Source organism: Streptomyces sp. NPDC053474, assembly GCF_044544845.1.
Classification (GTDB): Bacteria; Actinomycetota; Actinomycetes; order Streptomycetales; family Streptomycetaceae; genus Streptomyces.
The window spans coordinates 1-56,469 of record NZ_JBITXV010000006.1; the positions used below are offsets into that span (position 1 = coordinate 1).

Here is a 56,469-nt window from a genome sequence, read left to right on the forward strand (position 1 = left end):
ACAAGAACGACCAGCTCCTCCCCTCCGCCCAAGAACACATCGAACTCCTCGACCTGATGGTCGCCGGTGACGCCAAAGCCGCCGAGAAGTGCATGGCCAAGCACCTCGGCCATGTCCGCTCGCTGTGGGCCGAGGGCGACTCTGCGAGGGAATCCGGCAGGCGGCGTTAGGCGCGGTGCGCGCCTGTCGGACCGGAGCGGGCCGGAGCATGCCGCCTTGTGAAATGTCACACCTCACATCAGCCTTGAGTCGCGGCGCCGGTCGCGGCTCCCGGACCGTGAAAGGGATCCATGAACCCGGCGTACGCGACCGTCGACCACGTCTTCTCCGTTCCCCTGGACCACACCGCCCCGCGCGGCCCGGCCATCGAGGTCTTCGCCCGCGAGGTGGCCGACCCCGGCCGGGCGGGCGAACGGCTGCCCTGGTTGCTCTACTTGCAGGGCGGCCCCGGCGGAAAGTCGCCCCGCCCCTCGGCGGGTTCGCCCAGCTGGCTGTGCCAGGCGCTCAAGACCCACCGGGTGCTCCTGCTGGACCAGCGCGGGACCGGACGCTCCACTCCGATCACCGCCCGGACGGCTTCCCGCTTCCCCTCCCCGCGTCAACTCGCCGATCACCTCGGGTACTTCCGTGCCGACTCGATCGTCGCGGACGCCGAGCTGATCCGCCGACAGCTGTGCGGCGAAGAGCCCTGGGAGACGCTCGGCCAGAGTTACGGCGGCTTCCTCACCCTCACCTACCTGTCCCAGGCGCCCGAGGGGCTGCGTGCCTGCCATGTGACCGGTGGCCTGCCCGGCCTCACCGCCACCGCCGAGGACGTGTACGCCCGCACCTACCCGCGCGTCCGCGCCCGGGTCCTCGACTTCTACGCCCGCTACCCGGACGACGCCCCCCGCCTGCGCAAGCTCGCCGACCTCCTTGCGGCCACCGACGTCCGACTGCCCGACGGCGACCGGCTCACCCCGCGCCGCCTGCGCACCCTGGGCATCGCCCTGGGCATGGGGGACGGCTTCGAGCGCGTCCACTGGCTGCTCGACGAAGCCCTCGGTGCCGACGGCGAGGTGACCGACACCTTCCTCCACCAGGTGATGACCCTCACCGGGTTCACCGACAACCCGCTGTTCGCTGTCATGCAGGAGACCCTCTACGGCCAGGGGACCGGCCCCACCGGCTGGGCTGCCGCCCGCGCGCTCGCCGATCACCCCGAGTTCACCGAAGACGCCGACCCCCTTCTGCTCACCGGAGAGATGATCTACCCCTGGATGTTCCGCGAGATCAAGGGCCTGCGCCCCTTCGCGGACGCCGCCGACCTGCTCGCCGAACGCGCCGACTGGCCCCCGCTGTACGACCCCGCCCGCCTCGCCGCCAACCAGGTCCCGCTCGCCGCCGTCGTCTACCACGACGACATGTACGTCGACGCCGGACTCTCGCTGAGCACCGCACGCGAGGTCGGCGCCACCCGGGTGTGGGTCACCAACGAGTGGGAGCACGACGGCGTCACCGCCTCCGGCGGCCGTGTCCTGGCCCGCCTCATGGACCTCGCCGCGGGCCGTGCCTAGCCGCCGGCCCCCTCCGCACCCGCCTGAAGGGGGCCGTCACCTTCGGCCAGGACAGGGAAGCCCGGCGGGACCTGGCGGCATACGAGTGAAAAGTCGTACCGCATCAGGGTGAGGGAGGGCGTTTCCCGTTGCCCCGCGTCCGCTCCGGGTACCGCTGTCACGATCACTTCCTGGCGCGGCCAGGGCACATCGGCGCTTCTGGAGATTGCGTGACATGAGAAGTTCACCGTGGCCAAGGTCGGTCAGGGGGCTCACATGGATGGCGAGCGCCTCGCTCCTGCTCGCTGTCCCGCCCCTGCTGGGCGCCGCGTCCCCGGGCGCCGCTGGTGCGCGCGCTGACGGCACTGTCACCGTGACCGTCGTGAGGGATGTGGACTCCGACGGCAGTTGGACGCCCGCCCTGGAAATCGGTGAACAGGGCATCACCGTCACGCTGACCGATGCCTCGGGCACCGTGCGCACGGCGGTCACCGGCGCCGACGGAAAGGTCCGCTTCGACCCCGCCGCGCTGGGCCTGTCGGGCGGGCGCTACCGGGTGGAGGCGGTGATCGGGCCGGACAAGCCGTATCTGCGGCCCGCGCAGGCCGGTGGCCCCGCTCCGTCGCTGTCCTCGCTGGTGGAGTTCGTCGACGTGTCCGGGGACAAGGACGCCGAGGTGCTGACCGCGGTGCACAACCCGGCGGACTACTGCCAGGCCAATCCGGACCTGGCCACGCCGTGCCAGCGACAGGACGCGGCCGGGAGCGTGGCGGCCAAGGCGCTGGTGTCCTGGCCGTACGACCGCACCGGTGACGCGCCGGAGCCGACGACCGAGGCGACGTCCTCGCAGATCGGCGCCACGTACGGCCTGGCCCACAAGCGCGACACCGACCAGCTGTTCGTGGGCGCGCTGACCAAGCGCCTGATCCCCTACGGTCCGGCGGGCCCCGGCGGGATCTACCTGGTGGACCGCGCGACCAAGCGGACCTCGCCGTTCGCCACCGTCCCGGACGCGGGGGACGCCCAGCACTCCGCCGACCTGACCCGCGACACCCTGGAGATCAACAACGCGGTCGGCAAGGAGGGCCTTGGCGACCTCGATCTGTCCGAGGACGGGAAGACGCTGTACGCGGTGGGGCTGAAGGCGAAGAGCCTGTACGTGTACGACGTGTCCAAGGCCGCTCCCGGGCAGCCGCCCGCCACCGCCAAGCAGGTCATCCCCATCCCCGACCCGGGCTGCCCGACGGGCGCCGGCGACTGGCGGCCGTACGGTCTCGGCGTCCAGGACGGCGCGGTGTACCTGGGCGGGGTGTGCAGCGCCGAGTCCTCACAGCAGCGGGCTGATCTGCGGGCCTACGTCCTCAAACTGGACGGCACGTCCTTCTCCACCGTCGTCTCGCACACCCTCGACTACGAGCGGGGCATGGGCTACTCCTCGGTCGCCGGGGACACGCACTGGGAGCCGTGGCTCCAGACCTGGGACCCGTTGAAGTGGTTCAAGCAGGCCAACTTCCCCGGCCCGGTGCTCTCCGACATCGTCTTCGACCGCGACGGCTCGATGGTCCTCGGCTTCCGCGACCGCCTGGGCGACCAGGCCGGATACGAGGCCCTGCCTCCCGAGGGCAGCACGGACACCGTCCAGCGCTCGCTGTTCCCCGCCATGGGCGACATCACCCGCGTCTGCAAGGCCGGTGACCGGTGGGTGTGGGACAGCGAAGGGCCCGAGTGCCCCAACCACTTCGTCAACGGCAGCGCCCCGCCGCAGCAGGACGGCGTGAAGGAGTACTACTACGGCGACTCCACGCTCGGCCAGCTCGCCGAGTCCCTCCAGGGCGGGCTCGCCTTCGCGCCCCGTTTCACCAAGACGGTCTCCACCATCGTGGACCCGCTGACCATCTTCTCCGGCGGTGTGCGCAAGTTCGACAACGCCACCGGAGCCGGGTCGGAGGACTACGAAGTGGAGGCGGGCAAGGGCACGTTCGGCAAGGCCAACGGCCTCGGTGACCTGGAGCTGCTGTGCGATCAGGCGCCGATCCAGATCGGCAACCGGGTCTGGTTCGACCGCGACCGCGACGGCATCCAGGGCCCGGACGAGGAACCGATTCCCGGCACGACCGTCACCCTGATGGACAAGGACGGCAAGGTCCTGGAGACCACCACGACCAACAGCCGGGGTGAGTACTACTTCCAGGTCAAGCCGCACACCGAGTACCAGATCAAGTTCGACGTGAAGACCGGCGACACCAGCGGCATCCCCGAACGGCCCGCGCCCGCCGATCTCGTCCCTACGGAGAAGGACCGCGGGTCGAACCGTTCCATCGACTCCAACCCCGACCCGAAGACCCAGATCGACATGCTGACGACGGGCCCGGCGGGGCACAACGACCACACCCACGACGCGGGCTACTACATCCCGCCGAAGGGCAAGGTCACGGTCGTCAAGAAGGACGCGCGCACCGGCAAACCCCTCGCGGGGGCGGTCTTCCAGCTGTGGCGCGAGACCAATGGACAGCCGGGCCTCCAGACCGGCGGGAGCACGCCGGACAGCGAGGTCGGAGCGGCCTGCACCACGGGCGCGGACGGCGTCTGCACCCGCGGGGACCTTCCGCTGGGCACGTACTACTGGCAGGAGACCAAGGCGCCGGGCGGCTACGTCCTGCCCCGGCCGGGCATCAGCGGCCCGTTGACGCTCACCGCGCGGAACGCCGAGGAGGGCCTCACCGTCACCGCCCGCAATGAGCCGGTGCGCGGGGAGATCACCGTACTGAAGCGCGACGACAAGACCGGACGGCCGCTGGGCGGCGCGGTGTTCGAGCTGTGGCGGGAGTCCAACGGGCGGCCAGGTCCGCAGTTCTCGGGCGCCGACCCCGACACCCGGGTGGGAGAGGGATGCGCGACGGACGGGCGCGGTCGGTGTGTCTTCGACCGGCTCCCGCTGGGCTCGTACTACCTGCGGGAGACCGCCGTGCCCGAGGGGTACCTCATGCCCCGGCCCGCCGTGACCGGCCCCTATGAGGTGACGGAGGCGAACGCGTCGCAGGGCGTCGAGGTCATTCGCACCAACAAGAGGGGGGACCCGCCCAAGAAGCACGAGGAGTAGCCCGGTGGTGGTGGGGGGGCAACTGATCAGGAGTCAGAGATGAGGGTGTCCCGGAAACCGGCGCGGAGGGCGCGCATACGCACGCGGCACAAGGGCGGCGGCCGTGAACGCGGGCCCCGGATACGGACGGCGGCCCTCGCCCTCGGCGTCCTGCTGGCCAGCGGGTTTGCGGCCGAGGCCTCCGGGGCCGCCGCCGGTCCGGCGCCGTGCCAGGCAGGGACCGGCCCCTATCAGCGGGAGCTGGAGCAGCACTTGGGACTCGCGGTGGACGGGCGGCAGTCGACGACGGACTGCGCGGCGATCCGCGACTTCCAGGCCCGCGTCGGTGTGCGGCCCGCCGACGGCTACGCGGGCCTCGCGACGTATCGCATGATGCTGGTGGCGCGGGCGCGGGTGAACCCGAACGCGCAAGGGCGGTGCCCCGTCCGCCCCTACAAGATCGCCTGCGTGGATCTGACCCGGCAGCTGATGTGGGTGCAGGACGGGCGGCGCGTGGTCTTCGCGCCGGTGCCGGTGCGCTCCGGACGCGACGGCTACGAGACCCGCACCGGCTGGCACCGGGTGTACTGGCGCAACAAGAACCACTACTCCGACCTGTACGACGCGCCCATGCCCTACGCCCAGTTCTTCAACGGGGGGCAGGCCTTCCACGGCACGTACGGCGACCTCTTCAACGGCGGGTCGCACGGCTGCGTGAACCTGCGGCTCGACGACGCGCGACGGCTGTGGAACGTGCTGCGGCAAGGCAGCGCCGTGTACGCGTGGGGCACCAAGCCCGGCACGGAGCGGTCCCTCAGGCCAGGAATCGTGCTCCCAGATCCTCGCCCGGACGCGCGCCGGGAAGGACGTAGGCCACCGCCGAGCCCCGGTGCTCGGTGAAGCGGCTCAACTCGTCCTGTGCGGCCAGGCGTTGCTGGACGCGCACGAACAGCGCGGGGTCCCGCATGAAGGCGAGGAACAGCAGCCCCTTGTCGTCGGGTCCGTCGTCGTAGGAGTAGCCGCGGCGCAGCATGCGCGCACCCGCGTCCAGGCGCGGGGAGGCGGCACGGACGTGGGCGTGCAGCGGGACGACGTACCGGCCGTGCGGTGTCTTGGCGAAGACGTCCACGTCGTCGTGTTCGTGGCGGCGGCCGAGTGGGGCGCCGCTGCCGCGGTGGCGGCCGATGACCTCCTCCTGCCGTTCGAGCGTGAGCCGGTCGAACTCCTCGATCCGGAGGCGGATGCGGCGCACGACGAGGAACGTGGCGTCGTGGGCCCACACCCACCGCTCGCACTCATCGGGCGTCGGGTTCTCCGTGCCGTCCTTGAAGCCGAGCAGGTTGCGCGGGGTCTGCCCGGCGGGCGTCGGTGGCAGGAACCCCGTCTGGCGCCAGCGCGGCCGCAGCGTGCCGCGGGCCGACCGGGCCAGGGCCGACGCCATGGAGGCGACGGCCCCCGGGCCGGTGGCGCACAGCTGCACCACCAGGTCCCCGCCGCCGCGTGCGGGGTCGAGGCGGTCGCCGGGGAACGGCGGCAGCGCACGCAGCGCGTCCGGCACCGGAAGTCCCAGCCGGGAGGGCAGGAGCGGGCCGACGCCGACCGTGACGGTGAGCCGGGAGCGGACGGCCGCTTCCGCCGAGTCGTCCAGTGTCCGCGTCCACCGGGCCAGGACCGACCGCAGCGCGCGGACGCCCTGAGAGCCTCGCAGAGCGGGGGAGAGGTCGTAGGCCAGGACGAGCGCCGCGGGCTGCTGCGGGGTCGTCACCCCCGCCTGCCGGGCACCACGGTGGCCGGGGCCCGCCGCTGTCGGCGCCGGGCGGGACCCGGTCGCGCAGGCGGTCGTCGCGGTGAGCGCGCCGAGACCCACGGCGGAGAGCAGAGTCCGGCGGCGCGGGGGACGCGGAACACTGCTGGGCGTGTCGGATGCGGCGGATGTGGTCATAGGAATGAAAGGGACGATACATCTGCAACCATGCGAAACAACCTCTCTTCACGCTGGTCTGCGGCTGTGTCCCGCGCGACGCTCCTCGCGGTCCTGCTCGGGGCCGCCGTGGCGTGTGCCGGAGACGGGGCGGACGGCTCCGGGGGCGCGGCGGGCTCGGCCGCGGTCGTCGAGGTCCCCCGGGACACGCCGTCCCTGCGGCGCGCCGTCGACCTCGTCCGCCCGGGCGGACTCGTACTCGTCTCGCCCGGTGTGTACCGGGAGAGCGTGACCGTGGCCAAGCCGCGGGTGGTGCTGCGCGGCACCGACCGCTCGGGCGTGGTCGTGGACGGGCAGTTCAAGCGCCCCAACGGGATCACCGTCACCGGGGCGGGCGCGGTCGTGGAGAACCTGACCGTCCGCAACCACCTCGCCAACGGCGTGCTGTTCACCGGCGTGACCGACGAACGCCTCCAGGCCGGGCGCGCGGGCGGCTCGGCGTACGACCCGCTGGACACCGCCAAGTTCCCGCCGCTGAAGGGTTTCCGGGCTTCCTACGTGACGGCGTACAACAACGCCTTGTACGGCATCTACGCCTTCGACGCCCGTGACGGCCTCATCGAACACGCCTACGCCTCCGGACACGCCGACTCCGGCATCTACGTCGGCCAGTGCAACCCCTGCGAGACGGTCGTCCGGGACAGCACCGCGGAGCACAACGCGGTGGGCCTGGAGGTCACGAACGCCTCCGAGCACCTGTACTTCCTCGGCAACCGCGCAAGCCGCAATCGCGTGGGCCTCACCCTCAACTCCAATGACCTGGAGGCACTCGGCCCGCAGCACGCGGTGGTCGTCGCGGGCAACGCGCTCACCGGCAACAACGACGACCAGAGCCCGGAGCAGGCCGACGGGGGCTTCGGCATCGGCCTCGGCGTGGGCGGCGGCCGCGCCAACGTCATCGAACGCAACCTGATCAGCGGCAACCGTGCCGCGGGCATCCTCCTGAGCGATGTGCAGGGCTACCCGGCGCGCGACAACAGCGTGCGCGCCAACCGCGTCACCGGCAACGGCACCGACCTGGTCCTCGGCACCGGCGCCCCGGCGGGCAACTGCTTCAGCGACGACCGGGGAGCCACCACCAGCCCCGTGCGGCTGCCCCGTGCCGTCCGCTGCGGAAGCCAAGCACCCGCCGACCGCGCCGAGGACCCCGCCGCCGACCTCGGCCGCCCGGCCCTTGGCCGCGCCCGCCCCGTCCAGGCCCCGCCGGGGATCTCGTTCCAGGACGTCCCGGCCCCGCCGAGGCAGCCGGAGCTGCCGCACGCGTCCTCCGCACCGGCCCGTCCGGCCGTCGGCCTGCCCGGCCGTGTCGACCCCGCAGCCTTCCCGCTGCCCGCGCGGGCGGGGGCGGTGCCGCGTCACTGAGCCGCTGGACGCGGCTTCCAGGGCGTGTCAGGAACGCCGGGCCGCACGCGCGTGCGCGTCAGGTCGATGCTGACCGTCCGGTCCGCGCCGAAGTCCGCCGTGATCCGGCGAAGCTCGCCGTCGCCGCCGATCCAGTACGTCAGCGGAGAGCGGCCCGCCGCCGTCGGCTTGGTCGGCGCGGTCGTCGAAGCACTGGCGTGCGGACGGGGGCGCGGGCCGGACAGCACGTCGTAGCGGTGGCCGTCGATCTGCTCCGTACGCAGGTGGAGCGGGCCTGACTGGGCGAGGAGCTGGGGGTTCTCGGGCCGGTCGGCGGCCATCGCGAGGGTGAGGCGCAGCGCCGCGTCGAGCGGGGCCCGGCCGAAGGGCCGCCTGGTCCACGCGCTCGGTTCGAGGCGCGCGGCCGCACGGGCCGCCGACCCGGCGGACTGCCTGGGCGGTTGCGGGGCCTGCCTCGGCCCGGGGCGCTGCGGCGTCTGCCGCGGCTCGGCGACGGCGAGCCCTCCGCCGTCCCAAGCCAGCAGCCCCGGCTCGCGCTGCCCTCCGGCCTGGTACCAGCCCACCGCTCGGTGCCGTCGGTGGTCGACCACCGCACGCACCACGGCCGCGCCCTCGGGCGCGGGCACCCGCACCACCACCTCCGACGGGCTGCCCTGATACGTACGGAAGCGGGCCAGCGCCATGCGCTGGGCCTCCTCAGCGGACACCAGCCGCGATCCGCCGCCGTCCTCCGGACCGGCGAGCAGCAGCACCCCTCCCGCCGCCCCCGCCAGGGCCAGCCCCGCCCACACCCAGGATTTCGTCAAGGCAGTCCGCAGCATCCGCATGGGACGTCTCTACATGCCGGGGGGCCGCGCGCCGCCCGACACCCGTGCGCGGCCTGCTCCGCGTCACCCTTCCGGGCGCGTAGCCGTAGCAGGCCGACGCGGTTCGCCCGCGGTGGGCAGCGCGTGGGTGCGGCCCCCGGCGCGCGGCGGCCGCACCCACGCGGGTGGATCAGAAGCGGGTCCACACCTGGGTCGCGGCACCCGTGCAGACCGTCTGGCGCACCTCGCGGCGGCTGCCGGAGGGCGCCGCGCCGTCGTCGAGGCACAGGCCGCTCGCGACGTTCTTGACGGTGACCTTGTTGTCGCCCAGCTCGATGAACTCCCAGCGCTGCTGGGAGACGTTGTCGCAGGGACGCTGGACGACGTTGGTGCCGGGCGTGGTGCTGAAGACCTGCAGGCACTTGTTGGAGTGGGCGGCTCTCATCAGGGACGTGGGGTTGTCCACCTCGAAGTTCAGCGAGAACCGCTGGTGGGCCTTGCCGTTGCAGCCGAACTGCTGAAGGACCGTGTTGTCCGCCGTCGAACCGGCCTGCACGTCGAGGCACTTGCCGGTGCCCGCGTTCCGGAACGAGTACTGGCCGGAGACCCCGGCGTGGGCGGGTCCCGCGAGCACGGCGGTCGCCGCGAGGGCGGCGCTCGCGACGATCCCGGCACGGACGGTGAACGAGCTGCTGAGCTTCATGTGCGGTCATCTCCCTGACATCAGGTGCGGATGCTGGCCGGGGCCGTCCGGTTCCGCGCGGCGGCGGGCCCGGGCGTCTCCCCGTTCGCGGCCGAGTCTCGCGGGGGCCCCACCCGCCCCTCAAAGCCCTTCGAGGCACGTCGAAACCAGGCATAAACGTGTGCTCCCCGTCGGGGCTGGGTACTCGGCCCGGCCTGCAAGCGTTTCCCCGTACCACCGGAGGCACCGTGAAACTCTCAACGCTGCATCCCCTCGTCGAGCGCCCCGGCCCCTGGGCCAGCGTGTACGTCCCGGCCGTCACGGCCGACGAGTCGACGCTCCAGCGCCGGGACCTGCGGGCTCGCCACGTCCAGGGCGAGCTGCGGCGGATGGGCGCCGACGAGGGCACTCGCCGCGCGGTGGACGACGCCCTGTCCGCCCTCGCGGACGAGCGGCGGAACTCCCCGTACGTGCTGTTCGCCGCCGACGGCGACCTCGTGTGCGCCGAACCGCTGGCCGAGGGCCCGCCCGGCGACGCTCCGTCCCTGTGGTGGTCGCGACTGCCGCGCCTGACCCCGCTGCTGGAGTACGCGCACGACGAACCCGACTGCCTGGTCGCCTACGTGGACCGAGCGGGCGCGGACATCGAGCTGCGCACGCCCGCCGGACGGCGGCCCGTGGCGGAGGTCGAGGGCAAGCGGTGGCCGCTGCACCGCACGGCCTCCGCGGACTGGTCCGAGCGCCACTTCCAGCTCAAGGTCGAGAACACGTGGGAGGAGAACGCGAAGGCGATCGCCCACGAGCTGGCGAGCTGCCAGGAGCAGACCGGCGCCGAGCTCCTGGTCCTCGCGGGCGACGCGCGCGAACGGAGCGCGGTCCACGCCCACCTGCCCGCCCAGGGGTTCACCCGCGTAGGGGACTCGGAGCACGGAGGACGCGCTCAGGGAGCGGACGGACGCCTCCTCGACGAGGACGTCAACCGCATCGCCGCCGACCACGCGCGCCACCGGACCGACGGCCTCCTGGACCGGTTCGGCGACGGGGGAGACGGGGTGGAGCACCTGGAGGCGCTGGTGGAGGCCGCCCGGGAGCACCGCGTCTCCACGCTCCTCGTCCGCCACGACGGCCCCGACGTCGCGCGGGAGGTCTGGACGGGAGCCGATCCCGACCAGCTCGCCCTGCGGCGTACGGATGCGGCGGCCCTGGGCGCCGAGCGGCCCTTCGCCGCCCGCGCCGACGACGCGCTGCTGCGTTCCGCCGTCGCCACGGGCGCCGACGCGGTCCTCGTCCCCGCGGACTCCGCCCACCCGGTGGGCGGGCTGGGAGCGCTGCCGCGCTGGACGTACGCGTGACGTACCTCCACCCACGCCCGCGGGGCTACTTCTTCCAGCCCACCGTCTCCGGCAGCTCCCGGACCCCGTCGCTCCCGGGCTTCCAGCCCGCCGCGTCGAGCTCCTTCCGCGCCTGGCCGAGCCGGGCAGCGGTTCCCTGTAGTCCAGGCCCTGGAACTGGACCTGCGCGATCTGGGTGCGGTCGATGCTCTCCAGGATCGCCTTGCGCACCGCCTTGTCCCCGAGGACCGATGACGTGGTGTTGAAGCGCAGCGAGTACGCGCCCGGCACCGGCTTCAGCACCGGCACCGGGGCCGGGGCGGGCATCCGTGCCCGTCGTCGCTCCGACCTCCTGCCCCGCGATCTCGACGCGGCCGCGCGCAGACAGGCCACGTCCCCGTGCCCCGTGACAGGGCGCAGCTCCGGCTCCGTGGAGCCGCACGCGTCGAGCGCGCGAAGAGGCAGCCGTCCGGCAGGCCCGACAGGACGGGGGCTCTCCGCCGAGCGGGACCAGGGGCCGACGGATCCCGCCGTCCACGGTCGGCCCCGCGGCCAGGAGCCGTGCGGTGTACGGCATCGTCGGTCGGCGGAACAACGCGTGCACGTCCGTCTTCTCCACGAGGCGGCCCGCGTACATCACGGCGACGTCGTTCGCGGGACCGGCCACGACGCCGAGGTCATGGGTGATCAGGGCGAGCCCGGCGCCGGTCTCCCGCTGCGCGAGGCGCAGGACGTCGAGGATCTGCGCCTGCACGGTGGCGTCGAGCGCGGTGGTGGGTTCGTCGGCCACAAGGACGCTCGGCCGGTTGGCGATCAGCCCGCTGACGCTGTGCCGCCGCATCGCCATGGCCCCTAGCGGATCGCTGGAAGCTCGCTGTCCTGGGTGGCCCGCCCAGCAACGCGCCACCACCCCGATCAGTCTGCCCGTCGTCGAGGCCACGTACGGGATCTTGAGCCCCCGAGCGGCCCATGGCAGGCTCATGCCGCATGATCGATGAATTCGCGAAGGGCAACCTGCACGGGAGACTGCGGCGGGACCGCGAGGCGCTGCTGTGGAAACTCGACGGCTTGTCCGAGTACGACGCCCGTCGGCCTCTGACGGCGACCGGGACCAACCTCCTCGGCCTGGTCAAACACGTGGCCAGCGTCGAGGCCCGGTACTTCGGCGAGGTCTTCGACCGTCCTTCCCCGGAGCCGCTGGTGCCGTGGCAGGACCACGACGGCAGCGATCTGTGGGCGCGTGAGGACGAGACCCGGGAGCAGATCATCGGGTTCTACCGGCGCACGTGGGAACACTCCGACGCGACGATCGACGCGCTTCCCCTCGACGCCCCCGGCCACGTGCCGTGGTGGCCGGAGCCACATCCCAACACGAACCTGTTCGCCATCCTGGTCCACGTCCTCGGCGAGACCAACCGGCATGCCGGGCACGCCGACATCCTGCGCGAGGGCCTCGACGGCCGGACCGGGATGCGCCCCGAACACCAGACGCAGGCCGACGAGGAAGCCCGTGCGGCCTACTGGGCGAAGGTCGAGCAGGCCGCCAGGTCGGCCGCGCCCATCGAGGCCTAGAGGCCCCCGCTGCCCCACCACCCTGCGCGGGCCACCCGTAGGAACGTGTGTCCTGGGCACACCTCTAGGTGAAGGATCACTGGGAGAGGGAGGGCCACGCATGACAGGGCAGACGACCGGCCTGCGCACCGGACAGCCGGTGTACGGGTGCATGGGGCTCGGCGGCACCTGGGACGACGTGCCGTACACCGCCGCGGACATCGCGCACGCCGAAGCCGCTGTCGAGGCCGCGCTCGACGTCGGCATGACGGTGTTCGACCACGCCGACATCTACCGGCGCGGCAAGGCCGAGGCGGTCTTCGGCGAGTTGCTCGACAGAGCGGCCGGGCTGCGGGAGCGGATCGTCCTGCAGACCAAGTGCGGCATCCGGCAGGCCGACGGCCAGCACCCCGGCATGTACGACCTGCGGAGCTCACACATCCTCCGGAGCGTCGAGGGGAGCCTCACCCGTCTGCGTACCGACGTGATCGACGTCCTGCTTCTGCACCGGCCCGACCCGCTGGCCGACCCGCAGGACATCGCGAAGGCCTTCGCCTCCCTGCACGGGCAGGGTCTGGTGCGGCACTTCGGTGTGTCGAACATGAGCGCCGCGCAGATCACCCACCTCCAGAGCCACCTCGATGTCCCGCTGGTCGCCAACCAGTTGGAGATGAGCTTGAGCAGCCGGGACTGGGTCGAGGCGGGCGTCCTCGTGAACACCCCGGCCGCGGCCGAGACGGGCTTCCCGCACGGGACCGTCGAGTACTGCCAGGCCCGCGAGATCCAGCTCCAGGCCTGGGGCGCCCTCGCCCAGGGCCGCTACACCGGCGACAGCGACTCACCCACCGCGCGACTCCTCTCCGACCTCGCCGCACGCAAACGGACGACACCCGAGACGATCCTGCTGTGGTGGCTGCAACGCCACCCGGCCCGCATCGCCCCGGTCATCGGCACCAGCCGACCCGAACGCATCCGCGCCTGCCGCGACGCCGTCAGCCGCGAACCCGAACTCACCCACGAGGAGTGGTACGACCTGTGGGTCACCGCCCGCGGCGGCCCCTTGCCGTGAGCTCACCCCTGGGGCCGCGGTCCGCGGGGAGGCGCTGAACCGCCATGGCGAACCGGCGGGTCCGGGCCGCCTCGGACCCAACTCCCCATGTGGCTTGATCTGTTCGGTCTTCTGTGTGACCACAGAAATACATGGACGCTTCATTGATTGAAAGGCGTTCCGTCGGGCACAGTTGTCTAGACCACATCGCCGTCATCTGAGATGGGAATCCGCATGCCCACAAGAGACCGGCTCCACCGAATCCTGCTGCCCGCGGGGATCGCCCTCGTCGTCGGCGCCACGATCGGCGCCACCCCCTCCACCGGCGCGACGGCCGGGACGAAGACCAGTACCCCCGAGGCCTACGACCTCGTCATCCGGGGCGGCCACGTCATCGACCCGAAGAGCAACGTCGATGCCGTGCGCGACGTCGCCGTCAAGGACGGCAAGATCGCCAAGGTGGCCGCGGACATCGACACGTCGGCCACGAAGCAGACCGTCGACGCGGCGGGCAACGTCGTCACGCCGGGCCTGATCGACCTGCACGCCCACCTCTTCAACGGGCCGGAGGACGCGTACGCCAACGGCAAGAACGGCGTCGCCCCCGACGGTTTCACCTTCCGCTCCGGTGTCACCACCGCGGTGGACGCGGGATCCGCCGGTGCCTCCAACTTCGACCTCTTCAAGAAGAACACCATCGACCGTTCCAAGACCCGTGTGCTCGCCTTCCTGAACATCGTCGGCAAGGGCATGGCGGGCAACCCCGCCGAGCAGGACCTCAGCGACATGAAGCCGGGTCCGGCCGCCGAGAAGGCCCGCCAGTACCCGGACACGATCGTCGGCATCAAGACGGCGCACTACGAGGGACCCGAGTGGACGCCGGTCGACAACTCCATCCAGGCGGGCAAGGACGCGAACGTCCCGGTCCTCGTCGACTTCGGTGAGCCCCGCCCCGAGCGCCCCCTGAAGACGCTGCTCACCGAGAAGCTGCGCCCGGGCGACATCTACTCGCACGCCTACTCCGGAAACCGCGGCGAGCTGGGTCCGGACGGCAAGCTCAACCCGGCGATGCAGCAGGGACGTGACCGCGGCGTCCTCTACGACGTCGGCCACGGCGGCGGCAGCTTCGGCTGGAGGGTCGCGGTCCCGGCGCTGAAGGAGGGGTTCACCCCCGACGCCATCTCCACCGACCTGCACATCACCAGCATGAACTCGGGCATGAAGGACATGACCAACGTGATGTCCAAGTTCCTCGCCCTCAACATGCCGTTGAAGGACGTCATCAGCGCGTCGACGTGGCAGCCCGCCCAGTCGATCAAGCGACCCGACCTGGGGAACCTCTCGGTGGGCGCGCCCGCAGACATCGCGGTGTTCGCCCGTCAGCAGGGCACCTTCGGATACGTCGACAGCTTCGGCTTCCGCGTGGACGGCACCCAGAAGCTGTCCACGGAGCTGACCGTCCGCGGTGGCCAGGTGGTCTGGGACCTCAACGGCAAGACGGCGAAGAAGTACACGCCGAGCGCGAAGCCGGCGGACGGGCCGATCGGGCACTGAGCGGTCCGGCCCACGCCGCAGCCCGTCGCCGGACATCGCCTCTACGGGGTGCTCGGTGACGGGTGAGCGGGGGAGGGCTCGGCCCGCACCGCGGGCCGAGCCCTTCCTGGCAGCGTGCTGAGGTCCTTACCAGGGCTTCGGCGCCGACGTAACCGCGTTTACGAGCCAATGTGCGCCACCCCTCGGTACGCTCTGTGCCGCATTGACCCCACAGCGCCATCGCGCTTACCGAGGGGAACACGGACCGAAGCGACACCGGACGCGTGCTAGCGTTGAGCGTTTGCAGCGTCACTGTGTCGGAGCCCCGTTCGGTGCCCCGCCGGTGGCCGCGTCCCCGCCGCGCCTTCCTCGGTACGGTCCCCTCGGAGGAAGGCTCTCTGTGAGCGCATCAGCACGTACCGACGCCCGGCCGCAGGACGAGGCGCCGGGAGCCCCCACGGCGGCGTCCTTCGCTGACCTGGGGCTGCCCGCCGCGCTGCTGCGGGTGCTCGACGAGCACGGTGTGACGGTGCCCTTCCCCGTCCAGGCGGCGACGCTGCCGAACGCGCTCGCGGGACGGGACGTCCTCGGCCGCGGCCGCACCGGGTCCGGCAAGACGCTCGCCTTCGGCCTGGGAACGCTCGCCCGGACGGCCGGGCGGCGCGCACAGCCCAAGGAGCCGCTGGCCCTCGTCCTGGTGCCCACCAGGGAGCTGGCGCAGCAGGTCGGTGAGGCACTCACCCCGTACGCCGAGGCCCTGCGGCTGCGGCTCGCGACCGTGGTGGGCGGGGTGTCCATCGGGCGGCAGGCCGCCGCGCTGCGGGACGGCGCCGAGATCGTCGTCGCCACGCCCGGTCGGCTGCACGACCTCGTCGCGCGCAAGGGCTGCCGCCTCGGACGGGTGCGTATCGCGGTCCTGGACGAGGCCGACCAGATGTGTGACATGGGGTTCCTGCCGCAGGTCACCGAGATCCTCGACCAGGTGCGTCCCGACGGGCAGCGGATGCTGTTCTCCGCCACCCTCGACCGGGACGTCGACCAGCTCGTGCGGACCTATCTGCGCGACCCCGCCGTCCACTCCGTGGACCCCCCGTCCGGCGCGGTCCCCACGATCGAGCACCACGTCCTCGTCGTCCACGGCCCCGACCGGTACGCCGTGACCACGGAGATCGCCGCCCGGGACGGCCGCGTCCTGTTGTTCCTCGACACCAAGCACGGCGTCGACCAGCTCACCCGGCACCTGCGGGCCAACGGCGTGGCCGCCGCCGCCCTGCACAGCGGGAAGGCGCAGCCGCAGCGCACCCGGACCCTGGCCCAGTTCAAGAACGGGGAGGTCACCGCGCTGGTGGCGACGAACGTCGCGGCGCGCGGCCTGCACGTCGACGACCTCGACCTCGTGGTCAACGTCGACCCGGCCACCGACCCCAAGGACTATCTGCACCGCGCGGGCCGCACGGCCCGGGCGGGTCGCTCCGGCACCGTCGTGACGCTCGTCCTGTCGGGACAGCGCCGCGAGACGAGCCAGGTCATGGCAGACGCCGACGTCACCCCCAAGGTCACCAAGGTGCGCTCCGGCGAGGCGGAGCTGAGCCGGATCACCGGCGCGCGGACTCCCTCCGGCAAGCCCCTCGACGCCGGGTCCGCGGCCTCGCGGCCCAAGAACCACAACGCCCCCTTCCGCGGCCTGGGCAGCACCAAGGACGCGAAGGGCGGCTCCGGCTCCGGCACCAGGTCGTCCCGCAGGAGCAGCGAGGCCCGCAAGCTGGCGGAGGCCCGCCAGGCGGCCCGGGTGCGCCGCGGCGGCTGAGCCCCGCGCGGGCCTCGCCCCCGGTATCCGGAGCGGGCCTCAGAGCAGCACCGCTCCCGCCACTGCCGTCGCCGCCAGCACGACGACCGCCACGACGTGGATCACCACGTCCTGCCCGTACGACCGGTGGTCGGCCGCGCGGTCCAGGGTGAACTCGGCCGGGTCGGCGGGTGTGTGGTGGAGCGTGACGTCGCGGCCGTACGCTCCGGCGGGGTCCGGGAGGTGGGACGTGCAGTGGGCCGTGACGGCCGTGCCCTCGCGGGTGGTGAACGACACGACCGGGGTGATGGTGGTTGTGGTGTGGCCGTCGTCCTCGTCGACGCTGACGTCCTTCAGGACCGCGGCGACCCGTCCCCGGACGGACTCCATCGCGGCAAGCCGGGCGCGGCGCTCGCGCGTGTCACGCACCGCCCCGGGCAGGTGGAGGAGCCCGATGGCCGCCCACGGCCCGCCGAAGCCGATGAGCGCCCACGGCCACCCCCGCTCGACGGCGGCGAGGGCCACCAGACCGGCGTAGGCCAGGAAGACCGCGAAGCCCGGCCAGAACAGCCCACGACCGGGCTCCTCGGGAAGGTTGGAGAACCGGTAGGCGTGCGGCCTGCCCCGCGGGTGGCTGACGCCGATCTCCCGGCCCTCCCACGCTACGGTGATCAGCTCGCCGCGCTCGCCGTCGTTCGTCACGGTCACCTCCTGGCCAGAGGCCGGGTCGCGATAGGAGACGACCACCGCTATCCCGCCCGACCGGGACCCGCCGTGACGGGGTTCCCGCACCCGCTCGATCCGCCCCGTGAGCCGCACCGTCCGCTGTGCCTTGGTCACCCCGGCCAGCGACAGGCCGCACCCGACCAGGGCCGCCACACCCCAGACCGCGCACCACAGCACCAGAAAGCGGTCCCACCCCACGCGTGCTCCTCCTGCCGATCCGGTCACCTGCCGTCGCGCCGCAGCACTGTGCCCCGCCCGTCCGCCTCCAGCGTCCCCGTGTGCCCGTGGCCGGTCACCGAGATCCGGAGCGTCAGCGAGCCGCCGACGCCGTCGGCGGTCAGCTGCCAGCTCTGCGGGGAGTCGACGCCGAGCGTGGTCCTGGCCTCCTCGACCAGCGCGGGAACGCGGGCGTAGGGCAGGGAACGCGGGTCGAACCCGGCACTCTTCACGCCGGTGGGGGAGAAGGCGATGGTCAGCATGCGGTCCTGCACGACGACGGTGAGAGCTTGGCGCCTGCCCCCGCCCCGCGTCAACGACTCGACGGACCCGCGCAGTTCGCCCCGGTCGAGCATCGACTGGCCCGGCCCGAGGGTGACCGTGCCGGTCGCCGACGTCACGGTGGTCGTCGTCGACGACGACGAGGTGGAGACGGACGGCCGGGGCGAGGCGGCGGCCCCGTCGTCGCCGAACAGGTCGTCGCGGAACAGCAGGAGCACCCCGGCCACGCCGAGCAGCAGGCCGAGGAGCATGAGGAGGCCCCCGACGCCGCCCCTCTCGGCATCGCCCTTCATGGCGGGACCGGGCGCCGAGTCCAGGAGCGCCTCCGCCGCCCGCTCCTCCCACTGGGGCGTCGGCCGCTGCACGATCCGCACCTTCCACGGCCGGTCCGGCGGATACTCGACGACCACGATCCCGCGCGGCCGGTAGTCGGGAAGGTCGACGAGGTTGATGTCCTGCCGGATCTCGACGCGGTACGCGGGTACGTCGTCCGGCGCGACGGTCAGGTCGAACCGCACCGGTACGTCGCTGGTCTCACCCCCGACGGCCTCCCGGCTCTCGATCATCGCGAGCGCCGTGTGCGGTGCGACGGCCGCCTCGCGGGCGCGGCGCGGCAGCGTGCCGAGGAAGAAGAGCAGGCCGTAGACCGCGGGCAGGGCGAGGCCCAGGACGATCAGCGACGCCTTCTCGACCACGCACCCGCTGACGAAGGCGGTCAGCGACGTCCCGATCACCCCGCCCGTCAGGAACGCCAGGGTGAGATCGGCGGGCGTCTCGCGCGTGGGCGGAGCGCCCGCGGTGATCGTCATGCGGCTGATTGTGCATGCCGGGGGTGACGGCCGACAGACCTGTGGCTGACCCTCATGGTCACGACAGGGTCCCCTCGGCCGTTCCCCTCGGCCACTCTCCTCGGGAGGAAGTCCCGTGTGCCTGGCGTCAGTCGGCGGTGGGCGGCGCGGGGATCGCCTCTTCCGCGGCGCGGCTGACCTCTTCCCAGGACGCCCAGGTGTCCATGCGGCCGCGCGTCAGGTCGAAGGCGAGGTCGTAGGCCATGCTGCCCAAGAGGAGCCGCAGCGGGGGCCTTTCGCTGTCCACGAGCGTGAGGAGGGCCCGCGCGGCGAGCCGCGGGTCGCTGTCGACGGAGCCCTCCGCGAACTGCTTCTCCAGTTCCGCCCGCAGCGGGGCGTACGCCTCCTGCGGCTCCGTGCTGCCCATGCGGGTGTAGAGGTCGGTCCAGTAGCCGCCCGGCTGGACGATGCTCACCTTGATCCCGAAGTCGGCCACCTCCATGGCGAGGGACTCGCTGAGGCCTTCGAGGGCGAACTTGCTCGCGCTGTACAGGCCGCTGCTCGGGAAGCCGCCCAGGGCGCCGATGCTGGAGATCTGCACGATGTGCCCCCGGCCCTGCGCGCGCAGGGTGGGCAGCACGGCCTGGCTCACCCAGAGCGCGCCGAAGAAGTTGAGGTCCAGCAGGGCTCGCGCCTCGGCCTCGGTGAACTCCTCGACCATCCCCATCGACAGCGCACCGGCGTTGTTGACGACGACGTCGAGTCGGCCGAAGTGCTCGACCGCCTCGGCGACGGCCGCGAACACGGCGTCGCGGTCGGTCACGTCGACGCCCAGCGCCAGGGCGCGCCCGGGGTGGGCCGCCGCCAGCTCCTCCAGCGGCCCGGTGGTGCGTGCGGCGACGGCCACGCGGTCGCCCGCGGCCAGCGCCGCCTCGGCGAAGGCGCGGCCGAGTCCGCGGCTGGCGCCGGTGATGAACCAGACGCGGCCGGTGCCGTGTGTTGTGGTCGACATGGGTGGTGCCCCCCTGGTGATGGATGAACGGACGAGACGAGACGCATCGTCATGATCAATATCCCTCATGTGGCGCCGCCGCGGTAGGGGTTTCCTCCTGGCGCCTGACCGGGTGTCGGACCCCTCCGTTGGCTTCCCCGCATGCCTCTCACCGTTGATCAGCTGACCGGATACGGGGAGCGGGGGCGTACCGAAGCGCCGCGGCGCGGCTGGAGCCTGATTTTCCCGACCGCCACCCGCACGCCAGGGGTGAACGGACCTACGTCGCCTACTTGGAGAACACCGACGGCTTCGAGGTGAACTCGTCGCCGCCGCCCCGACACCCGCGGACGAGGCCCCGGCCGACGGGTGCTAGCCGAGCAAGTGGCTGATGCCGCCTCGGCCGTCGGCGCCGTTCCACACCAACGCCGCCACCCACAACGGCCCCCACCCCGCGCCCCGGCCCGCCTCCCCGGGCAGGAGGGCGGCGGCCAGGAGCCAGGCGAGGGGAAGCACAGCGAGCGGCAGGCAGCAGCCCGGGCCGCGCCTGCGCGGGGCGGGCCGTCGAGGCGGCGGTGAGTCGTCGGGCACCCTGCGACCGTAGGCGTCGGCCGCGGCCCGCCCATGAGTAGCCGTACTCAGGGATCACCCGAATCCGCCTGCATGGAACAACGAACGGCGGGCAGACGCACGTCACATCCCCCTCGGGGGCGGGGAGAGCCAGTGACGTCGAGAGAAGGGTGGAAGGTGTGGCTGCCGCGACAGGCGCAGTGTCCGAGGTCCAGGTGCCCGCAACGCACAGCGGCGCGGACGGTGAACTGCCACTGGTCGAAGCGCCGCTGTCCGTCGAGCCGCGCGACGCCCGGGTGCTGTCCAAGCAGTTCTTCGCCCGCCTCGCCGTGCTGGACGAAGGCACCCATGAATACCAGTACGTTCGCAACACGCTGATCGAGCTGAACCTCTCCCTCGTCCGCTACGCCGCCACCCGCTACCGCAACCGCGGCGACGAGCGGGAGGACATCGTGCAGGTCGGCACGATCGGTCTGATCAAGGCCATCGACCGCTTCGACCTGACGCGCGAAGTGGAGTTCACCACGTTCGCCGTCCCCTACATCGTCGGCGAGATCAAGCGCTTCTTCCGGGACACCAGCTGGGCCGTGCACGTGCCGCGCCGCCTCCAGGAAGCGCGCATCGAGCTGGTCAAGGCGACCGAGGAGCTGTCCAGCCGCCTCGACCGCGACCCCACCACGGCCGAGCTTGCCGAACTGATGTCCCTGCCCGAGGAGGAGGTCGTCGAGGCCCGCAAGGCGGCCAACGCCTATACGTCCTCGTCCCCTCGACACCACGCTGCTCACCGGCGCGGGAGGGGACGAGAGCGAGGCCGTCCTCGCCGACTTCATCGGCGCGGAGGACGCCGGGTACGAACTCGTGGAGGACCTGAACAGCCTGGCGCCCCTGATCGGCGAACTGGCCGAGCGGGACCGGGAGATCGTCCACATGCGGTTCGTGGAGGAGCTGACGCAGGCGGAGATCGGCGAGCGGATCGGGGTGTCGCAGATGCAGGTCTCCCGCCTGCTGAACCGCATCCTCGGCCGGCTGCGCGCGGGCCTGCTGCCCGAAGGCGCCTGAGCCTCACCGGTCGCGGGCCGACCGGACAACCGCACGCGGTGCGCGGCGTCCCCACGCCGCCGCACGACAGGAACGTGGCGGGGTCGCACGCGGCCCCGCCACGTTCGTCTCGGTTCCCCGCTCGCGCCCGCTCACGCGTTCCCGAATCACCCTTAAGTGCCATGGTTCGTACGGGACTGAGGGGTACACGGAGTCGGAAGAATACGACTGCCCTCGCTCCGTCCGCCGCGCGGAACCCGCCGGTAGTGGTGCGAAGGGGTCGATAACATGTGCCGGGCAGCGGGCGACAACCGGCCGGGTGAGCCGAACCCCCGCCCCCACTCCCGGTCGGCAGCACAAGGGATGACGCCCCGTCGGGCGGCTCCGGAAGGTGAGAGGTTGGGCTGTGACTGGCAGCGACACCGCCGTACGTGAACGCGTCACCGAGGTCCTGCGCGCGAACGCCGACGACATCGCGGACCGCTGGGTGCGCCTCCAGCGCGAACAAGCCGTGCTCGGCAGCGACTTGACCGAGGGTGAACTGCACGAGGAGGCCGACGCCCTGGTGCGCGCCCTGACCGGGGCCCTCCAAGGCCCGGGGAACGCGCCCGGCCTCGTCCACACCCACGAGGACCTCAACAGGAGCGTCACCGACCTCGCCCTGCGCCGGGCGCGCGCCGGCGCGACGCCGACCGTGGCCTCGCTCGCCGTCCAGGCCCTCAAACAGGCGCTCCTCGAAGCCGTGCGCCGCGGCACGCACGAGAGCGACGAGATCCTCGCGGCCGCGCTGCTCATCAACCAGCTCCTGGACAGCGCGGGAGCCCTGTCGTTCGAGGTCTACGTCGAGGGCCGCGAGGAGATCATCCGCCGCCAGAGCCGCCAGCTCCTGGAGATGTCCACCCCCGTCGTACGGCTGTGGCGCCAGGTCCTCGCCGTACCGCTGATCGGCACCCTGGACACCGCGCGCACCCAGATCGTCATGGAGAACCTCCTCCAGGCCATCCAGGACGACCAGGCGCTGGTCGCCATCATCGACATCACCGGTGTGCCCACCGTCGACACCGCCGTCGCCCAGCACCTCATGCAGACCGTCAAGGCGGTACGGCTCATGGGCGCCGACTGCGTCATCAGCGGGATCAGGCCGCCGATCGCCCAGACCATCGCCCAGCTCGGCATCGACCTGTCGACCATCCTGACCCGCGCCACGCTCGCGGACGCGCTCGCCGCCGCCATCAAGCTCGCCGACACCCCCGGCCCGGACGGGACGGACGGCCGGTGACCGAGCGCCCCACCGCGGGAGTGCCCATCCTGCGCCTCGGTGACGTCCTGGTCAGCGGGCTCCTCAACGAGCTCGACGACAAGTCGGCGCTTGCCTTCACCGAGGAACTCACCGAGACGATCGTGGCCAGCGGCGCGCGCGGCGTCCTCATCGACATCTCCCGCCTGGAACTCGTCGACTCCTTCGTCGCGCGCATGCTGATGGACCTCAGCACCATGGCGCGGCTGCTCGGCGCCCGCGTCATCGTGGCCGGGATGCGCCCGCCGGTCGCCATCACGCTCGTCGAGCTCGGCATCGAGCTGGCGGGCGTCGAGACGGCGCTCAGCGCCGAACAGGGCCTGACCGCCCTGGGCTGGCGCAAGGGCGCGCCGCCGCGGGAGAGGGCGGAGCCATGACGCGAGCCGACGCGGGGACCGCCGCGGCGCCGCGCACCGAGGGGGTGTCCGGCCGGGTCCGCCCGCAGGAGTCCACCACCCACACCGTGTACAGCGAGGAGGACCTGCTGCACGTCCGGCACGCCGTGCGGGCCGCCTCCGTGCTCGCGGGCTTCGGCATCGTCGACCAGACCCGGGTGGTCACCGCCGCCAGCGAACTGGCCCGCAACGCCTACGTGCACGGCGGTGGCGGCACCCTCACCGTCGAGATCGTGCGCGGGCTCGGCACCACGGGCCTGCGGCTGACGGTCAAGGACGACGGCCCGGGCATCGCCGACGTGGAGGCCGCCCTCACCGACGGCTTCACCACCGGCGCGGGCCTCGGCCACGGCCTCGGCGGCGCCCGTCGGCTCATGGACGACTTCACGCTGCGCACCGAGGCCGGGCGGGGCACGGTCGTCACGGCCGTGCGGTGGCACAAGAGGCGGGCGTGACCCCTGGCCCCGGCGGTGGACCCGGCGCCGCGCGGCCCGTCCTCGCGGAGCCCACCCGCGCCGTCCCCATCGACCACTTCAGCGCCGTGCACCTGGCCGCGGCCACCGCCCGCACCCTGGCCCGGCGGTGCGGGCTGCCCGGTGCCCTGCCCGACCGCGCGGCCGTCGTCGCGTCCGAGCTGGCCAGCAACATCGCCAAGCACGCCAGCGGCGGCAGCCTCTACCTCCAGCGCCTCCCGCACGGCGAGGGCCTGGAGATCATCGCCGCCGACCGCGGGCCCGGCATGCGCGAGCTGGAGCGCTGTCTGACCGACGGCTACACCACCACCAACACCCTCGGCGCGGGGCTCGGCGCGATCCGCCGCATCGCCACCACCCTGACCATCCGCACCCGGGCGGGCACCGGCACCCTGGTCTGCGCCCGCCTCGCGCCCCCGCACCGCACCACGGACGCCGAACGGCCCGTGGGGTCCCTGTGCCTGCCCGCCGAGGGGGAGCGGCACTGCGGCGACGCCGCGGCCGTGGCCCTCACCGACCGCGGCCTGACCGCCCTCGCCGTCGACGGGCTCGGCCACGGAGCACAGGCGGAGGAGGCCGCCCGCGCCGCCGTGCGCTGCTTCCACCGGATGCCCGACGCCGATCTGCCCGACCTGCTCGCCGCGGCGCACCGCGCCCTGCGCCACTCCCGGGGCGCCGCCATCGGCGTCCTGCGGCTGCGGGACGACACCCTGGACTACTGCGGCGTCGGCAACGTACGCGTCGCGCTCCTGTCTGCCGACGACGTCGCCCACCGGCTCAGCGGCCAGCCCGGCGTCGTCGGCTGGAACATGCCCCCGCCGCGGGTCCGCCGCCTCGTCGCGCCCGCGGGCACGACGGCCGTACTCCACACCGACGGCGTCGACCAGCGGTGGTCCCGGGACCCGGAGCCGTTCCTGCTGCGCCTTCCGCCGCCGCTGCTCGCCGCCGCCCTCGTCCACGGCTTCCGCCGCGGCCGCGACGACGCGACCGTCGTCACCGTCAAGACCCCTCAGCCCACGGCCCCCCAGCCCAGACCCCCTCGGATCGAGACCCCTCAGAGGCCCCGATGACCGCCACCGACCTCCGTTCCCTGTCGGCGCTCAGAGGCGCCGTCCGCTCGCTCGCCGACACCCACGGCCTCGGCGTGGAGGTACGCGCCCGCCTCGCGCTCGCCGTGAACCGCGTGGCCGCGCCGTTCGTGGAGGCGGGCCACCCGGTCACCCTGACCGCCGCCCGGCAGGACGCCGTCAAGGACGGGGCGCCGCTGCTCGTCGTGACCCTCGACCACCGCGCGTGCCGCGTCGACATGGGCGACGACGAGCTGCCCCTCGCCGCGCACAGCACCACGCCGTCCACCGTGACCTGGCACATCGCCCTCGACACCGCCGGGGCGACGCCGGAGCCGCGGGGCGCGGACGACCTGCCGCACGGCGAGACCGAGGTGCTCCTCAAGGAACTCGGCGCCGCCCTGGCCCAGGTCGACGCCCTCAAGGCCGAACACCGCCTCCTCAAGCACGAACTGGCCGAGACCAACAGCGGTGTGCTCGCCCTGTACGTCCAGCTCGACGAGCGCGACCAGCAGGTGCGCCGCGCCCACGGCCGCGTCCTGCGCGAACTGGAGGACGCCTTGCGCCCGCCTGTCCTGGACGTGCCGGGCCTCGAACTGGGCGTGCACTACGCCCCGGCCGACTCCGAGGCGCCCACGGGAGGCGACCTGTACGACTGGTTCGTCCTGCCGGACGGCACCGTGCACATCACCGTCGTCGACGCGCTCGGCCACGGCGTCCGCTCCACCCGCACGGCCCTCAACGTCACGCACGCCGTGCGCACCCTGGCCCTCGAAGGCCACCCCCTGGACTCGATCGTGCGCCGCACGGACGAGGTGCTCGCGCCCTTCGACCCCGCCCTGATGGCGACCGTCCTGCTGGCCCGGCTGCGCCCGGAGACCGGCGAACTCCACCTCGCGGGCGGCAGCCATCCGCCCGCGCTGCTCATGCGCCGAGGCGGCGGCACCGAGTACCTCGAAACCCCCGGCCGGGGCATCGGCTTCCCGCTGCCCGGCAGCGAGGAGGTCCGCCGCACCCGGATGCGCCCCGGCGACCTGCTGCTGCTCTACACCGACGGCCTCACCGAGAGCCGCAGGAACCCCGAGGAGGGCGAGGCACGCCTCGCCCGCGCGGTCCGCGACCACGCCCACCGCCCCACCGCCCGACTCCCCAGGGCGCTCGCCAAGGAGATGCACGCGGTGATACTCCACGCCGACGACACCCTCGCCCTCGCGGTGCGCCTCGGCGCGGGACCGACGGGGCCGGACCAGGAGCCGGGGCCGCGGGAGTAGGGCGGGGTCAGGAGCGCGGAGCCGACGCGTCGCCCACGGCGTCGGTGGCCTCGACGACGTGGAACACCCGCTCCGTGTGCGTCAGGCGCAGCAGATGACGGACGTGGGCGGACGGCCGCGCGAGCAGCAGCCGAGCGCCCGAGTCCGCCGCCCGCTGCCGCAGGTTCAGCAGGGTGTTGAGCCCGCTGGAGTCGCAGAACGTGACGTCGTGGCAGTCCAGGACGAGGGTCCGCGACGCGTCCTTGAGCAGCGGTCCCGCGGCTTCGGCGAGTGACGGCGCGCCCTCCAGGTCCAGCTCGCCCGAGAGCCGCAACACGGCCCGCGCTTCCGTGGGTTCGCCCTCGTGGCCGATCGTTTCCTCGTCCTCGCGGCCGATCCAGAAGCGGTTGTCCATGGCTGCGCACCTCTCCCGGGCCGTCACCGCCCGACTCGCTGCTGACGTGCGTTCGTGGAGCTGACCTGTACCCCGACTCGACGCCCTTACCTGCGTGTTGGTGTCCAGGGTCCATGTCGCCTTGCTCACACACCGCGCACGCGGCACGCCTGCGGACGGTGAACGGACCAGGCCTGGCCGCGGAGTTCACGACAGCGGCACGGTGGCGCGCACTCTCTTGCCGCCAGGACACCACTCGACGTCGAGGCGTCCTGCCAGGTCCCGCACCAGGTGCAGCCCGAAGCCGCCCGGCCGCGCCGGGTCGAGCGGCAGGGTGCGCGGCGGCTCGTCGGCGGCGTCGTACACGGAGACGGTCAGGCCCCGGTCGCTGTGGTCGAGCCGGAGGGCGGTCACGCCGTGGGCGTGCCGCAGGGCGTTCGTCACCAGCTCCGACACGACCAGGAGCACCGCCTCCGCCTGCCGCTCGTCGTCGTATCCCACCGACGCCATGAAGTCACGCGCCGCCGCGCGTGCCTCGGCCGCCGACACCGCCCCGTTACGCTCCCACTCGCGCACCACTCGCTGCTCCTTCGGAGGGTGCATCACGACAACCTCCCGTCGTTCCGCGGTTCACACCGATCGCTTGCCCCGAACCCCGCGGAGTACGCGGTGGTTCTGGAGCGGTCCGCGGACGCGGTGGCCGGGCGGGCGGGGAGCCGGGGCGGGGCGGGCCGTGGACGTCGATCCCGGCGGCGGGTCCATCGGCGCGCCGCCTTGCTTTCCCGGTGTTCCGAGGGGAGTGCGCGCGGGGGGAGCGAGCCCACGGGAATGGAAAGGGCGACGGGCGGCTCGAATGCGGCCGGGCGACGGATGTTGACTGGCCGGTATAACTCACGAGTAGTTTATGGGGCGCGTCGGCGCCAAGGGCGCGAGTGGGCAGCGCAAAGCCATCACATTCCCGGAGAAGTGGTGTAGACCATACTCCTGGCGCGGCACCCAGTCAACGTCTTGTCTTTCCATTCGAGGCGCGGGTAGATTCCCCGGCCAAGCACCGCCTGGAATTAGCCTCCGTTGCACATGGTGAAATGCCCGGCGTTGCACATGTTGAAATGGTCTCAGATGGCAGGACAAGGATGGTGGAACCGAAGCTTCCTGTGCTTCTCTGAGCCCGAGCCGAGCGACATCCGAGGACACCGTACGGACCACCCCGTGCGCGCTTCCGTTTTCTTTTCCTTTTCTGGGCGGGGAGGGTCAGTGATTGCTGTGCACACGCATGGGCGGCGCCCCCACGTCACGCGCTCCTCCCGTGCGGCCTGCACCCGGTGCCGGAGGCCCGTGGAGAAACCGGACGCCCGGCGGCGCGACGAGCGGCTGCTCAGGTCGGCCTTCATCATTTCCAGCACCGGGGACTGGGTATTCCGCTTCGCCTTACCCGTCCTCGTGCTCCAGCTGACCGGGTCGGCGGTCTCGACGGCGCTGACCTACGCGATCGAATTCGTGCCCTTCGTGGTCATCGGACTCTTCAGCGGAGTCGTCGCCGACCGGGCCGACCGACGGCAATTGATGATTGCCTGCGACGTCGTCTCCGCGGCGATCGTCGCCGGGATCGGCGTGCTCTGTCTGATCGATCCGCCGACGGTCCTGGTGATGGCGGCCGCCTTTCTGCTGGGGTGCGTACGGCCGTTCTCGTTCCCGGCGTTCCAGGGGTTCATCACCGAGCGGGTCGCCGAACACCGGCGGGCCTCGATGAACGCCTGGGTCCAGGGGGCGGACGGCACCCTCGGCATGCTGGGCCCGGTCGCGGGCGTCGCGGTGGTCACGCTGCTCGGGCCGACCGCGGCGAGCTTCGTGAACGCGGCGTCGTTCGCCGTCTCCGCCCTGCTGATCGCGGCCACCGCCGTCGTCGCGGCGGGGCGGCGGCTGCGGACCTCGTTCGGGGCCGCGTGCCGCTCGCTCGTGCCGGACGCCGTCGCGGCGCTGCGCATGGTGATGACGCAACGCGCCCTCCTGTGGGCCACGATCCTGCTGACCTTGGCGAACTTCACCTTCCCCGCCGCGGCGGCCAATCTCGTCTACATCGTGGCCGGGCCCACCGGGGACGTCCCCGCCTCCCTCGCGGTGATCGCCGCGGCCCAGGGGCTCGGCGCCGTCCTGGGCGCCGCCGCGTCCCCCGTGCTCCTGCGGAGGTTCTCCGCGGGCACGCTCATGGCGGCGGCCATGGCGGTGAAGGTCATCGCCCTGACGCTGCCCGCGCTGTGGCCCGGCATCGGCGCGCTGACCGTGTGCTGGTTCGTCGTCGGCACGACGACCTCCACCTTCATCGTGCCGTGGCGGACCTATCGGCAGGGCGCGGTCGACCCGGAATTCCTCGGCAGGGTGGTGGGGCTCCAGCGGGCCATTCCGTTCGCGGCCGTTCCGGTCAGTTCGCTGCTCGGCAGTTGGCTGGTCGTCGAGTTCGGGGTGGCCACCTTGTTCACGGCCATCGCGGTCATTCAGTTCTTCGTCTGGCTCGGTACTCGTTTCTCGCCATTGGGGAGATCCGGTTCGTCGAGTGTCGAAGTGGCAGGTCCGTCGGTAATTCCGGCGGCACAGCCGAGTCGCACCGGCGGGAATTGAGCCGACAACGCTTGTACGGACCGGTCGCACTGATAACATCCACGATTCACTGCGTCATTCCTGGTCACAGAAAGGTGTGGGGTAGATGCCATTATCCTTTGAAGGCAGTGAGACGCTGGCGGCGCAGCGGGAGCACTTCGCGGACTCGGGCTATCTGGTCCTGCCCGCCCTGCTGCCGGCGGCGCTGCGGGACCGGCTCGTCCCGGAAGTGGACCGCTGGGTCGACGAGGGGCTGCGCTCCCGCTCGATAGCCGCCTGCCTCGACCCGGGGCCCCACGACGCACCACCGCCCGTCATGGAGCTGGAACTGGCCGCACACGGGGAACTCCTCACCTACGACCCGCTGCTGCGGATCATCGCGGACCTCCTGGGCGCGCCGTTCGTCTTCCACCATCTGCACAGCGACCGGCACAACCCGGGAGCGCCCGGCAAGTCCTGGCACCACGACCACGAACCCAACGACCTGGGCGACCGCGACCTGGTGATGGTGCACGCGCTGCACTACCTCGGCGGGCTCGACGGCACGGTCGGCACCCTGACCGTGGTGCCCGGCTCCCACCGCGACCCCTGGAGCAAGGCCGACCTCGCCCACCTCGGCACCACCGAACTGCCCGACGAGGTGGTCATCGACGACCTGCCGCCCGGCTCGACCGTGCTCATCAACTCGGCGCTGCTGCACGCCCGCAGGCCCGCGCCCAGTCCGCCGGGCACCCTACCCCGTTACTTCGTCGACGCCTCATACTGCCAGACCGGGGCGCGCTGGCGGCCCGTGAAGCCGTACTGGCGACACATGCTGGCCACGGCCCGCGCCCGCGACCTCGACGGCGGGCGCTGGCCGGAGCTGTTCGCGGAACGGCACTTCACCGAGTACGCCCGGTCGGCGTGAGAAGGGACAGCACGGATGCACATCATCGGCCCCACCACCTTCGACGAGGTGCGCGCCCGCTTCCACCGGGACCATCCCGTCGGCCGCGCCCACGAGGTCAACACCAACGAGGACGCGGACAGCGCGCTGCGCCTGGCCGACGCGACCTTCGGCACCTGGTCGACGATCGGTCTTTCCCGCGCCGACGTCCGCTCGGTGCTGCTGCCCTGGCACCTCGGCTGCGGCGGCGGCCGCGAACTGGTGCCGCGCACCGGCCTCACCGTCGGCCAGGCGGCGGACCTGCTGCGCGCGCACGAGGCGGAGTTCACGGCGGCCAACCCCGTCTGCACCGGCAAGATCGCCCTGTTCCGCACCTCCGCCTTCAGCTCCATCTACCTCACCACCCGGCCGATCCCGCACGACCACTACGCGGACCTGCCCACCGACGACGGCCTGGTCCACCTCGACGGCCTGCACCGCCTGCTCGCCTGGGAGCTGGCCGAACGCCTCTCGCCGAGCGAGGAGTTGACCGCGTACATCGCCGGTGACCTCACCCCGCTCACCGGCGGCGCGGACGCGCCGAACGCCACCTCCGGAGGTCTGCGCCCATGACGCGAGCGACGCGAACCGCCGCCTCGCTGCCCGACGCCACGCTGCCCGGCCTGCTCGAACTCAACGCCAGGACCCACCCGGACCGACCCGCCCTCAGCGACGGGACCCGCACCCTCGACCACCGGCAACTCGACACCGCCGCCGGGCACATAGCCGCCCGCCTCAGCGGCCTCGGCACCGACCGCGGCGACCGCGTCGCCCTGCTCGGCCCCCGGGACGCCCGCATGTGCGCGCTGCTGTACGGCGTCCTGCGCGCGGGCGCCGCCGCCGTCCTGGTCGACCCGGGGTGGAGCCCGCGCGACGTGCACCGCCGCCTCGACGCCGTCAAGGTGCGCCACGCCCTGACCACCGCGCCTGAGCTGCACGCGCCCGAGCCGTACCGCACCGAGGTCGTCGACGTCGACGCCCTCGCCGCGAGCGCGCCCGCCGCACCCGCCGCCGCGCCGCCCTGCGCGCCGGACGACCTGGCGTACCTGTCCTTCACCTCCGGATCCAGCGGGGAGCCGAAGGCCGTCGCGGTCACCCACGCCAACGCCGCCCACTACGCGCTCGCCCTGCGCGACCGGCTCGGCCTCACCGACGCCGACGCGCCCCGCGTCGCCCACGTCACCACCCTGGCCGCCGACCTCGGGCACACCTCCTGGCTGCTCGCCCTCGCGACCGCGGGGTCGGTGCACGTCGTGCCCGACGCGGCCGCGCGGGACCCCGAGGCGTTCTGGGCCGCGCTGCGCGAGGCCGGGGTCTCGGTCCTCAAGACGACCCCGTCCCACCTGACGGCGCTGCTCGCCGGGCGGCCCTTTGACGCGCCCGCCCTGGACACCGTCCTGCTCGGCGGCGAGGCGCTGCCCCGGTCGCTCGCCGCGCGCCTGCTCGACGAGGGGATCGCCGCACGGGTCGCCAACCACTACGGCCCGACCGAGACCACCGTCGGCGCCACCTGCTTCCTCGCCGCCGCCGTGGCCGACCTGCCCGCCGACGAACCCACCGTGCCCATCGGCACCGCCATCGGCGAGGCCGACCTGCGGCTCGTGCCCGACACCCGCGCACCCGAGACGCCGGAGCCCGACGGGACGGAGGGCGAGCTGTACATCGGAGGGCGCGGCGTGAGCGCCGGATACTTCGGCCGCCCCTACGAGACGGCACGCCGCTTCATCGCCCACGAGGGCCTGCGCATGTATCGGACGGGCGACGTGTGCCGCCGCAGGCCCGACGGCAACCTCGTCTTCGTCGGCCGCTCGGACCGCCAGGTCAAGGTCCGGGGCTTCCGCGTCGACCCCGCCGAGATCGAGCGGGCCATGGAGGAGTTCCCCGGCGTCGGCCAGGGCGCGGTGATCGTGCGCGCGACCCCGGCGGGCAACCAACTCCTGGCCGCCGTACGCCTCACCGCCGGGCGCGACGAGGCCGAGACCCTCGCCGCGCTCCGTTCCCACCTGCACGACCGGCTGCCCGGCTACTCCGTGCCGCAGCCGATCCTCGCCCTCGCGGAGTTCCCCTTCGGCGCCAACGGCAAGCTCGACCGCGCCCGCCTCGGCGACACCGTGTCCGGCCTCATCGAGTCCCGGGCCCGGACCGCGCGGCCCGAGCCCACCGCCGCCACCCGGCCCGCCGACCGCTGTGCCGCCTCGCTCGCGCACGCCCTGTGCGAGCTGTGGGCGGACGCGCTCGGCCTGCCCGTGGTCGACCCGCACGCGGACGTGCTCGGCCTGGGCGGGGACTCGATCCTCGCCATGCGCACCATCGCCTTCCTGCGCCGCCGCGGCCACCGCGTCGCGTTCGAGGACTTCTACGACCACCCGACGCCCACCCGGCTCGCGGCGGTCGCCGCCTCCTCCCGGCGGCGCCCGCAGGCGCGCGCCGAGAGCCTGGCCGCCGAGCCGCGCCACCTGGCCCCCGCCCAGCGGTGGCTGTTCCGCCAGCCCGTCGACGAGCCCCGGCACTGGAACCAGTCCGTGCTGCTGCGCTGCCGGGAGCGCGTGGACCCCGGGGCCCTGGCGCGGGCCGTCGAGGCCGTGCTGCACCGGCACACGGCGCTGCGCAGGCCGGTCGGCCCCGGCGGCCTCGGCCCGCTGCGCCCCGCGGGCGACCTGGACGCGGTGAGCCACTCACGGCTGCGGCCCGAGGACGCCCTGCCCGAGACGGTCGGTGCGCTCTGTACCGAGCTGCACCGAAGCCTCGACCCGGAGGCCGGGCGCTTACTGAGGGTGCATCTGTTCTCCGGCGGCCAGGGCGTCGACGACCGGCTCGCGCTGATCGCGCACCACCTCGTCGTCGACGGGCTCTCCTGGCGCATCCTGCTCGACGACCTCGCCGCGGCCTACCGGGCCGCCCGGTCCGGGCAGCGGGCCGACCTGGCGCCGACGGCCGACTTCTACGCCTGGGCCGCCACCACACCCCGCACCGCGCCCGCGCACCCGGCGGTCGCCCCCCGGCTCCCGGTGGACGACGCCACGTCGAGCACCGAACCCGCGACCCTCGTGTGGAGCCTCGACGAGGAGGCGACCGGCAGGCTCCTGGAGCGCCACGGCGGCGCCCAGCGCCTGGAGGCGGTCCTGCTCGCGGCGTTCGCCGACGCCACGCTGGCCTGGAGCGGGCAGCGGAGCCTCGGCGTGGAGGTGGAGACCCACGGCCGGGGGACCGACGGCGACGACGGCCAGTACCTGGACACCGTGGGCTGGTTCACCGCCGTCAAGTGGCTGGCCGTCAAGGCCGCCGAGACGGCCGAGCGGGACGCGCGCACGGCGGAGGTCGAGGACCTCGTGCGCGGCGCGCCCCAGCTGCCGATGGACGTCGAAGGAGCCCGCCCCGAGGCCGCGTTCAACTTCCTCGGCACCTTCCGGCTGCCCGACGAGCCGTCCCTGGACTGGACGGTGGCGGACGAGCAGGCCGGGGCGGCCCGCTGCGCCACCGGGGACTCGCTGTACCGGCTGCGGCTCACCGCCCGGATCGTCGCAGGACGCCTGGTGACCGACCTGGTCTACGCCTGGCCGCGCCTGTCGCACGAGAGCGCGGAGCGGATCGTGGCCGCCTTCTCGTCCACGGTGGCCGCCGCCGCGGACGCCGCCCCGCCCGCGTACGCGCGGACGCCCGTCTCCACGTCCGGCCAGCTGGTGCACACCGCCGTCGCGCCCGCGCGCGGGCACTGGACGGTGGTGCGCGAGCCGGTGCCCGTGCTCCTCACCGGGGCGACCGGCTATCTCGGCGGGCACGTGCTCACCGAACTGGCCGCGCGCGGCGCCCGCGTGACCTGCCTGGTACGCGGCGACAACGATGCCGAGGCGGCCCGGCGGCTCGGCGGCGCCGACGCGATCGCCGGTGACATCACCGCGGACGGCCTCGGCCTGACCCCGGCCGGGCTCGCCCGCGCCCGCGCGGCCCGGGTCGTCGTCCACGCGGCGGCGGACGTCCGCCTGGTCGCCTCGCCCGCCGAACTGGAGCGGACCAACCACACCGCGGTGCGGCGGCTGCTCCACTGGATCGACGCCCACACCCCCGGCGCCCGCTTCCACCACGTCTCCACGCTGGCCGTCTCGGGCGAGGTGGAGGGGCCCGCGCGCCGCTTCAGCGAGGCCGACCTGCGCATCGGGCAGACCTTCCGCACCCCGTACGAGAAGGTGAAGTTCCACGCCGAGGAAACCGTGCGCGCCTGGGCGGCCACCGGCGGGCAGGCCTACGTCCACCGCAGCGGCCACATCGCGGCGCACAGCAGGACGGGGGCCTTCCAGCGCAACGTCGCGGACAACCGGATCTACCAGACCGTGCGCGGCTACGTCCTGGCCGGGGCGGCGCCGCGCAGGCCCTCGACGACGTTCGAGTTCTCCCACGTGGACACGGTGGCGGCGGGCATCGCGGCGCTCGCGGTCCATCCGCACGCGGCGCCCGGCGTCTACCACGAGGAGTCGCCGCACACCGTCGCCCACGACGAACTCGTGGCGTGGATGGTCCGGCACGGCTATCCGATCCGGCTCACGGACGACGCCACGTTCGCCGCGGCGCTCGCCCGCGCCGAGCGGCACCATCCGACCATGGCCCGGCTCGCCTCGACCTGGTCCCAGCTGGGCGAGCGCAACGTCGTCGTGGACAGCGCGTGGACCCAGTCCGTCCTCGACCGGCTCGGCGTGCGGTTCGCCGAGCCGACCGCGCAGTGGTGGTCGGCCGCGCTGACCTGGGCGGCCGACGTCGGCTTCCTGCCGCACCGCTCGCCGGTCCCGGCCGACCCGGGCCGCTGAACCCCCCCATGCGGCCCACCCGGCCCAGCTCCCCTGGTCCCGCCCGCCGGGCGGGCCACCGAACCCCTAGGAAGTGACGCGATGCCCCAGCTCTCCCCGGTGCTCCAGCAGGCCACGCCCGTGGTCGCCACCCGCGGCGAGGGGATGTACCTGTACGACGCCGACGACCGTCGCTACCTCGACTTCACCGCCGGCGTCGGCGTGACCAACACCGGCCACTGCCACCCCCGGGTGGTGGAGGCCGTGCGCGAGCAGGCAGGCCGACTCATCCATGGCCAGTACACGACCGTGCTGCACGACCAGCTGCTCACGCTGACCGAGCGCCTGGGCGACGTGCTGCCCGAGGGCTTGGACGCGCTGTTCTACCTGAACTCCGGCAGCGAGGCCGTGGAGGCCGCGCTGCGGCTCGCCCGGCAGGCCACCGGACGGCAGAACGTGATCGTGTTCGACGGCTCCTTCCACGGGCGCACCATGGGCGCGGCGGCGATGAGCACCGCGGGCACCCGGTTCCGCGCCGCGAGCGGCCCGCTGATGCCCGGCGTCGCGGTGGCGCCCTTCCCGCACGCCTTCCGGCTCGGCCTGAGCGAGGAGGCGGCCGTCGCGCAGGCGCTGCGCGGCCTCGACCACGTCCTGGCCACCGTGAGCGCGCCCGAGGAGACCGCCGCGATCTTCGTCGAACCCGTCCTGGGCGAGGGCGGATACGTGCCCGCGCCCGCGGCCTTCCTCGCGGGCTTGCGGGAGCGCGCGGACCGGCACGGCATCCTGCTGGTCCTCGACGAGATCCAGACCGGCTTCGGCCGCACCGGGCGGTTCTGGGCCCACCAGCACGCCGCCGGGGTCGCCCCGGACGTGCTGATCACCGCCAAGGGCCTGGCCAGCGGCTTCCCGCTGTCGGCCATCGCCGCGTCCGTGGAGCTGATGGGCAAGGCCCGGCCGGGCTCGCAGGGCGGCACCTACGGCGGCAACGCCGTGGCCTGCGCCGCCGCGCTCGCCACCCTCGACGTCATCCGCGACGAGGGCCTGGTCGCCAACGCCGCCGTGCAGGGCCGCCGCCTCGCGGACGGGCTGCGCAAGGTGGCCGCCCAGGTCCCGGCGATCGCCGACGTGCGCGGCACGGGCCTGATGCTGGCCAGCGAGTTCCAGGACCCCGACGGGTCCCCCGACACGGCCCTGGCCCGCGGTGTGCAGCAGGCCGCCGCCGAGCGGGGCCTGCTCCTGCTGACCTGCGGGGTGCACGGCAACGTCGTACGGATGATCCCGGCGCTCGTCGTCACCGCCGAGCAGGTCGACGAGGCGTTGACGCTGTGGTCCGAGGCGGTCAACGCTTCGCTGGAATCGCGGTGATGGGCCGTCCGTTGCCTGCGGATTCGTCGTGGCTGGTCGCGCAGTTCCCCGCGCCCCTTCGGGGCGCTGCCGTACCCGTACGCTCTCGAAAGGACTGATCACGTATGACCGGAACCACCATCGACGACATCGGCTGGACCAGCGACTATCTGGAGTCGGCGCGTGACGTGTGGTCGCTGTCGGTCTCCGACGACGACCGGCGGCTGCTGTGGTCGGACGCCCTCACCGGGCGCTGGGGCGCGGGCGAGGCCGCGTACGCCACCGTGCGCTCCTTCATCAGCGGCAGCCTGGACGCCGTGGGCTTCGTGAACGTGCGCAACGTGATGTCCCCGGACGCGTCCGACGCCGACCTCATCACCGGTCTGTCCCGCGTCCTCGACGAGATCGGCGGGGCCATCCCGCAGAACGCGCAGGGCGACCTGTGGACCATCCTGCGCGACCGCGACGGCGACGGCGCCACCGAGCTCGGCTTCCACTGCGACACCTGCGACCTGCTCGTGCTGCTCTGTCTGCGGCCCGCGGCGGACGGCGGCGGCACCACCAAGCTGGCCAGCGCCCGGCACGTGTACGACATCATCGAGCGCGAACGCCCCGACGTGCTGGCCCTGTTGCAGCAGGAGTGGCGCTTCGACCGCAGCGGCCGCGCGGGCCAGCAGATCGTCCTCACCCCGATCCTGTTCACCCAGGACGACGGGACGATCGGCTGCTACTACCAGACCCGTACGGTACGGGCGTCCGCGGAGCTCGACGCGCGGCGCCTGGAGGCCCTCGACTACCTGGACGAGGTGCTGTACCGCCCGGAGATCGCCTTCGGCCTCCAGCTCGGCGCGGGCGACCTGCTGATGATCCGCAACAGCCGGGTGCTGCACGGCCGTTCCCCGTACGTGGACGCCCCGGGCCCGCGGGCCCGCCGGATCCTGCGCGCCTGGATGAACGAGCGATGAGCGGCGACGGCAGGATCGGTGTCGTCACCGGCGGCGGCAGCGGCCTCGGCCGCGCCGCCGCGCTCGCCCTGCTCGAGAAGGGCTGGTCGCTCGCGCTCGCGGGGCGGCGCAAGGAGACCCTGGAGGAGACCGCGGCCCTGTCGGGCGCCGGTGCGGACCGGGTGCTCGCGGTGCCCACCGACATCAGCGACCCGGACCAGGTCGCGGCGCTGTTCCGCGCGGTCGTCGACCACTTCGGCCGCCTCGACCTGCTGTTCAACAACGCGGGCGCGGTGGTGCCCCGCAAGCCGGTCGGGGAGGTGGCCGTCGACGACTGGAACACGATCATGGCCACCACGGTCACCGGCACCTTCCTCTGCTCCCAGGAGGCGTTCCGCGTGATGCGCGACCAGTCCCCGCAGGGCGGCCGCATCATCAACAACGGCGCGCCGTCCGCCTACGCGCCGCGCCCCCACGCCATCGCCTACACCACGGCCAAACACGCGGTGCTCGGCATCACCCGGGGCCTGTCCCTGGACGGCCGCCCCTATGGCATCGCCTGCGGGCAGATCGACGTGGGCAACGTGACGCCGGTGGACGGCAGCCCCCAGCCGCCGTCCATGCAGGGCGACGGCACGATGGCCGTCGAGGCGACCATCCCGGTGGAGCGCTTCACCGAGGCCCTGGTGCTGATGGCGTCGATGCCGCTCGACACCAACGTGCAGTCCCTGACGGTGCTGCCCACCACGATGCCCTACGTCGGCAGGGGGTGACGCGATGCTGGTCAGTGCCCGCTCCCTGGACGAGTACCGGGCGATGTTCGCGCTCACGGACGACGACCTCGGCCTGCGGATCCTCGACTGCCCCGGCGGCGCCGCGAGTTTCGTGGCCGAGGCCGGGGCCCGGGGCACCGACGCGGTCGCCGTCGACCCGCAGTACGGTCAGGGCCGCGACCTCCTCGGCACGCTCGCGCTGCGCGAGATCGAGCACAAGCACGCGGACGTGGCCGACCACCCGGAGCGCTACGTGTGGGACTGGTTCGGCGGCCCCGAGCGCTACACCCGCCTGAGGGCGGCGTCGGCGCGCGCCTTCCGCGCCGACCTGGCGGCCCGCCCGGACCGCTACGTCGCGGGCTCGCTGCCGCACCTGCCCTTCGCGGACCGCTCCTTCGACCTCGTGCTCAGCTCGCACCTGCTGTTCTCCTACGGGGCGCAGCTGAGCGAGGAGTTCCATCTGAGCGCGCTGATCGAGCTGGTGCGGGTGGCGCGCCGCGAGGTGCGGCTCTTCCCGGTGGTCCTGCACACCAGCGACCGCCGGTACGAGGGCCTTCAACGGCTGCGCGCCGCCCTGGACGCCCTGGACGTGCCGTCCCGCCTCGACCGGGTCGACTACGCGTTCCAGCCGGGCGGCGACGAGGCGCTCATCCTCGACGCCAGGTCCCCCGGCCCGCTGCCCGTCGACCGGCCCGGCGCGGACGACCACGACCCGGTGCGCTGGCGGCACTTGGGGGCGGGGGAGCCCGTCGCCGGTCCCGTACGTTGAAGGGGCCGGTGGCGAGGTGCCGCCACCGGCCCGATCAAGGGGAAGGAACCGCGAGGGCTCGTCCGCGAGCCTCAGTCGATGCGGACCGGGTTCCTCGCGCCGGGACCGAAGCCGCACATCGAGGGCGCCATCACGTGCTGCGGGCTGGTCCAGCCCGCGCACTGGTAGCCGGAGTGGTTGTACCAGTCGTGGCCGAACTCGTGCGCGGCCAGGAGCGTCTGGTCGCGCACGCCGCCCATGTAGAGCGCGATGCGCTGCCCGCGTCCCCAGTTGCAGCCGACGATCCTGCCGCCTCCGCCGCAGTCGGTGATGTAGGAGTTGCGGCACTCCACCGGGGTGTCCTGGCTGGTGGTCTCGTCCAGGTTCGCCCAGGCGGCCGCGCCCTGCCGGATGGTCGCGGCGTACTGCTGGCAGGAGGCCGTGAGGCGGTAGCTGCGGTCGGAGGGGACCGGCCAGCCGCCCGGAGGCGGCTGGAAGGACCGCGGGCCCGCCGCCGCGAGCGCCGTCAGCTCGTCGGCCGTGATGCCGTGGCCCTTCGCCGTGATGTCCGTCGCCGCGGCGGGCCGCCCTTGGGGGAGGGGCGTGGCCTGGGCCCCGGAGCCGAAGAGCCCGATGGCCACCGTCACCACGGCCGCGACGACGGATCTCAGGAGCAGGTTCCTTCGCATGGTTCTCTTCCTGGTGTGGGGGGCGTACCTCGTGGGGGGAGGCGATCTGTGTGGGGGGTGGCGCGTTGCCGTGTGCGGGGGAGCGTCGGCGAGGGCTCGCCGACCGGTACGCCGTTTGGTCTGGGCCAACGGCGGTGTGTAGTCCAAGAGTTGGCGGAAGTGCTGGTGAGAACAATCCGGGTATCGGTAGGTAGGGGTACGCAGAAAACCGGGGCGCGGCACGTGGTCCAGACCTATTGACCGGATTGGTACATGCCAATAACCTCCGAGCGAGCCCCAGCGGTGCCGCGGCCCACGGGCTCATGAGCGACGGGCGGCAGTGTCCGGACGCGCCGTCCGCACCACCCATCCGGAACCGACACTCGAGGGAGACCCCTTGAGATCCCCCACACGCAGACGCCTTCCCCGACGGGTCACCACGGCGCTCGTCAGCCTGGTCGTCCCGCTCGCCGCCCTGGCCGCTCCGGCACGGGCGGCCGACGCCCCCGCGGCGGACGCGGGGCGCGCGCCCTTCGTCCAGGCCGCGCCCTACCTCTACCTGGGCTGGGGCAACCCGCCCAGCGCCACCGACGTGATGCGGGCCACCGGCATCAAGTGGTTCACCATGGCCTTCATCCTCGCCCGGGGCGGCTGCAACCCCGCCTGGGACAGCCAGCGCCCCCTCACCGGCAGCGTGGACGAGACCACCATCAAGTCCATCCGCGCGGCGGGCGGGGACATCGTCCCCTCCATCGGCGGCTGGAGCGGCAACAAGCTCGGCCCCAACTGCTCCACCCCGCAGGCCCTGGCGGGCGCGTACCAGAAGGTCATCGACGCCTACCGGCTCAAGGCGGTCGACGTCGACATCGAGAACACCGACGAATTCGAGAGCCCGGCGGTCCAGGACCGGATCCTGGGCGCCCTGAAGATCGTCAAGCAGAACAACCCGGGCCTCAGGACGATCCTCACCTTCCCGACGCTCAACACCGGGCCCAACTCCTGGGGCAACCGCCTCATCGAGCGGTCCAAGGCCCTGCAGGCGGACATCGACAACTTCACGATCATGCCGTTCAACTTCGGCGGCCAAGCCGACATGTACGGCAACACCATCAAGGCCACCGAAGGCCTCAAGGCCAAGCTCGCGTCCGTGTACGGCTGGTCCGACGCGGAGGCCTACGCCCACATCGGCATCTCGGGCATGAACGGCAGCAGCGACACGGGCGAGGTCACCACGCCCCAGATCTGGACCCAGATCCGCGACTGGTCCAACGCCCACCACATCGGCCGGTTCGCCTTCTGGGCGGTCAACCGCGACCGGCCCTCGTGGCAGTTCACCTCCATCACCGCGGGCTTCACCGGCTGACCACCGGCCCTGCCCGAGGACGCGTCGGCTCTCCCGGACCGCTCAGGGAGAGCCGACGCGGCCGTCAGGGCGCGAGCGCGCGCCCCTGCCGGTGGACCTCGGCCCGTGAGCTGACGCGCAGCTTGCGCAGCACCTTCGCGACGTGCTGCTCGACGGTGCGCGGGGAGAGGAACAGCACGTCGGCGATCTCCCGGTTGGTGTGCCCGAGCGCGACGAGCCGGGCGACCTCCCGCTCCCGGGGCGAGAGCTCGTCGCCGTAGCCCCGGCGGCCGCGCCGGGACGGCAGCGGCACGTTGTGGCCGCGCAGCACCCGGCGGCAGCGGGCCGCGTCCCGGGTGGCGCCGAGGCCGGTGAACCGCTCGGCCATCGCCGCCAGTTGCTCCGCGGCCTGACTGTCGCCCGCGGCCAGACGGCAGCGCGCCGCCGCCTCGCCCGCGCGGGCCGCCGCGTAGGGCAGCGGCAGGACGGCGTACGCGGTCCGGGCCCGGTCGAAGGCCGCCGCGGCCTCCTCGGGGCGGCCGCGGCCGAGGGCCAGGGAGCCACGACAGGCCAGGAGCGCGGCGGCGGCCAGCGGAGCGTCCCGGCCCGCGATGCCGTCGGCCAGCTCGGCGGTGACCCGCTCCGCGTCCGCGAAGCGGCCGCCGCGCACCAGCGCCGCCACCGCCATCGGCGCCAGGTCGCCCGCCCAGGACCAGATGCCCTTGCGGCGGATCCTGGCGATGCCCCGCTCGGCCTCGATGCGCGCCTCCGCGCCGTCGCCGCGGGCCTGGAGCAGCCGGGCCATCGCGCCGGACGCGGTGGCGAGGACGGGTCCCGGGGCGTTGTGCGGGGCGGCGAGCCCGGCGGCCCCCAGCTCGGCCGCGGCCTCGTCCCACTCGCCGCGCGCGGAGGCCAGGAGGCCGAGGACGAGGTGGGCGTCGGCCGCGATGCCCGAGACGCCCGGCATCACGTCCAGGACGTGCCGGGCCCGTTCGGCGAGGCCCTGCCAGCGGCCCTCGTACCAGTCCAGGCGCAGCGCGGTGCCCTCCACGATGCCCGACAGGAACGCGGCACCGCACTCGGCGGCCAGGCGCCGCCCCAGCCTGCGGAAGCGGTGGGCCGCGCGGAAGTGGCCCAGACAGGTCGCGGCGTCCGCGAAGTTGCCGCAGGCGCGGGCGACCTGACGGCGGTCGCCCCCGGGCCCGGCCGCGTCGATGAGGCGCTCCGCGTGCTCCCAGACCGCCGGGTCGCCCACGTACATGGCGAGCGCGAGCCGGTTGGCCCGCACGGCGGTGGACGCCGCCGGGCCCGGCTCCCGGGCCGCGAGGTCCTCGGCCTGCTCGATCCAGCGCTCGTAGACGTGGTAGGGGTGGTCGCCCCAGGCGGGCATGGCCAGGGCGGCCATGCCGCGCGCCGCGAGGGCGGGACGGCGGCGCAGCTCCCTGATCGCCCACTCGGTGTTGATCCGGCCCTCCTCGTGCCGCCCCGCCTGGTTGTAGAGCAACAGGCCCAGATGGAGCCGGATCTCGCCGCGCAGGCCCTCGGGCAGGTGCTGGTCGCGCACGATGCGGCACAGCAGCGCCGTCGCCCTGCGGTGGGTGAGCCCGACCACCGCGTCCCGGCTGAGGTCCACGGCGATGCGGGCGCACGCCATCCGGCCCAGGCGGCCGTCGGACAGCAGCTCCTCCAGGAGCTCCACGGCCAGGGCCAGGTCGCCCATCGCGCGCGCCGAGGCCGCCGCGGCCTCGCCGTAGTGCTGCCAGCGCGCGAGCTCCCCGGCCCTGCGGGCGTGGTACGCGAGCTGGACCAGGGGCTGCGGGTCCTGCGCCGCCAGGGCGCGCACCGCCTGCCGGTGCAGGCGGTGCCGGTCGGGCCCCGGCAGGCTCGCGTAGACGGCCTGCTGGGCGAGGGCGTGCCGCAGTCCGTACTGGTCGTCGCCCCACTCGTACAGCACACCGGCGAGCAGCGCCTCCCGTACGCCCGCCGCGTCCGCGGCCGTGGCGGGCAGCCCGGCCGTGCCGCGCACGACGTTCGCGATCAGCTCCTCGCCCGCGGGGACGCGCAGCACGCAGGCGGCGTGCACGGCGGCACTCGCCCCGGGCGAGAGCACGCTCATCCGGTCGGCGATGGCCTCCTGGAGCGGCGTGGGCACCGTAAGGCCGTCCAGCGCCTCGCGCCCCGCGCGCGGCGCGTGCCGCACGGTCTCCGGCAGCGCGCGCACGACCTCCTCCACCACGAACGGGATGCCCGCGGTTCGCCGGTGCAGTTCGGCGGCCAGGGCCGCGGAGGCCTCCTCGGTGCCGGTGAGGGCCGCGCACATGGCGCGCACGGCGGCCACGTCCAGGGGCCGCAGCGGGACGACGACCGCCGTGGTGCCCGGCGGGTGGTGATAGGCGCGCCCCAACGGCAGCCGCGCGCCCGGCAGTTCCTCGCGGCGGTAGCTGAGGACCACCGACAGGGCGCCTGGCGGGTCGTCCACCAGGAACCGCAGCAGGTCCCGGGTGCCGTCGTCGGCCCAGTGCAGGTCCTCCACGACCAGGATGGCCGGGCCGAGCGCGGCCAGCAGCGCCCGCACGGCCCGGAAGAGCCGGTGCCGGTGGGCCCGCGGCTCGGGCAGCGGCTCGGGGGCGGGCGGCAGCCGCCCGGCGAGTTCCGGCAGGTAGGGGCACAGCGCCCCGCAGACCGGGTCGAGCGCGGCGGGCAGCCCGCCCGCGGCCAGCGGGCGCAGCAGGTCGATGACCGGCCCGTACGGGAAGGGCTCGCGCAGCGGGCGGCAACTGCCCGTCAGGACGCGGCGGCCGCGCCCGCCGAGGTGGCGCAGGGCCTCGCGGATCAGCCGGGTCTTGCCGATCCCGGCCTCGCCCTCGACCAGGGCCACCGCCGGCGGGCGCGCCACCGCGCCGGTCAGCGCGCGCAACTCCGCCGCCCGGCCGACCAGGACGGGCGCTTCCGGGGTGCGCAGGAGGGAGGCGGTCATGGGGACTCCGGCCTGTGGGGACCGTGGCGCACACGAGGGCGACGGGCGCGACACCACGGTGACAGCGTGAAGTTATGCCGAAGGCGTGCGCCTAGCAAGAGCACGCCCACCACCGCGCGACCCCTGGGGCTCCCGCGGGCCCCTGGGGCGGACCAGGCGACCGCCGCCGCGCCCTGCCGCCGGGTGCGCGCCCGCGTCAGCCGAGCCTCTCGCCGTACACGTGGCTGACCGGCATCGTCATCAGGACCCTGCGGTCGGCGACCATCACCGCGCGGTACTCGTCCCAGTCCGGGTGCTCGCCCGCCGCCGCGCGGTAGTAGCGGACCAGCGCCTCGACCTCGGGGCCGTACGGGTCGGTGCCCGGCCCGGTGAGGGTCACGGTGCCCTCGGCGGTGGCCCACGACCGGCCGTCGGGGCTGGTGACCTCCAGCGCGGCGCGCGGATCCCGGCGCAGGTTGGCCGTCTTGGCCCGCCCCTCGGTCATCGACACGTGGACGACGTCGGCCTCCTGGTCGTAGGAGGGCATGACGGGGGAGAGTTGGGGGCGGCCGTCCGACTTGATCGTGGCGAGGACGCCGAGACGGCTCTCCGCGAGCAGTGTGCGCGGGTCGAAGGGGGTGTCAGTCATGTCTGAAGCCAAGGCGCGGGAGGGGGTTGTCTATTCCTGCCGGGAGTGAGGGCCTTGCGGAACGCCGGGCGCGTGACGCGGTGTGCTTCCGTGCGCTCCCCGCCCGGACTTGATCGCCCCGGTCGCACGGGATGAAGTGTCAGCGCAGCCGCCCCGAGAGGAACGGACCCCGCCATGGCCGAGAGCAAGCGCAGCCCGTCGTCCGACACCAGCTGGGGCCGGGCCGTCGTCGTCGGCGGCGGGCACGCCGGTCTGGTCACCGCGCGGGTCCTGGCCGACCACTTCGCCGAGGTGCTCGTCCTGGAGCGCGACGCGCTGCGGCCGGACAGCGGGGTGCACCCGGGCGTCCCGCAGGGCTACCACGCGCACGCGCTCCTCGCCCAGGGCGGCGAGGTCCTGGAGGAGCTGTTCCCCGGCCTGCGGGCGGAACTCGCCGACCTGGGCGCGCCCGTCTTCGACTACGGCGAGCGGATCAGCTTCCTGCTGCCGACCGGCTACGCGCCGCCCGACCCGGTCGGCGTGTCCATCCAGACCTTCACCCGCGACGAGCTGGAGCGGCGGCTGCGGCAGCGCGTGGCGGAGCTCCCGGCCGTGCGGCTGCTCGCCGCGACGTCCTGCGAGACGGTGACGGGCAGCGCCCCGGACCGCCTGGACCGGGTCCGCTACCGCGCCCGCGGCGCCGACGCGGCCACCGAGGTCGCCGCCGACCTGGTCGTGGACGCCTCCGGCCGCTCCACGGCGGTCGACCGCTGGCTCACCGAGGCGGGCCTCCCGGTCTCCGACACGGCCGTCGTGAAGGCGAAGATCACCTACACGTCCGCGTGCTACGCCCGCCCGCCGGGGGACGAGCGGGACTTCGACGTCGCGTACCAGATGGCCTTCGCGCCCGGCGTGCCGCGCGGCGGCGTGGTGCTCGCCGTGGAGCGCGACCGCTGGATGTGCTCGCTGTTCGGCGTCGACCGGCACGTGCCGCCCACCGATGACGAGGGCTATCTCGACTTCGCCCGGTCCCTGGGCAATCCGCGCCTGGCCGAGCAGATCAAGCGCGGCACCAGGGAGGGCGAGATCCACCGCTACACCAACCCCGGCAACGAGTGGCGCCTGCACCACAAGAACCCCCGCTGGCCCGAGCGCCTCATCGCCGTCGGGGACGCGGTCTGCGTGTTCAACCCGGTGTACGGCCAGGGCCTCACGGTCGCCGCGCTCGAAGCGGAGCTCCTCGGCCGTCTGCTGCGCCACCGCCGCACGCACGCGTCCGGGCTCGACGGGCTCAGCCGCGCCTACCAGCGCGCGGCGGCCCGGGTCATCCAGGTCCCCTGGACCATGGCCAGCAGCTCCGACCTCATGTGGGCCCCGGGCAAGCAGCCGCTGCCCGCGCGCTTGGCCCACTGGTACAACCAGCGCGTCTTCGCCCTCGCCGTCCACGACCCGGGCGTGTGGGCCCGGTTCGTCCGCGTCCTGAACATGACGGCGCCGCCCTCCCTGCTGTTCCACCCCGCGGTCCTGGCCAAGGTGGTCCGCCACGCGCTCACGCGGCGGGGGCGCGCGGGCTAGGGCCTGTCCGACGGGTCGGGTCCGGCCGGGCGCGCCCCGCTCTCCTCGGCCGCCGGGTCCTGGGCCCGTGCCGGGGCCGCCGCCCGTGTGTTGACGTAGGCGGTGAGCTGGCGCACCTGCCGTTCCAGGTTCTTGATGCGGTCCACGATGTCCTCGGGGAGATTCGGCATCAGTCGCCCTCCGTAGCTGTCGGGCCGAGCGGGCTTTCCAGGAAGAGCTCCGCGGTCTCGGCGCGGCCCCGCTCGGGCGCGGTGACCTTGACGCCGATGACGCGGTAGGTCGCGTCGAGGCCCTCGGCGAACCACACGTCGCGGATCCGCAGCCGCACGGTCGTGCCGAGCAGCGCGGGCGTGGTGTCCGCGTCCAGGCGGACCCGGACGGCCGGGATCACCACCGGCCCCGCGAGCGCGCCGAGTTCGGCGCGCGCGAGGGCGTTCAGGGCCGCCTTGTCGGTGACGTTGCTGTGGTCGGAGGTGGTGTCGACGCGGGGGAACCCGGCGTCGATGAGGCCCTGCGCCACGAACTCGTCCGACTGGACCGGGCGTTGGGCCCCCTCGGGGGTGCCGCCGCGGGCGCGCGCGGTCGTACCGCCGCGGGTGGCGTCCCGGGGGAAGGAGTACGTGAGCACGTCGCCGGGCAGGTCGAGGACCGTGGTGCCCTCGCCGAGGTGGATGCGCGGGGAGCCGAAGAGCAGCCGCCGGGCGCGCCGCCCGGTCGCCGGATCGCGGTAGACGCTCACCAGGTACTCGAACCCGGGCTCCATGGCGGCGAGTTGGGCGATCGCGTCGTCCACGGGGGTCTCGTCGCCGTCCTGGTAGGCCACCGTGCGCCGGGTGCCGGGCGGCGCGGGCGCGTAGCCGACGCCGATGTCACCGCCGGGCGCGGCCTGGATGTGCTCCCACAGGCGGCGCACGACGGTGAGGTCGTCGGTGTCGGTGAACGTCAGGTTCTGCCGGATGCGGCGGCGGGCCGCGTACGAGTCGAAGGTGGCGGCCTGGAGCGCGACGCTGACCTGGCCCTGCTCGTCCATGGCCGGGGTGAGCGTCCAGACGATGCCGCCCCAGCAGATCTGGTCGCCGCGTTCGAGGTAGACGGCCGTGCGCCCCTCCACGATCTGCTGGACCCGCCGCGCCACGCGGCGGTTGGGCACCGGCAGGGTGGCGCTCAGCGAGCCCGGCCTGCCGATGTAGTCGTCGAACTCCAGGCCCTGGAGCGGCAGTACGTCGAGGGGCGTGTCGGTGCGCAGGTCGGCGAAGTACGCGAGGTAGGGGCTGTCCACGGCGGTCAGGCGACCGGGTCGACGCGGACGAAGCGGCTGTCGAAGTACGCCTTGGTGGTGCCCGTGCGGTACGCGGCGGTGGCCGTGTACTCGACGCCCGGGGTGAGGCGGCCCAGCGCGAAGCTGGTGTACACGGAGGCCGAGCCCGCGCCGGTGTAGACGGCGGCCCGGTCGTCGGACGCCGTGCTGAGGTCGGCGCCGCCCGCCTTGGGCCGCACGGTCACGGAGAGGTACGCGCCGCCGCCGTTGTCGCTCGCGGCGCGGGCCCCGATCGCGATGTGCACCCAGGTCGACGACGGGGCGACGAACGTGGCGACGAGGGGACTGGCACCGGCCAGCGCCTCGGTGTACGTCTGCGACGTGGTGTTCCCCAGGGTCGAGCTGCGCGTGAGCATGGCGTCGGGGATGTACTTCTGCCACTGGCCGCCGTCCCAGCGCTCCAGGCGGCCGCCCGCGTCCCGGTACTGGCCGACGTGGGTGCCCTGGGCGCCGAAGCCGCCCCCGGCGGGCAGGATGCCGCCGAGCGCGGCGGCGTAGCGGCGCCGGTCGGCGACCGCCGTGGCCCAGGTGATGCCCCGCGCCGCCGAGGCGCCCGCGGGCACCGACACCTCGTACAGGAGCTCGGCGCTCTTGGGCAGGGCGGGCGGCACCGGGGCGCCCGCGGGGGTGCCCTGGACGATCTCCAGGACGACCTCGTAGCGGCCGGAGGCGTCGTAGTCCGCGTCGTACACGCGCACCACGAGCGCGTCGACGCGCGGCAGCGTGGCGTGGCCGTCGGCGAAGGTGAGCAGCGTGTCGGCGTCCACGGTCACCGGGTAGCCGCCCTGGGCGGCCGCGGAGGTGCCGGGCACCCACAGCCGGCCGGGGGACAGGCGGGCCTGCATGCTGGCGGCGGCCGTGCCGGACAGCTGGAGCCCGCCGAAGGCGCAGCCGCCGCGCGCGGTCAGCGGACCGGACGAGGCCATGCCGAGGCTCGCGGCGAGCCGCGTGTCCTCCCGGGTCTGCCCGGTGGGCAGATGCCATGCGGAACGTATCGTCATCGAGCACTCCAAGGGTGGCGGACGGGGGGTCGGGCGCCGACGGCGGGCCTCACCACTCGGCCGAGCGCCAGGCGACGGTCGCCGACGCCAGGTCCGCGTCCCCCGACTCGGCCCGGAAGGACAGCCGGTTCGCGCCGGGGGCGAGGGTGAACAGCTCCTCGGGGGCGCTGCCCACGGTCGCGGTGTGGCGGCGGGACGCGGTGCCGTTGAGCAGCACCGTCCCGTCGGCCGTGTCGATCTCCAGGACGTCGCCGGAGGACAGGGTGAGCCCGTACTCCAGCCAGGTGCCGTCGTCGTGCAGGGCCAGGCGCGGGACGGCGCACGGACCGGTGACGGAGATCAGCGGATGGGCGGGGGCGCTGCCCGTGTTCTCCACCGTCACCTCGCCGACGGCGCCCGGGGTGCCCCAGTTCAGGGGCCAGGCCAGCGGCCAGGTCAGGCCCGGCTCGCGGCGCGGCAGGCCGACCGTGGCGCGGCGCGCGACGCTCGCGTAGCGCCGGGGGTCCATGGCCTTCCACTGGAGCGTCGCCTTGGCCAGGCGGGTGGCGAGGAACTGCCGGTCCGTGGGCACCACGCGCTGGACGACGCGCGCCCTGACGGCCAGCGTCTCGCCGTGGATGCGCACCGCGAGCCACTGCTCGTCGTCGCGCACGGCGGTGGCGGAGCGCAGCGCCCGCAGCGCGGCGAGGGCCGCTTCGGGGCCGCCGTCCGGGTCCGGCGCCAGCCACACCTGCGCGGTGACCGTGCGCGGCTGCGCCCACTGCGTACCGGGCCAACCGCCGTGCCCGGCCGGGCGGTTGGCGTCGGACGACTCCAGGCCCGGCAGCTCCTCCCAGCCGGTGAGCCCCTCGGCGGCGATCCAGAAGTCGGTGCCGGGGCCGAGCAGGAGCCGCGCCCACTGCAGCTGCCCGTCCGTGGTGATCAGCGCCCCGGGCTCGCCGTCGGCCGCCCGGGCTCCGTCGGCCGCCCGCGTGCCGTCGGCGGCGCCGTGGCCGCGGTGGCCGTACGTCGGTCGCGTGGTCATCCGCTCACCTCACCCCCTGGCCTTCATCAGGAACATCAGCTCCTCGGCGGTCTGCCGGGCGCTGCCGCCGCGGGCTTCGTGGTAGTGCTCGATCACGACGGGGCCGCCGGGGCCCCGGGGCCGGGGAGCGAGCGCGCCCGGCGCCCCCGCGCCGGGCCGCAGGCCCCGGGCGAGCAGCGCGTCGAGCCTGCTCAGCGGCAGCACGGCCTCGGCCTGCCCGGCCTCGCCGAGCAGGGCGAGCGTGCCGCCCGCGCGCGGCAGCACGATGCCGCCCCGCGCGAGCGTCGGGATCGTCGGCAGGTTGACGCCGAAGGTCCTGCCGCCGACGCCCGGCACCCAGCCCGGGATGGACACCTTGACCTGGTTGAGCGCCCGGATCGCGTTGTTGACCAGGCCGATCACCGCGTTGATGGGCCCCTTCACGGCCCCGAGCACGCTGGTGAAGACGCCTCGGGTGAAACCGGCGAGGCCGTTCCACGCCCGGTGCAGCCCGTCGCGCACCGCGCGGAACGCGGCCGGTAGGCGCTCCCGGAGGAAGTCGAGGGCGGGCCTGATCACGGCGAGGACGGCGCGGATCACGGTCGTGATGATGGTCTTGTAGATCGTGAAGTACGTCTTCACGACGGTCCAGATCACCCTCAGGACCACCTGGAAGGCGACCTTGATGGCGTTCCACGTCGTCTGTACGACCTGCCGGGCCACGCGCATGGTCGTGCCGATGGCCTGGCCGATGATCCGGAACGCCGTCCGCACGATCCGCTGCACGGTCTTGGACTGCATCGCCATGTCGATGAGCTTGGTGATCAGCGGCATGAGGAGCGCCATGACCGCCCCGAAGACGTTCGCCTTCATGGCGGTGTTCAGGCCGCGCTGCGCGCCGGTGACGCCTTGGAGGCCGGACTTCATCCGCCCCATCAGGCCGCCGCCGCGCGTGGCCGACTTCCCCGCGCCGTCCATGGCCCGGTCGGCCCGGCCCGCGCTGCGCGCCGCGGCGTCCGCCTGCGTCTTGACCCCGCGCAGCGACTGGGCCGTGCGGTCGAGGCCGCCCTTGATCCTGCCGACGGCCCGGTCCGCCTGCTCCACGGTGGCCCGCAGCCTGCCGACGCCGGACTCGGCCTGCCCCGCGCCGGTCCGCAGACCGCGGAAGCCGGAGGCGGAGCGGTTGAGTGCTTGGACGAGGGACATGGGTGCCTGCCTCCTGAGGGGACGTCGGGCGCGTCAGCCGAGGGCGCGGACGAGACTGTCGATGCGCGCCTCCAACCGGTTGATCTGGGCGGCCGCTTCGGTGAAGCTGCCGGTGTTGGCCAAGGTGGCCCGTTGGGACGCAGGGGTGCTGGTCGTGGCCCTGCGCCCCAGGGCGTCCAGGCGCCGGAGCGCCCTGGCGGCGTCACGGCGCGCCGCGTGAGCGGCGTCGAAGGCGCGGCCGACGGCCCTGCGGGTGTCCGTGAGGGACGCCTTGAGGTCCTCGGGCCGCAGCCCGGCGGCGCGGTCCCGCTGCTCCTGGAGGTTCTTCTGGAGGTGTTCGAGGAGGTTGAAGTCGAAGCTGGCCAGCTTGACGCTGCCGGTCACGGCCGCGAACTCCTTCTTCATCGCGGTGACTTCGGTGACCGTGGCGACCGCGTCGACCTTCGCCAGGCCGCGCTCCAGCTTCCAGACGAACGACTGGTGTTCCTTCTCCAGCTGGTTCAGGCGGTCGTCGACGCTCGGCATGGGGTTCTCCGTGGCTCGGTCGGTGGTCTGTCACCCGAAGAAGCGGGCCAGGTCGGCGGCCCCGGGGGCGTCGGCCGCGGGTGTCTGCGCGGCCGCTTCCGCGCCGGGGCGCGGCACCGGCTGCGGCGGCTGGGGCGGGGCCTCGTCCTCGTCCCGGTTGACGCACGCGAACATCCAGTTCGCGACGGCCAGATGGTCGACCACGGCGGCGAGCAGCTGGTCGCCCAGCGACCACCCGGCCGCCTCGCCCTCGTGCGCCAGGCGGAACGCGCTGTCCCGCGGCAGGTGCCGCACGAGTACCGCGAGCCGCCGCGACGACAGCTCGCCGCGGTACCAGCCGAGCAGGTCCACGCCGTAGTGGCGCAGCAGATCCGCCTCCAGGGCCTCGGCGTGCTCCTCCACGAGCGCGCCGAGGCTCAGCCTTCCCCCACGCTCAGGCCGGTCTCCTCCCCGTACGCGTTGAGGACGGCGGCCACGTCCTGCACGCTCAGGTCGTGGTCGGCGAGCCGCTTGTACTGCTCGTCGCCGAGGAGCAGCGCGAGCAGCCCGTCCAGGTCGTCGTCGGCGAGGGCGGCGAGGGCCTGGGCGGCCCGGCGCGGGATCTCCGTGGGCAGCGAGAACGTCTCGCCGTCCACCTCGAACTCCCATGTCAGGCCCAGCGATTCGAGCCGCTGGGCGCGGGCGGCGTTGACGTTGAAGGGCATGCGGCTCCTCGGTCTGCTGGGGCGGCGGCTACTTCGCGAAGGCGGGGTCGTTCATGATCCAGGTGGCGAGGGCGGCGGTGTTGTCGACGGCCAGGGCCGTGAAGGTGATGCCGAGCTTGACCGACGCGGTGCGGGTGAGCTGGAGCTCCTCGGTCTCGGTGACCTGGCCGCGGGCGATGGTGAAGCGGTACTTGATGACGTCGCCGTCGGAGAACTCCACGCCGAGCATCCGCTCGTCCTTCCTGGGCTCGGCGGCCACCTTGTACGTGTAGAGCTTGGAGCCCTCGGCGGTCTCGGTGACGCCGTCGCCGCCGAAGAAGAACGGCAGCGTGTCCTCGTTCAGCTGGAGCAGCGCGAACTTCACCGTGAGGTCGCGGTCGGAGTACACGAAGCGGGCGGGGCTGACGGACTGCCAGGTGTCCACCGGGTCGATCTTGTCCTTCTTGTTGAAGCGGATGCCGTCGGTGGTGGTGTAGCCCAGGTCCCGCCAGCCCGCCGCCCAGTTGGCGGTCACGTCGGCGGGGATCGCGGTGCCGAGCGGTGCGGTGAGGATGCGTCCCGTACCGGCGACACGGATCTCGTTGGGGTTCATTCCGGGCATGCTGACTCCTTCGGGCTCCGGTGGGCTCCTTCGGGCGGTGGCGCGGGAACGTCAGGCCGGGCGGATCGAGAGCCGGGTGGTGGACAGATAGCGGCTCGCGGCCTGCCGGTTGTAGTCGGGCAGCCAGCGCGGCCCGTCCGCCTCGACCGCGTCGGTGACGTGGGCGCTGCCGTACGTGGTGCCGCGCACGGTGAGCAGCGCCGTGCGGGTCGCGGTGGCCACCGCGTGGGCCGTGGGCTTGTCGGGGCCGTAGACCTCCAGGTCGATCAGGGGCTGGTCGAGGTGGAGGTCGTCGACCCAGGCGCCGCCCGCCCGGGAGACGAGTACGGCCTTCTGGGTGCCGTCGAAACCGGGAGGGGTGCGGTTGTCGACGATGACTCCGGCCAGCTCGGGACGGCTCTTGAGGTGGTCGACGACAAGGCGCTCGACGTCCGGGAACACGATGGGCGGATCACTCACACGCACCCTCCTTGCGTGGTCCGGGACGGTCATTGTGGCGAGGGAGCGAAGGGGGTGCAATGCGCGGGCACGTCAAGGACGGTGACTGTGCAGAGGAATGTGATGCTCCGTCAACTGCCGTGTTATGAGAGGCGGTTCAGCAAGCAAGGGGAGGGAGGGGTGTCACTTCCGACCGGTGGCCCCGGGCGCGGACGACGTGCTCGACGACGTCGGCACCCTGATCCTGTCGCCGTCCGCCGCCGTCCGCCGCCGTCCACGAGGCCTCGCGCTCCCGGCTCAAGCGGACGGGGTGTGGTCATGAAGAAGTCCAGGCCGGGCCCGTGCGGGCCCGGCCTGGACTTCGGGTCGCGGAACGACCGGGAGGCTACGGAGGACTAGACGAGGTCGAACCGGTCCAGGTCCGTGACCTTGGCCCACGCCGCGACGAAGTCCTTCACGAACTTCTCCTTGGCGTCGTCGCTCGCGTACACCTCCGCGATCGCGCGCAGCTCGGAGTTCGAGCCGAAGACCAGGTCGGCGCGGGTGCCCGTCCACTTGACCGCGCCGCTCGCGTCACGGGCCTCGAAGGTGTCCTGCGCCTCGGACGTCGACTTCCACGTCGTGCCCAGGTCGAGCAGGTTGACGAAGAAGTCGTTGGTGAGCGTGCCGGGGCGGTCGGTGAGGACGCCGTGCTTCGACCCGCCGTGGTTCGCGCCGAGCACGCGCAGACCGCCGACGAGGACCGTCATCTCGGGCGCGCTGAGGGTCAGCAGGTTCGCCTTGTCGATGAGCAGGTACTCGGCGGGCAGGCGGTTGCCCTTGCCCACGTAGTTGCGGAAGCCGTCGGCCGCGGGCTCGAGCGCCGCGAACGACTCGACGTCCGTCTGCTCCTGCGCCGCGTCCACCCGGCCGGGCGAGAAGGGCACCTCGACCTCGACGCCCGCGTCCTTGGCGGCCTGCTCGACCGCCGCGTTGCCCGCGAGGACGATCAGGTCGGCGAGGGAGACCTGCTTGCCGCCGGACTGGGCGGAGTTGAAGGACTCCTGGACGCCCTCCAGCGTGCGCAGCACCTGCGCGAGGCTGTCCGGGTTGTTGACCTCCCAGTTGCGCTGCGGCTCCAGGCGGACGCGGGCGCCGTTGGCACCGCCGCGCTTGTCGCTGCCGCGGAAGGAGGACGCCGACGCCCACGCGGCGGAGACGAGCTGCGCGACGGTGAGGTCGGTGGCGAGGATCCGCTCCTTGAGGGTGGCGGCGTCCGCGGCGTCGATGGTCTCGCCGGTGCGCTCCGGCAGCGGGTCCTGCCACAGCAGCACCTCGGAGGGGACCTCCGGGCCGAGGTAGCGGACGACCGGGCCCATGTCACGGTGCGTCAGCTTGTACCAGGCGCGGGCGAAGGCGTCCGCGAACTGGTCCGGGTTCTCGTAGAAGCGGCGCGAGATCGGCTCGTAGACCGGGTCGAAGCGCAGCGACAGGTCGGTGGTGAGCATCGTCGGGCGGTGCTTCTTCGTGGCGTCGAAGGCGTCCGGGATGATCTCCGGGGCGTCCTTCGCCACCCACTGGTGGGCGCCCGCCGGGCTCTTCGTGAGCTCGTACTCGTACTCGAAGAGGTTCTTGAAGAACAGGTTGCTCCACTGCGTGGGCGTCTCGGTCCAGGTGACCTCCAGGCCCGAGGTGATGGCGTCCTTGCCCACGCCCGTGTTGTACGTGCTCTTCCAGCCGAGGCCGAGCTGCTCCATGGGGGCGGCCTCGGGGTCGTTGCCCACGTGGTCGGCGGGGCCCGCGCCGTGGGTCTTGCCGAAGGTGTGGCCACCGGCGATGAGGGCGACGGTCTCCTCGTCGTTCATCGCCATGCGGCGGAACGTCTCGCGGATGTCGCGGGCGGCGGCGACCGGGTCCGGGTTGCCGTTGGGACCCTCGGGGTTGACGTAGATGAGGCCCATCTGGACCGCGCCGAGCGGGTTCTCCAGCTCGCGGTCGCCGGTGTAGCGCTCGTCGTCGAGCCAGGTGGTCTCGGGGCCCCAGTAGACGTCCTCCTCCGGCTCCCACACGTCCTCGCGGCCGCCCGCGAAGCCGAAGGTCTCGAAGCCCATCGTCTCCAGGGCCACATTGCCGGTGAGGACCATCAGGTCGGCCCAGGAGATGTTCTTGCCGTACTTCTTCTTGACCGGCCACAGGAGGCGGCGGGCCTTGTCGAGGCTCGCGTTGTCCGGCCAGCTGTTGAGGGGGGCGAACCGCTGCTGACCGGCGCCCGCGCCGCCGCGGCCGTCGCTGATGCGGTACGTGCCCGCGCTGTGCCAGGCCATGCGGATCATCAGCGGGCCGTAGTTGCCGAAGTCGGCGGGCCACCAGTCCTGCGAGGTGGTCAGGACCTCGGCGATGTCCCGCTTCACCGCGGCCAGGTCGAGGGAGCCGAACGCCGCGGCGTAGTCGAAGTCCTCGCCCATCGGGTTCGCCACGGCCGGGTTCTTGGCGAGGATCTTCAGGTTCAGCCGGTCCGGCCACCACTGGCGGTTCCCGCCGCCCTGCGTCGGGTGCGGGGCGCGCCCGTGCGCGACGGGGCAGCCGCCTGTCTCCTCCGTCTTCGGGTCGGTGACGATTGCGTCGGGGTTCTCAGCCATGGGAATCCTCTCGGATCGGTCTAGGCGAAACATGGAGCTCGAAGAACAGCAGGCGGTGGAAGGGGCCGCACCGACCGCGTGATCGACGTCAGGGACGACTCCGTACGACTTGTGGTGGTTGTCCCTGACGCGTCCTTGGGACAGGGGCGAGGCTGCCCTTGGCCATCGTCGGGAACCGATCCTACGATGGACGGGATCCAGGTCAAGAAGCTCACCTGATCCATATTCATTCGGAGCAAGTAGCGCTGCCGTAAACTCCGGGTACTCCACCGAACCGAGTAGGTGAACCGACATATGAGCGACCTGCTGGAGCGACTGCGCGGGCGTGGCTGGCGGGTGACCTCCCAGCGACGTGTCGTCGCCGAGGTCCTCGACGGCGACCACGTCCACCTCACCGCCGACGAGGTGCACGCGCGCGCGGCCGAGAGACTGCCAGAGATCTCCCGCGCGACCGTCTACAACACGCTGGGCGAGATGGTCTCCCTCGGTGAGGTCATGGAGGTCTCCACCGACGGCCGCGCCAAGCGCTACGACCCCAACGCGCACCACCCGCACCAGCACTTGGTCTGCTCCCGCTGCGGCACCATCCGCGACGTCCACCCGACGGGCGACCCGCTGTCCGCCCTTCCCCAGGAGGAGCGGTTCGGGTTCGCGGTCTCCGGCGCCGAGGTCACCTACCGGGGGCTCTGCCCGGCCTGCGCCGTCTGATCACGCCCCGGCGACGGAGAGCACGATCTTGCCGGTCGTACGGCCCCGCTCGCCCAACGCGTGGGCCCGGGCGGCCTCTTCGAGCGGCAGGACCGCGTCGACGAGCACGCGCAGCAGGCCCTCCTCGACCAGCGAGGCGATCGCGCGCAGACCGCCGTGGTCGGGCTCGACGAGCATGAACACCGCCCGCACCCCGGCCGCCTCGGCCTCCTGCGCGGGGAAGGCGTCGTCCGGCGGAAGGAGCGAGAGAAGCGTGCCGCCGGGCCGCAGCGTGCGCAGGGACCGGGCCCAGTGGGGGCCGCCGATGCCGTCCACGACGACGTCGACGTCCCGGAGCAGCGCGGCGAAGTCCTGGGTGCGGTGGTCGATCAGCTCGTCGGCACCGAGCGAGCGCAGCAGCTCGTGCTTGGCGGCACTGGCCGTGCCGATGACGTGCGCGCCGCGGGCCTTGGCGATCTGCACGGCCAGGTGGCCGACGCCGCCCGCGGCGGCGTGGATCAGAACGCGCTGCCCCGGCCGGACGTCCGCCGTGTCCACGAGCGCCTGCCACGCGGTCAGCGCGGCCAGCGGCAGGGCGCCCGCCTGGACGTGGCTCAGGCCCTCGGGGCGCGGCGCGAAGTGCCGGGCCGGGGCGGTGACGTACTCGGCGTACGCGCCCGCCGGGTGCGGGAAGCGCGGCATGCCGAACACCGCGTCGCCCGGCCGGAAGAGCGCCACGCCGTCGCCGACCGCCGCCACCACGCCGGAGACGTCGAAGCCGAGGGTGAAGGGCGGCGTCGTACCGTCGGCGAACACGCCCCGCGCGCGGGTCTTCCAGTCGGCGGGGTTCACGCCCGCCGCGTGCACCCGGACCAGGATCTCGCCCCGGCCCGGATCCGGTCGCCGCACCG

49 protein-coding genes and 4 pseudogenes (1 of these 53 only partly in view) are annotated in these 56,469 nt (G+C 73.4%); 28 read left to right on the forward strand and 25 right to left on the reverse strand.

The genetic code is table 11. The features are described 5' to 3' along the window. The 4 genes and pseudogenes from ACIG3E_RS15385 to ACIG3E_RS15400 all read left to right on the forward strand — a co-directional run. Positions 1–170, forward strand: a pseudogene (locus tag ACIG3E_RS15385) (GntR family transcriptional regulator); the annotation flags it as partial. Positions 171–290: 120 nt separating this feature from the next. Continuing rightward, complete coding sequence (locus ACIG3E_RS15390) at positions 291–1,556, forward strand: alpha/beta fold hydrolase (RefSeq protein WP_399615852.1); 1,266 nt, start codon at positions 291–293, stop codon at positions 1,554–1,556. A 361-nt stretch (positions 1,557–1,917) separates the two neighbouring features. Further along, positions 1,918–4,635: a SpaA isopeptide-forming pilin-related protein gene (locus tag ACIG3E_RS15395; RefSeq protein ID WP_399615853.1), complete on the forward strand. Its 2,718-nt coding sequence runs from the start codon at positions 1,918–1,920 to the stop codon at positions 4,633–4,635. 39 nt (positions 4,636–4,674) lie between these two features. Next, the gene (locus tag ACIG3E_RS15400) at positions 4,675–5,514 is read left to right on the forward strand and encodes a L,D-transpeptidase family protein (protein ID WP_399615855.1); all 840 of its coding nucleotides are present in this window, start codon (positions 4,675–4,677) and stop codon (positions 5,512–5,514) included. On the opposite strand, the gene ACIG3E_RS15405 is transcribed toward ACIG3E_RS15400, so the two are convergent. Next, the gene (locus ACIG3E_RS15405; protein ID WP_399615858.1) at positions 5,429–6,556 is read right to left on the reverse strand and encodes a Dyp-type peroxidase; all 1,128 of its coding nucleotides are present in this window, start codon (positions 6,554–6,556) and stop codon (positions 5,429–5,431) included. The genes ACIG3E_RS15400 and ACIG3E_RS15405 overlap by 86 nt on opposite strands. A gap of 66 nt (positions 6,557–6,622) precedes the next feature. Here ACIG3E_RS15405 and ACIG3E_RS15410 point away from each other — a divergent pair, with 66 nt between their 5' ends. Then, positions 6,623–7,957 (forward strand): right-handed parallel beta-helix repeat-containing protein, encoded by a 1,335-nt coding sequence (locus ACIG3E_RS15410; protein WP_399615860.1) that lies wholly within the window; start codon positions 6,623–6,625, stop codon positions 7,955–7,957. On the opposite strand, the gene ACIG3E_RS15415 is transcribed toward ACIG3E_RS15410, so the two are convergent. Further along, complete coding sequence (locus ACIG3E_RS15415; protein WP_399615862.1) at positions 7,951–8,763, reverse strand: hypothetical protein; 813 nt, start codon at positions 8,761–8,763, stop codon at positions 7,951–7,953. The two genes, ACIG3E_RS15410 and ACIG3E_RS15415, sit on opposite strands and share 7 nt — an antisense overlap. Before the next feature lie 190 nt (positions 8,764–8,953). Continuing rightward, positions 8,954–9,466 (reverse strand): RICIN domain-containing protein, encoded by a 513-nt coding sequence (locus ACIG3E_RS15420; protein WP_399615863.1) that lies wholly within the window; start codon positions 9,464–9,466, stop codon positions 8,954–8,956. A 227-nt stretch (positions 9,467–9,693) separates the two neighbouring features. On the opposite strand from ACIG3E_RS15420, the gene ACIG3E_RS15425 reads away from it, so the two are divergent. Beyond that, positions 9,694–10,797: a Vms1/Ankzf1 family peptidyl-tRNA hydrolase gene (locus tag ACIG3E_RS15425; protein WP_399615866.1), complete on the forward strand. Its 1,104-nt coding sequence runs from the start codon at positions 9,694–9,696 to the stop codon at positions 10,795–10,797. 58 nt (positions 10,798–10,855) lie between these two features. Here the strand turns inward: ACIG3E_RS15425 and ACIG3E_RS15430 are convergent. Next, positions 10,856–11,064: pseudogene (locus tag ACIG3E_RS15430) on the reverse strand (ABC transporter family substrate-binding protein); the annotation flags it as partial. Between the two features lie 310 nt (positions 11,065–11,374). Here ACIG3E_RS15430 and ACIG3E_RS15435 point away from each other — a divergent pair. The 5 genes from ACIG3E_RS15435 (at position 11,375) to ACIG3E_RS15455 (ending at position 16,715) form a co-directional block, all read left to right on the forward strand. Beyond that, positions 11,375–11,632 carry a hypothetical protein gene (locus tag ACIG3E_RS15435; protein ID WP_399615867.1) on the forward strand — a complete coding sequence of 86 codons (258 nt, stop codon included), beginning with the start codon at positions 11,375–11,377 and terminating at the stop codon, positions 11,630–11,632. Between the two features lie 131 nt (positions 11,633–11,763). Further along, positions 11,764–12,348 (forward strand): DinB family protein, encoded by a 585-nt coding sequence (locus ACIG3E_RS15440; RefSeq protein ID WP_399615869.1) that lies wholly within the window; start codon positions 11,764–11,766, stop codon positions 12,346–12,348. Between the two features lie 100 nt (positions 12,349–12,448). Next, a complete protein-coding gene (locus ACIG3E_RS15445) occupies positions 12,449–13,396 on the forward strand; it encodes an aldo/keto reductase family oxidoreductase (protein WP_399615871.1) in 948 nt (315 codons plus the stop codon). A 213-nt stretch (positions 13,397–13,609) separates the two neighbouring features. Continuing rightward, positions 13,610–14,929 (forward strand): amidohydrolase/deacetylase family metallohydrolase, encoded by a 1,320-nt coding sequence (locus ACIG3E_RS15450; RefSeq protein ID WP_399615873.1) that lies wholly within the window; start codon positions 13,610–13,612, stop codon positions 14,927–14,929. 379 nt (positions 14,930–15,308) lie between these two features. Then, entirely contained in the window at positions 15,309–16,715 is a 1,407-nt protein-coding gene (locus ACIG3E_RS15455) for a DEAD/DEAH box helicase (RefSeq protein WP_399615876.1), read from the forward strand. Between the two features lie 39 nt (positions 16,716–16,754). Here the strand turns inward: ACIG3E_RS15455 and ACIG3E_RS15460 are convergent, their stop codons facing one another. From ACIG3E_RS15460 to ACIG3E_RS15475, 4 genes are all read right to left on the reverse strand, one after another. Further along, entirely contained in the window at positions 16,755–17,618 is an 864-nt protein-coding gene (locus ACIG3E_RS15460) for a DUF3592 domain-containing protein (protein WP_399615878.1), read from the reverse strand. Positions 17,619–17,641: 23 nt separating this feature from the next. Beyond that, positions 17,642–18,727 (reverse strand): hypothetical protein, encoded by a 1,086-nt coding sequence (locus tag ACIG3E_RS15465; protein WP_399615880.1) that lies wholly within the window; start codon positions 18,725–18,727, stop codon positions 17,642–17,644. 127 nt (positions 18,728–18,854) lie between these two features. After that, complete coding sequence (locus ACIG3E_RS15470; RefSeq protein WP_399615882.1) at positions 18,855–19,718, reverse strand: SDR family NAD(P)-dependent oxidoreductase; 864 nt, start codon at positions 19,716–19,718, stop codon at positions 18,855–18,857. A gap of 351 nt (positions 19,719–20,069) precedes the next feature. Next, positions 20,070–20,288, reverse strand: a complete 219-nt coding sequence (locus ACIG3E_RS15475; RefSeq protein WP_399615884.1) for a hypothetical protein — start codon at positions 20,286–20,288, stop codon at positions 20,070–20,072. A 194-nt stretch (positions 20,289–20,482) separates the two neighbouring features. Between ACIG3E_RS15475 and ACIG3E_RS15480 the strand changes: the two are divergent. The 6 genes and pseudogenes from ACIG3E_RS15480 to ACIG3E_RS15505 all read left to right on the forward strand — a co-directional run bounded on the left by ACIG3E_RS15480 (position 20,483) and on the right by ACIG3E_RS15505 (position 25,808). Continuing rightward, positions 20,483–21,326: pseudogene (locus tag ACIG3E_RS15480) on the forward strand (RNA polymerase sigma factor SigF). Between the two features lie 385 nt (positions 21,327–21,711). After that, entirely contained in the window at positions 21,712–22,584 is an 873-nt protein-coding gene (locus ACIG3E_RS15485) for an STAS domain-containing protein (protein ID WP_399615886.1), read from the forward strand. Next, entirely contained in the window at positions 22,581–22,979 is a 399-nt protein-coding gene (locus tag ACIG3E_RS15490) for an STAS domain-containing protein (protein WP_399615888.1), read from the forward strand. The genes ACIG3E_RS15485 and ACIG3E_RS15490 overlap by 4 nt, the downstream gene beginning before the upstream one ends. After that, the gene (locus ACIG3E_RS15495) at positions 22,976–23,452 is read left to right on the forward strand and encodes an ATP-binding protein (RefSeq protein WP_399615890.1); all 477 of its coding nucleotides are present in this window, start codon (positions 22,976–22,978) and stop codon (positions 23,450–23,452) included. Before ACIG3E_RS15490 ends, ACIG3E_RS15495 begins: the two co-directional genes overlap by 4 nt. After that, positions 23,449–24,540, forward strand: coding sequence for a SpoIIE family protein phosphatase (locus tag ACIG3E_RS15500; protein ID WP_399615892.1), 1,092 nt, complete (start codon positions 23,449–23,451; stop codon positions 24,538–24,540). Before ACIG3E_RS15495 ends, ACIG3E_RS15500 begins: the two co-directional genes overlap by 4 nt. After that, on the forward strand, positions 24,537–25,808 hold the full coding sequence (locus ACIG3E_RS15505; RefSeq protein ID WP_399615894.1) for a PP2C family protein-serine/threonine phosphatase: 1,272 nt from the start codon (positions 24,537–24,539) through the stop codon (positions 25,806–25,808). Before ACIG3E_RS15500 ends, ACIG3E_RS15505 begins: the two co-directional genes overlap by 4 nt. A 7-nt stretch (positions 25,809–25,815) precedes the next feature. Here the strand turns inward: ACIG3E_RS15505 and ACIG3E_RS15510 are convergent, their stop codons facing one another. Both ACIG3E_RS15510 and ACIG3E_RS15515 read right to left on the reverse strand, forming a co-directional pair. Next, positions 25,816–26,202, reverse strand: coding sequence for an STAS domain-containing protein (locus ACIG3E_RS15510; protein WP_399615896.1), 387 nt, complete (start codon positions 26,200–26,202; stop codon positions 25,816–25,818). Between the two features lie 186 nt (positions 26,203–26,388). Next, on the reverse strand, positions 26,389–26,784 hold the full coding sequence (locus ACIG3E_RS15515) for an ATP-binding protein (protein WP_399615898.1): 396 nt from the start codon (positions 26,782–26,784) through the stop codon (positions 26,389–26,391). A 732-nt stretch (positions 26,785–27,516) separates the two neighbouring features. On the opposite strand from ACIG3E_RS15515, the gene ACIG3E_RS15520 reads away from it, so the two are divergent. From ACIG3E_RS15520 to ACIG3E_RS15555, 8 genes are all read left to right on the forward strand, one after another. Beyond that, positions 27,517–28,797: an MFS transporter gene (locus ACIG3E_RS15520; protein ID WP_399615900.1), complete on the forward strand. Its 1,281-nt coding sequence runs from the start codon at positions 27,517–27,519 to the stop codon at positions 28,795–28,797. An 85-nt stretch (positions 28,798–28,882) separates the two neighbouring features. Beyond that, positions 28,883–29,683 (forward strand): phytanoyl-CoA dioxygenase family protein, encoded by an 801-nt coding sequence (locus ACIG3E_RS15525; RefSeq protein ID WP_399615902.1) that lies wholly within the window; start codon positions 28,883–28,885, stop codon positions 29,681–29,683. 15 nt (positions 29,684–29,698) lie between these two features. Then, on the forward strand, positions 29,699–30,274 hold the full coding sequence (locus tag ACIG3E_RS15530) for a DUF6309 family protein (protein ID WP_399615904.1): 576 nt from the start codon (positions 29,699–29,701) through the stop codon (positions 30,272–30,274). Further along, positions 30,271–34,500 carry an amino acid adenylation domain-containing protein gene (locus tag ACIG3E_RS15535; RefSeq protein WP_399615906.1) on the forward strand — a complete coding sequence of 1,410 codons (4,230 nt, stop codon included), beginning with the start codon at positions 30,271–30,273 and terminating at the stop codon, positions 34,498–34,500. The genes ACIG3E_RS15530 and ACIG3E_RS15535 overlap by 4 nt, the downstream gene beginning before the upstream one ends. Before the next feature lie 81 nt (positions 34,501–34,581). After that, positions 34,582–35,844, forward strand: coding sequence for an aspartate aminotransferase family protein (locus ACIG3E_RS15540; RefSeq protein WP_399615908.1), 1,263 nt, complete (start codon positions 34,582–34,584; stop codon positions 35,842–35,844). A 104-nt stretch (positions 35,845–35,948) separates the two neighbouring features. Continuing rightward, positions 35,949–36,788 (forward strand): TauD/TfdA family dioxygenase, encoded by an 840-nt coding sequence (locus tag ACIG3E_RS15545; RefSeq protein ID WP_399615910.1) that lies wholly within the window; start codon positions 35,949–35,951, stop codon positions 36,786–36,788. Further along, a complete protein-coding gene (locus tag ACIG3E_RS15550) occupies positions 36,785–37,540 on the forward strand; it encodes an SDR family oxidoreductase (protein ID WP_399615912.1) in 756 nt (251 codons plus the stop codon). Before ACIG3E_RS15545 ends, ACIG3E_RS15550 begins: the two co-directional genes overlap by 4 nt. A 4-nt stretch (positions 37,541–37,544) precedes the next feature. Beyond that, complete coding sequence (locus ACIG3E_RS15555; protein WP_399615914.1) at positions 37,545–38,309, forward strand: methyltransferase domain-containing protein; 765 nt, start codon at positions 37,545–37,547, stop codon at positions 38,307–38,309. A 71-nt stretch (positions 38,310–38,380) separates the two neighbouring features. Here ACIG3E_RS15555 and ACIG3E_RS15560 read toward each other — a convergent pair whose 3' ends face one another. After that, positions 38,381–38,977 (reverse strand): hypothetical protein, encoded by a 597-nt coding sequence (locus tag ACIG3E_RS15560; protein ID WP_399615916.1) that lies wholly within the window; start codon positions 38,975–38,977, stop codon positions 38,381–38,383. A gap of 415 nt (positions 38,978–39,392) precedes the next feature. On the opposite strand from ACIG3E_RS15560, the pseudogene ACIG3E_RS15565 reads away from it, so the two are divergent. Continuing rightward, positions 39,393–40,319, forward strand: a pseudogene (locus ACIG3E_RS15565) (chitinase); the annotation flags it as partial. Between the two features lie 64 nt (positions 40,320–40,383). Here ACIG3E_RS15565 and ACIG3E_RS15570 read toward each other — a convergent pair. Then, on the reverse strand, positions 40,384–43,275 hold the full coding sequence (locus ACIG3E_RS15570) for an ATP-binding protein (RefSeq protein WP_399615918.1): 2,892 nt from the start codon (positions 43,273–43,275) through the stop codon (positions 40,384–40,386). Positions 43,276–43,471: 196 nt separating this feature from the next. Further along, on the reverse strand, positions 43,472–43,903 hold the full coding sequence (locus ACIG3E_RS15575; RefSeq protein ID WP_399615920.1) for a PPOX class F420-dependent oxidoreductase: 432 nt from the start codon (positions 43,901–43,903) through the stop codon (positions 43,472–43,474). A 174-nt stretch (positions 43,904–44,077) separates the two neighbouring features. Between ACIG3E_RS15575 and ACIG3E_RS15580 the strand changes: the two genes are divergently transcribed. Next, positions 44,078–45,457 carry an FAD-dependent oxidoreductase gene (locus tag ACIG3E_RS15580; RefSeq protein WP_399615922.1) on the forward strand — a complete coding sequence of 460 codons (1,380 nt, stop codon included), beginning with the start codon at positions 44,078–44,080 and terminating at the stop codon, positions 45,455–45,457. Here the strand turns inward: ACIG3E_RS15580 and ACIG3E_RS15585 are convergent. The 11 genes from ACIG3E_RS15585 to katG all read right to left on the reverse strand — a co-directional run bounded on the left by ACIG3E_RS15585 (position 45,454) and on the right by katG (position 54,871). Then, entirely contained in the window at positions 45,454–45,627 is a 174-nt protein-coding gene (locus ACIG3E_RS15585; RefSeq protein ID WP_399615924.1) for a hypothetical protein, read from the reverse strand. The two genes, ACIG3E_RS15580 and ACIG3E_RS15585, sit on opposite strands and share 4 nt — an antisense overlap. Next, positions 45,627–46,736 (reverse strand): hypothetical protein, encoded by a 1,110-nt coding sequence (locus ACIG3E_RS15590; RefSeq protein WP_399615926.1) that lies wholly within the window; start codon positions 46,734–46,736, stop codon positions 45,627–45,629. The genes ACIG3E_RS15585 and ACIG3E_RS15590 overlap by 1 nt, the downstream gene beginning before the upstream one ends. Positions 46,737–46,741: 5 nt before the next feature. After that, entirely contained in the window at positions 46,742–47,776 is a 1,035-nt protein-coding gene (locus ACIG3E_RS15595; RefSeq protein WP_399615928.1) for a hypothetical protein, read from the reverse strand. 49 nt (positions 47,777–47,825) lie between these two features. Then, complete coding sequence (locus ACIG3E_RS15600) at positions 47,826–48,800, reverse strand: phage distal tail protein (protein ID WP_399615931.1); 975 nt, start codon at positions 48,798–48,800, stop codon at positions 47,826–47,828. A gap of 9 nt (positions 48,801–48,809) precedes the next feature. Beyond that, entirely contained in the window at positions 48,810–49,985 is a 1,176-nt protein-coding gene (locus tag ACIG3E_RS15605) for a hypothetical protein (protein ID WP_399615933.1), read from the reverse strand. Positions 49,986–50,018: 33 nt separating this feature from the next. Further along, positions 50,019–50,510 carry a hypothetical protein gene (locus ACIG3E_RS15610; protein WP_399615935.1) on the reverse strand — a complete coding sequence of 164 codons (492 nt, stop codon included), beginning with the start codon at positions 50,508–50,510 and terminating at the stop codon, positions 50,019–50,021. A gap of 30 nt (positions 50,511–50,540) precedes the next feature. Beyond that, positions 50,541–50,861: a hypothetical protein gene (locus tag ACIG3E_RS15615; RefSeq protein ID WP_399616757.1), complete on the reverse strand. Its 321-nt coding sequence runs from the start codon at positions 50,859–50,861 to the stop codon at positions 50,541–50,543. Between the two features lie 65 nt (positions 50,862–50,926). Continuing rightward, a complete protein-coding gene (locus ACIG3E_RS15620; protein WP_399615937.1) occupies positions 50,927–51,214 on the reverse strand; it encodes a hypothetical protein in 288 nt (95 codons plus the stop codon). A gap of 28 nt (positions 51,215–51,242) precedes the next feature. Continuing rightward, positions 51,243–51,815, reverse strand: a complete 573-nt coding sequence (locus ACIG3E_RS15625) for a phage tail protein (protein WP_399615939.1) — start codon at positions 51,813–51,815, stop codon at positions 51,243–51,245. A 51-nt stretch (positions 51,816–51,866) separates the two neighbouring features. Beyond that, positions 51,867–52,274 carry a hypothetical protein gene (locus ACIG3E_RS15630; protein ID WP_399615941.1) on the reverse strand — a complete coding sequence of 136 codons (408 nt, stop codon included), beginning with the start codon at positions 52,272–52,274 and terminating at the stop codon, positions 51,867–51,869. Between the two features lie 374 nt (positions 52,275–52,648). After that, entirely contained in the window at positions 52,649–54,871 is a 2,223-nt protein-coding gene (gene katG / locus ACIG3E_RS15635; protein ID WP_399615943.1) for a catalase/peroxidase HPI, read from the reverse strand. A gap of 294 nt (positions 54,872–55,165) precedes the next feature. On the opposite strand from katG, the gene ACIG3E_RS15640 reads away from it, so the two are divergent. Further along, positions 55,166–55,579 carry a Fur family transcriptional regulator gene (locus ACIG3E_RS15640; RefSeq protein WP_138963550.1) on the forward strand — a complete coding sequence of 138 codons (414 nt, stop codon included), beginning with the start codon at positions 55,166–55,168 and terminating at the stop codon, positions 55,577–55,579. Here ACIG3E_RS15640 and ACIG3E_RS15645 read toward each other — a convergent pair whose 3' ends face one another. After that, positions 55,580–56,469: the 3' portion of an NADP-dependent oxidoreductase gene (locus tag ACIG3E_RS15645; protein WP_399615946.1), read on the reverse strand. The gene runs 82 nt beyond the window's last position; 890 of the gene's 972 nt are visible here — the last part of the coding sequence; its start codon lies off the right edge, out of view — the gene reads right to left on this strand; the stop codon is at positions 55,580–55,582.

Coding starts and splice junctions, on each gene's coding strand:
- ACIG3E_RS15625 (WP_399615939.1), bottom strand. CDS start 51,815: ATGCCCGGAATGAACCCCAACGAGATCCGTGTCGCCGGTACGGGACGC.
- ACIG3E_RS15610 (WP_399615935.1), bottom strand. CDS start 50,510: ATGCCGAGCGTCGACGACCGCCTGAACCAGCTGGAGAAGGAACACCAG.
- ACIG3E_RS15450 (WP_399615873.1), top strand. CDS start 13,610: ATGCCCACAAGAGACCGGCTCCACCGAATCCTGCTGCCCGCGGGGATC.
- ACIG3E_RS15440 (WP_399615869.1), top strand. CDS start 11,764: ATGATCGATGAATTCGCGAAGGGCAACCTGCACGGGAGACTGCGGCGG.
- ACIG3E_RS15600 (WP_399615931.1), bottom strand. CDS start 48,800: ATGACCACGCGACCGACGTACGGCCACCGCGGCCACGGCGCCGCCGAC.
- ACIG3E_RS15535 (WP_399615906.1), top strand. CDS start 30,271: ATGACGCGAGCGACGCGAACCGCCGCCTCGCTGCCCGACGCCACGCTG.
- ACIG3E_RS15560 (WP_399615916.1), bottom strand. CDS start 38,977: ATGCGAAGGAACCTGCTCCTGAGATCCGTCGTCGCGGCCGTGGTGACG.
- katG (WP_399615943.1), bottom strand. CDS start 54,871: ATGGCTGAGAACCCCGACGCAATCGTCACCGACCCGAAGACGGAGGAG.
- ACIG3E_RS15495 (WP_399615890.1), top strand. CDS start 22,976: ATGACGCGAGCCGACGCGGGGACCGCCGCGGCGCCGCGCACCGAGGGG.
- ACIG3E_RS15400 (WP_399615855.1), top strand. CDS start 4,675: ATGAGGGTGTCCCGGAAACCGGCGCGGAGGGCGCGCATACGCACGCGG.
- ACIG3E_RS15445 (WP_399615871.1), top strand. CDS start 12,449: ATGACAGGGCAGACGACCGGCCTGCGCACCGGACAGCCGGTGTACGGG.
- ACIG3E_RS15530 (WP_399615904.1), top strand. CDS start 29,699: ATGCACATCATCGGCCCCACCACCTTCGACGAGGTGCGCGCCCGCTTC.
- ACIG3E_RS15470 (WP_399615882.1), bottom strand. CDS start 19,718: ATGTCGACCACAACACACGGCACCGGCCGCGTCTGGTTCATCACCGGC.
- ACIG3E_RS15580 (WP_399615922.1), top strand. CDS start 44,078: ATGGCCGAGAGCAAGCGCAGCCCGTCGTCCGACACCAGCTGGGGCCGG.
- ACIG3E_RS15555 (WP_399615914.1), top strand. CDS start 37,545: ATGCTGGTCAGTGCCCGCTCCCTGGACGAGTACCGGGCGATGTTCGCG.
- ACIG3E_RS15505 (WP_399615894.1), top strand. CDS start 24,537: ATGACCGCCACCGACCTCCGTTCCCTGTCGGCGCTCAGAGGCGCCGTC.
- ACIG3E_RS15570 (WP_399615918.1), bottom strand. CDS start 43,275: ATGACCGCCTCCCTCCTGCGCACCCCGGAAGCGCCCGTCCTGGTCGGC.
- ACIG3E_RS15510 (WP_399615896.1), bottom strand. CDS start 26,202: ATGGACAACCGCTTCTGGATCGGCCGCGAGGACGAGGAAACGATCGGC.
- ACIG3E_RS15465 (WP_399615880.1), bottom strand. CDS start 18,727: ATGACGATCACCGCGGGCGCTCCGCCCACGCGCGAGACGCCCGCCGAT.
- ACIG3E_RS15515 (WP_399615898.1), bottom strand. CDS start 26,784: ATGCACCCTCCGAAGGAGCAGCGAGTGGTGCGCGAGTGGGAGCGTAAC.
- ACIG3E_RS15620 (WP_399615937.1), bottom strand. CDS start 51,214: ATGCCCTTCAACGTCAACGCCGCCCGCGCCCAGCGGCTCGAATCGCTG.
- ACIG3E_RS15605 (WP_399615933.1), bottom strand. CDS start 49,985: ATGTCCCTCGTCCAAGCACTCAACCGCTCCGCCTCCGGCTTCCGCGGT.
- ACIG3E_RS15595 (WP_399615928.1), bottom strand. CDS start 47,776: ATGACGATACGTTCCGCATGGCATCTGCCCACCGGGCAGACCCGGGAG.
- ACIG3E_RS15585 (WP_399615924.1), bottom strand. CDS start 45,627: ATGCCGAATCTCCCCGAGGACATCGTGGACCGCATCAAGAACCTGGAA.
- ACIG3E_RS15575 (WP_399615920.1), bottom strand. CDS start 43,903: ATGACTGACACCCCCTTCGACCCGCGCACACTGCTCGCGGAGAGCCGT.
- ACIG3E_RS15545 (WP_399615910.1), top strand. CDS start 35,949: ATGACCGGAACCACCATCGACGACATCGGCTGGACCAGCGACTATCTG.
- ACIG3E_RS15550 (WP_399615912.1), top strand. CDS start 36,785: ATGAGCGGCGACGGCAGGATCGGTGTCGTCACCGGCGGCGGCAGCGGC.
- ACIG3E_RS15525 (WP_399615902.1), top strand. CDS start 28,883: ATGCCATTATCCTTTGAAGGCAGTGAGACGCTGGCGGCGCAGCGGGAG.
- ACIG3E_RS15420 (WP_399615863.1), bottom strand. CDS start 9,466: ATGAAGCTCAGCAGCTCGTTCACCGTCCGTGCCGGGATCGTCGCGAGC.
- ACIG3E_RS15540 (WP_399615908.1), top strand. CDS start 34,582: ATGCCCCAGCTCTCCCCGGTGCTCCAGCAGGCCACGCCCGTGGTCGCC.
- ACIG3E_RS15405 (WP_399615858.1), bottom strand. CDS start 6,556: ATGACCACATCCGCCGCATCCGACACGCCCAGCAGTGTTCCGCGTCCC.
- ACIG3E_RS15640 (WP_138963550.1), top strand. CDS start 55,166: ATGAGCGACCTGCTGGAGCGACTGCGCGGGCGTGGCTGGCGGGTGACC.
- ACIG3E_RS15390 (WP_399615852.1), top strand. CDS start 291: ATGAACCCGGCGTACGCGACCGTCGACCACGTCTTCTCCGTTCCCCTG.